Source organism: Chryseobacterium sp. Marseille-Q8038 (genome assembly GCF_965111995.1).
The window spans coordinates 1557131-1614801 of the sequence record NZ_CBCOPN010000001.1; the positions used below are offsets into that span (position 1 = coordinate 1557131).

Annotated in this window: 55 protein-coding genes, 1 tRNA gene and 1 riboswitch (2 of these 57 running past the window's edge); of the genes, 27 read left to right on the forward strand and 29 right to left on the reverse strand. The window is 37.0% G+C overall.

The annotated features are described in order from the left end of the window. Positions 1-2014: the 3' portion of a sensor histidine kinase gene (locus tag ACWPWS_RS07195; protein ID WP_454046036.1), read on the forward strand. Its footprint begins 977 nt before the window's first position; the window shows 2014 of its 2991 coding nt (coding positions 978-2991); its start codon lies off the left edge, out of view; its stop codon occupies positions 2012-2014. A gap of 5 nt (positions 2015-2019) precedes the next feature. Continuing rightward, a complete protein-coding gene (locus ACWPWS_RS07200) occupies positions 2020-2631 on the forward strand; it encodes a response regulator (RefSeq protein WP_105682677.1) in 612 nt (203 codons plus the stop codon). A gap of 137 nt (positions 2632-2768) precedes the next feature. Here ACWPWS_RS07200 and ACWPWS_RS07205 read toward each other — a convergent pair whose 3' ends face one another. Next, on the reverse strand, positions 2769-3614 hold the full coding sequence (locus tag ACWPWS_RS07205) for a hypothetical protein (RefSeq protein WP_209784820.1): 846 nt from the start codon (positions 3612-3614) through the stop codon (positions 2769-2771). A 271-nt stretch (positions 3615-3885) separates the two neighbouring features. Here ACWPWS_RS07205 and ACWPWS_RS07210 point away from each other — a divergent pair, with 271 nt between their 5' ends. From ACWPWS_RS07210 to ACWPWS_RS07225, 4 genes are all read left to right on the forward strand, one after another. Next, entirely contained in the window at positions 3886-4842 is a 957-nt protein-coding gene (locus ACWPWS_RS07210) for a helix-turn-helix domain-containing protein (protein WP_454046037.1), read from the forward strand. A 114-nt stretch (positions 4843-4956) separates the two neighbouring features. Continuing rightward, positions 4957-6159, forward strand: coding sequence for an MFS transporter (locus ACWPWS_RS07215; RefSeq protein WP_454046038.1), 1203 nt, complete (start codon positions 4957-4959; stop codon positions 6157-6159). Positions 6160-6356: 197 nt separating this feature from the next. Beyond that, on the forward strand, positions 6357-6770 hold the full coding sequence (locus ACWPWS_RS07220) for a hypothetical protein (protein ID WP_454046039.1): 414 nt from the start codon (positions 6357-6359) through the stop codon (positions 6768-6770). A 121-nt stretch (positions 6771-6891) separates the two neighbouring features. Then, positions 6892-7041, forward strand: coding sequence for a hypothetical protein (locus ACWPWS_RS07225; RefSeq protein WP_454046040.1), 150 nt, complete (start codon positions 6892-6894; stop codon positions 7039-7041). A gap of 72 nt (positions 7042-7113) precedes the next feature. Here the strand turns inward: ACWPWS_RS07225 and ACWPWS_RS07230 are convergent, their stop codons facing one another. Then, complete coding sequence (locus tag ACWPWS_RS07230) at positions 7114-8754, reverse strand: serine hydrolase domain-containing protein (protein ID WP_454046041.1); 1641 nt, start codon at positions 8752-8754, stop codon at positions 7114-7116. Positions 8755-8873: 119 nt separating this feature from the next. Continuing rightward, a complete protein-coding gene (locus ACWPWS_RS07235; RefSeq protein ID WP_454046042.1) occupies positions 8874-9929 on the reverse strand; it encodes a helix-turn-helix domain-containing protein in 1056 nt (351 codons plus the stop codon). Positions 9930-10121: 192 nt separating this feature from the next. Here ACWPWS_RS07235 and ACWPWS_RS07240 point away from each other — a divergent pair, with 192 nt between their 5' ends. The 4 genes from ACWPWS_RS07240 (at position 10122) to ACWPWS_RS07255 (ending at position 12872) form a co-directional block, all read left to right on the forward strand. Beyond that, positions 10122-10721, forward strand: a complete 600-nt coding sequence (locus ACWPWS_RS07240; RefSeq protein ID WP_454046043.1) for a Crp/Fnr family transcriptional regulator — start codon at positions 10122-10124, stop codon at positions 10719-10721. Positions 10722-10786: 65 nt separating this feature from the next. Next, entirely contained in the window at positions 10787-11407 is a 621-nt protein-coding gene (locus ACWPWS_RS07245; protein WP_454046044.1) for a hypothetical protein, read from the forward strand. 12 nt (positions 11408-11419) lie between these two features. Continuing rightward, on the forward strand, positions 11420-11821 hold the full coding sequence (locus ACWPWS_RS07250) for a DoxX family protein (protein ID WP_454046045.1): 402 nt from the start codon (positions 11420-11422) through the stop codon (positions 11819-11821). Between the two features lie 139 nt (positions 11822-11960). Next, the gene (locus ACWPWS_RS07255; RefSeq protein WP_454046046.1) at positions 11961-12872 is read left to right on the forward strand and encodes a PhzF family isomerase; all 912 of its coding nucleotides are present in this window, start codon (positions 11961-11963) and stop codon (positions 12870-12872) included. A 175-nt stretch (positions 12873-13047) separates the two neighbouring features. Here the strand turns inward: ACWPWS_RS07255 and ACWPWS_RS07260 are convergent, their stop codons facing one another. Beyond that, the gene (locus ACWPWS_RS07260; protein ID WP_454046047.1) at positions 13048-13695 is read right to left on the reverse strand and encodes a DUF1062 domain-containing protein; all 648 of its coding nucleotides are present in this window, start codon (positions 13693-13695) and stop codon (positions 13048-13050) included. A 503-nt stretch (positions 13696-14198) separates the two neighbouring features. Between ACWPWS_RS07260 and ACWPWS_RS07265 the strand changes: the two genes are divergently transcribed. Beyond that, complete coding sequence (locus tag ACWPWS_RS07265; RefSeq protein ID WP_454046048.1) at positions 14199-15614, forward strand: aldehyde dehydrogenase family protein; 1416 nt, start codon at positions 14199-14201, stop codon at positions 15612-15614. Between the two features lie 116 nt (positions 15615-15730). Beyond that, positions 15731-16528, forward strand: coding sequence for a helix-turn-helix domain-containing protein (locus ACWPWS_RS07270; RefSeq protein WP_454046049.1), 798 nt, complete (start codon positions 15731-15733; stop codon positions 16526-16528). A gap of 159 nt (positions 16529-16687) precedes the next feature. Here the strand turns inward: ACWPWS_RS07270 and metE are convergent, their stop codons facing one another. Further along, positions 16688-18991: a 5-methyltetrahydropteroyltriglutamate--homocysteine S-methyltransferase gene (gene metE, locus ACWPWS_RS07275; RefSeq protein ID WP_454046050.1), complete on the reverse strand. Its 2304-nt coding sequence runs from the start codon at positions 18989-18991 to the stop codon at positions 16688-16690. A 178-nt stretch (positions 18992-19169) separates the two neighbouring features. Further along, positions 19170-19355: riboswitch (cobalamin riboswitch) on the reverse strand. 195 nt (positions 19356-19550) lie between these two features. On the opposite strand from metE, the gene ACWPWS_RS07280 reads away from it, so the two are divergent. Next, positions 19551-20012 (forward strand): Lrp/AsnC family transcriptional regulator, encoded by a 462-nt coding sequence (locus ACWPWS_RS07280; RefSeq protein WP_062670399.1) that lies wholly within the window; start codon positions 19551-19553, stop codon positions 20010-20012. An 18-nt stretch (positions 20013-20030) separates the two neighbouring features. On the opposite strand, the gene ACWPWS_RS07285 is transcribed toward ACWPWS_RS07280, so the two are convergent. The 6 genes from ACWPWS_RS07285 to ACWPWS_RS07310 all read right to left on the reverse strand — a co-directional run bounded on the left by ACWPWS_RS07285 (position 20031) and on the right by ACWPWS_RS07310 (position 24668). Next, positions 20031-20798, reverse strand: coding sequence for a LytR/AlgR family response regulator transcription factor (locus ACWPWS_RS07285; protein WP_454046051.1), 768 nt, complete (start codon positions 20796-20798; stop codon positions 20031-20033). Between the two features lie 3 nt (positions 20799-20801). Beyond that, positions 20802-21824 carry a sensor histidine kinase gene (locus ACWPWS_RS07290; RefSeq protein ID WP_454046052.1) on the reverse strand — a complete coding sequence of 341 codons (1023 nt, stop codon included), beginning with the start codon at positions 21822-21824 and terminating at the stop codon, positions 20802-20804. A gap of 66 nt (positions 21825-21890) precedes the next feature. After that, complete coding sequence (locus ACWPWS_RS07295) at positions 21891-22631, reverse strand: hypothetical protein (RefSeq protein WP_454046053.1); 741 nt, start codon at positions 22629-22631, stop codon at positions 21891-21893. 208 nt (positions 22632-22839) lie between these two features. Next, positions 22840-23382: a hypothetical protein gene (locus ACWPWS_RS07300; RefSeq protein WP_454046054.1), complete on the reverse strand. Its 543-nt coding sequence runs from the start codon at positions 23380-23382 to the stop codon at positions 22840-22842. 49 nt (positions 23383-23431) lie between these two features. Next, positions 23432-23803 carry a VOC family protein gene (locus ACWPWS_RS07305; RefSeq protein ID WP_245169724.1) on the reverse strand — a complete coding sequence of 124 codons (372 nt, stop codon included), beginning with the start codon at positions 23801-23803 and terminating at the stop codon, positions 23432-23434. Positions 23804-23807: 4 nt separating this feature from the next. Beyond that, entirely contained in the window at positions 23808-24668 is an 861-nt protein-coding gene (locus ACWPWS_RS07310) for an alpha/beta fold hydrolase (RefSeq protein ID WP_454046055.1), read from the reverse strand. A 269-nt stretch (positions 24669-24937) separates the two neighbouring features. On the opposite strand from ACWPWS_RS07310, the gene ACWPWS_RS07315 reads away from it, so the two are divergent. Beyond that, positions 24938-25081 (forward strand): bacteriocin-like protein, encoded by a 144-nt coding sequence (locus tag ACWPWS_RS07315; RefSeq protein ID WP_002980068.1) that lies wholly within the window; start codon positions 24938-24940, stop codon positions 25079-25081. 27 nt (positions 25082-25108) lie between these two features. Next, positions 25109-25255: a bacteriocin-like protein gene (locus ACWPWS_RS07320; RefSeq protein WP_165791654.1), complete on the forward strand. Its 147-nt coding sequence runs from the start codon at positions 25109-25111 to the stop codon at positions 25253-25255. Between the two features lie 117 nt (positions 25256-25372). Here the strand turns inward: ACWPWS_RS07320 and ACWPWS_RS07325 are convergent. The 7 genes from ACWPWS_RS07325 to ACWPWS_RS07355 form a co-directional block, all read right to left on the reverse strand. Beyond that, a tRNA-Ser gene (locus ACWPWS_RS07325) sits at positions 25373-25457 on the reverse strand. Between the two features lie 216 nt (positions 25458-25673). Then, positions 25674-26168, reverse strand: coding sequence for a hypothetical protein (locus ACWPWS_RS07330; protein WP_454046056.1), 495 nt, complete (start codon positions 26166-26168; stop codon positions 25674-25676). Positions 26169-26249: 81 nt separating this feature from the next. Then, positions 26250-26918: a hypothetical protein gene (locus ACWPWS_RS07335; RefSeq protein WP_454046057.1), complete on the reverse strand. Its 669-nt coding sequence runs from the start codon at positions 26916-26918 to the stop codon at positions 26250-26252. Between the two features lie 2 nt (positions 26919-26920). After that, positions 26921-31723, reverse strand: a complete 4803-nt coding sequence (locus tag ACWPWS_RS07340; RefSeq protein WP_454046058.1) for an RHS repeat-associated core domain-containing protein — start codon at positions 31721-31723, stop codon at positions 26921-26923. An 18-nt stretch (positions 31724-31741) separates the two neighbouring features. Next, the gene (locus tag ACWPWS_RS07345; RefSeq protein ID WP_454046059.1) at positions 31742-32998 is read right to left on the reverse strand and encodes a tetratricopeptide repeat protein; all 1257 of its coding nucleotides are present in this window, start codon (positions 32996-32998) and stop codon (positions 31742-31744) included. 6 nt (positions 32999-33004) lie between these two features. Next, on the reverse strand, positions 33005-35167 hold the full coding sequence (locus ACWPWS_RS07350; RefSeq protein WP_454046060.1) for a type VI secretion system Vgr family protein: 2163 nt from the start codon (positions 35165-35167) through the stop codon (positions 33005-33007). Positions 35168-35709: 542 nt separating this feature from the next. After that, positions 35710-36219 (reverse strand): DinB family protein, encoded by a 510-nt coding sequence (locus ACWPWS_RS07355; RefSeq protein ID WP_309511271.1) that lies wholly within the window; start codon positions 36217-36219, stop codon positions 35710-35712. Positions 36220-36386: 167 nt separating this feature from the next. Here ACWPWS_RS07355 and ACWPWS_RS07360 point away from each other — a divergent pair, with 167 nt between their 5' ends. The 3 genes from ACWPWS_RS07360 to ACWPWS_RS07370 all read left to right on the forward strand — a co-directional run bounded on the left by ACWPWS_RS07360 (position 36387) and on the right by ACWPWS_RS07370 (position 38355). Beyond that, positions 36387-37526, forward strand: a complete 1140-nt coding sequence (locus ACWPWS_RS07360) for a tetratricopeptide repeat protein (RefSeq protein WP_454046061.1) — start codon at positions 36387-36389, stop codon at positions 37524-37526. A gap of 84 nt (positions 37527-37610) precedes the next feature. Next, entirely contained in the window at positions 37611-37946 is a 336-nt protein-coding gene (locus tag ACWPWS_RS07365; RefSeq protein WP_454046062.1) for a nuclear transport factor 2 family protein, read from the forward strand. 64 nt (positions 37947-38010) lie between these two features. Beyond that, on the forward strand, positions 38011-38355 hold the full coding sequence (locus ACWPWS_RS07370; RefSeq protein WP_309511273.1) for a YciI family protein: 345 nt from the start codon (positions 38011-38013) through the stop codon (positions 38353-38355). A 61-nt stretch (positions 38356-38416) separates the two neighbouring features. Here ACWPWS_RS07370 and ACWPWS_RS07375 read toward each other — a convergent pair whose 3' ends face one another. The 4 genes from ACWPWS_RS07375 to ACWPWS_RS07390 form a co-directional block, all read right to left on the reverse strand. Further along, a complete protein-coding gene (locus tag ACWPWS_RS07375; RefSeq protein WP_454046063.1) occupies positions 38417-38980 on the reverse strand; it encodes a DUF6624 domain-containing protein in 564 nt (187 codons plus the stop codon). 37 nt (positions 38981-39017) lie between these two features. Further along, positions 39018-39578 carry an AAA family ATPase gene (locus ACWPWS_RS07380; RefSeq protein ID WP_454046064.1) on the reverse strand — a complete coding sequence of 187 codons (561 nt, stop codon included), beginning with the start codon at positions 39576-39578 and terminating at the stop codon, positions 39018-39020. Between the two features lie 64 nt (positions 39579-39642). Next, positions 39643-40638 (reverse strand): MsnO8 family LLM class oxidoreductase, encoded by a 996-nt coding sequence (locus ACWPWS_RS07385; RefSeq protein WP_454046065.1) that lies wholly within the window; start codon positions 40636-40638, stop codon positions 39643-39645. Positions 40639-40704: 66 nt separating this feature from the next. After that, on the reverse strand, positions 40705-41061 hold the full coding sequence (locus ACWPWS_RS07390; RefSeq protein ID WP_309511277.1) for a winged helix-turn-helix transcriptional regulator: 357 nt from the start codon (positions 41059-41061) through the stop codon (positions 40705-40707). A gap of 108 nt (positions 41062-41169) precedes the next feature. Here ACWPWS_RS07390 and ACWPWS_RS07395 point away from each other — a divergent pair, with 108 nt between their 5' ends. Next, a complete protein-coding gene (locus tag ACWPWS_RS07395) occupies positions 41170-42309 on the forward strand; it encodes an MFS transporter (protein ID WP_454046066.1) in 1140 nt (379 codons plus the stop codon). 18 nt (positions 42310-42327) lie between these two features. Here ACWPWS_RS07395 and ACWPWS_RS07400 read toward each other — a convergent pair whose 3' ends face one another. The 3 genes from ACWPWS_RS07400 to ACWPWS_RS07410 form a co-directional block, all read right to left on the reverse strand. After that, positions 42328-42492 (reverse strand): bacteriocin-like protein, encoded by a 165-nt coding sequence (locus tag ACWPWS_RS07400; RefSeq protein WP_454046067.1) that lies wholly within the window; start codon positions 42490-42492, stop codon positions 42328-42330. A gap of 164 nt (positions 42493-42656) precedes the next feature. Then, a complete protein-coding gene (putP, locus tag ACWPWS_RS07405; RefSeq protein WP_454046068.1) occupies positions 42657-44153 on the reverse strand; it encodes a sodium/proline symporter PutP in 1497 nt (498 codons plus the stop codon). 194 nt (positions 44154-44347) lie between these two features. After that, positions 44348-45643 (reverse strand): Ig-like domain-containing protein, encoded by a 1296-nt coding sequence (locus tag ACWPWS_RS07410; protein ID WP_454046069.1) that lies wholly within the window; start codon positions 45641-45643, stop codon positions 44348-44350. Positions 45644-45876: 233 nt separating this feature from the next. Between ACWPWS_RS07410 and ACWPWS_RS07415 the strand changes: the two genes are divergently transcribed. The 7 genes from ACWPWS_RS07415 (at position 45877) to ACWPWS_RS07445 (ending at position 53179) form a co-directional block, all read left to right on the forward strand. Beyond that, positions 45877-46761: a cupin-like domain-containing protein gene (locus tag ACWPWS_RS07415; RefSeq protein ID WP_209784855.1), complete on the forward strand. Its 885-nt coding sequence runs from the start codon at positions 45877-45879 to the stop codon at positions 46759-46761. A gap of 128 nt (positions 46762-46889) precedes the next feature. After that, positions 46890-47603: a hypothetical protein gene (locus tag ACWPWS_RS07420; RefSeq protein WP_454046070.1), complete on the forward strand. Its 714-nt coding sequence runs from the start codon at positions 46890-46892 to the stop codon at positions 47601-47603. Positions 47604-47659: 56 nt separating this feature from the next. Beyond that, the gene (locus tag ACWPWS_RS07425; protein ID WP_454046071.1) at positions 47660-48196 is read left to right on the forward strand and encodes a TetR family transcriptional regulator; all 537 of its coding nucleotides are present in this window, start codon (positions 47660-47662) and stop codon (positions 48194-48196) included. Between the two features lie 12 nt (positions 48197-48208). Further along, entirely contained in the window at positions 48209-48742 is a 534-nt protein-coding gene (locus ACWPWS_RS07430; RefSeq protein ID WP_454046072.1) for a Crp/Fnr family transcriptional regulator, read from the forward strand. A 66-nt stretch (positions 48743-48808) separates the two neighbouring features. After that, positions 48809-49192, forward strand: a complete 384-nt coding sequence (locus ACWPWS_RS07435) for a hypothetical protein (RefSeq protein ID WP_454046073.1) — start codon at positions 48809-48811, stop codon at positions 49190-49192. A gap of 134 nt (positions 49193-49326) precedes the next feature. Next, positions 49327-52137: a TonB-dependent receptor gene (locus ACWPWS_RS07440; RefSeq protein WP_454046074.1), complete on the forward strand. Its 2811-nt coding sequence runs from the start codon at positions 49327-49329 to the stop codon at positions 52135-52137. Between the two features lie 7 nt (positions 52138-52144). After that, on the forward strand, positions 52145-53179 hold the full coding sequence (locus ACWPWS_RS07445) for a phytase (RefSeq protein ID WP_454046075.1): 1035 nt from the start codon (positions 52145-52147) through the stop codon (positions 53177-53179). Between the two features lie 394 nt (positions 53180-53573). Here the strand turns inward: ACWPWS_RS07445 and ACWPWS_RS07450 are convergent, their stop codons facing one another. Beyond that, the gene (locus ACWPWS_RS07450) at positions 53574-55823 is read right to left on the reverse strand and encodes an ATP-binding cassette domain-containing protein (protein ID WP_454046076.1); all 2250 of its coding nucleotides are present in this window, start codon (positions 55821-55823) and stop codon (positions 53574-53576) included. A gap of 51 nt (positions 55824-55874) precedes the next feature. Between ACWPWS_RS07450 and ACWPWS_RS07455 the strand changes: the two genes are divergently transcribed. Beyond that, positions 55875-56297 (forward strand): MarR family winged helix-turn-helix transcriptional regulator, encoded by a 423-nt coding sequence (locus tag ACWPWS_RS07455; RefSeq protein WP_209784863.1) that lies wholly within the window; start codon positions 55875-55877, stop codon positions 56295-56297. A gap of 9 nt (positions 56298-56306) precedes the next feature. On the opposite strand, the gene ACWPWS_RS07460 is transcribed toward ACWPWS_RS07455, so the two are convergent. The 3 genes from ACWPWS_RS07460 to ACWPWS_RS07470 all read right to left on the reverse strand — a co-directional run. Next, positions 56307-57029 (reverse strand): sterol desaturase family protein, encoded by a 723-nt coding sequence (locus ACWPWS_RS07460; RefSeq protein ID WP_454046077.1) that lies wholly within the window; start codon positions 57027-57029, stop codon positions 56307-56309. Between the two features lie 79 nt (positions 57030-57108). Then, on the reverse strand, positions 57109-57378 hold the full coding sequence (locus ACWPWS_RS07465; RefSeq protein ID WP_105682721.1) for a hypothetical protein: 270 nt from the start codon (positions 57376-57378) through the stop codon (positions 57109-57111). A 258-nt stretch (positions 57379-57636) separates the two neighbouring features. Continuing rightward, positions 57637-57671: the 3' portion of a S41 family peptidase gene (locus tag ACWPWS_RS07470; protein ID WP_454046078.1), read on the reverse strand. The gene runs 1306 nt beyond the window's last position; only the last 35 of its 1341 coding nucleotides appear in the window; its start codon lies beyond the right edge, outside the window — the gene reads right to left on this strand; its stop codon occupies positions 57637-57639.

The following is a 57671-nucleotide window of genomic DNA, read 5'->3' on the forward strand; positions in this document are numbered from 1 at the left end:
CGGGACAGAATTTGGGAGAAACGGGATTGTTAAGAAACACCTTTTCGGAAGCAATGACAATTATATGATGATGTATGACAATTCCGGGAACATTCTGATTAAAAAGAGAAACAGTATTATCAGGTTTTATAAAAATTCAGGGTATAAAAAGAAGGATTCCATTTTTGTTAAAAAAGGGTTTGAAACATTTATGAAAAGTGGAAATCTTTATGGTACCACCTTTACAGATCTTTCGGGTACCCAGCTTTATCTTCACAAAAAAGATATGTTTGCCCAACCGGATTTCGCCTATACTTTTAAAAGTTTCGTGAATATTTTTTTTCAGTACAGCGACAATGAAATTCTGACCGGAAACAGCGATGGCCTTTATTCCGTAATGCTGGGAAGTAATACCATAACTCCCTTAATCAAAAACATCCATGTTAAAAGCATTATCAAAACAAAGGATAATCTGATATGGATTACTACAAATAAAAACGGATTCTATCTTTTCAGGAATCACAAGCTTATCAAAATGCCGAACGACTGTAATAATTACCTCCAGTCGGCCCATTATATTCTGGAAGACCAAAAGGGGTATTATTGGATATCTTCGAATAACGGAATGTTTAAGGTTCCTAAGAAGCAGTTGCTGGACTATGCAGAAGACAAAAAAACTCCGGTTTTCTATTACCGTTTCACCAAAAAAGACGGCTTTCTGACCAATGAATTCAATGGAAGTTCTGAGCCTAACGCTTATGCTTTGGAGAATGGAGACTTTGTATTTCCTTCTATGGATGGTTTTGTATTTTTCAATCCGGAAAGTGTTCATTCTTATTATCCGGAAAGAAATAAAATTTACATTGAAAGGGTAAAAATCGGGAATGCTGAGCCTCAGTATTTTCATCAGCTTCTTGAGTTAAAGAATAATTATAAAACAGCGGATATCTTTATTGACATTCCTTATTTTTCTAATCTTGAAAACCTTTATATTGAGGCCAAAATATCAGGAAAAGAAAATACTGAATGGGAAAAGATCGCTGCAGGAAAAGAATTAAAATATACCATCAGTAATCTTTCTCCCGGTGAATATACACTCAGTGTAAGAATCCTTATTTCTCCGGATGGGAAGTATGAAGAAAAAACAATACGTTTCAAAATTCATCCTCTTTTTTATCAGACATTACTTTTCAGAGTGTCTGCTTCCATTATTATCCTTATCATAATCATCGTTATCGTTCAGTTAACCACCAATTTTTTAAGGATAAAAAATAAAGCTTTAAAACAGATTGTTCATAATAAAAACTCTGAACTAAAGGAAACTTCTCTTCACCTGGAAGTTGTGAAAAACAATTTGCAGAAAGAAACGGAATATCAGAAAAAACTGGTGGAAACCATCAGCCATGATATTACCACTCCTATCAGGTTTATTGCTATGCTCTCCCAGAAACTTCATGAGTCTGATGATGTGGAGCTTCAGAAAAAGTATTTTGACAGTATTTATAAATCCTCAGAACAGCTTTATCAGTTTACGCTGAATTTAAAAGAATACACTGAACTTTATAAGGCTGAAAATATTTTTGAAGAAAAGGAATATCCCATCAACAGAATCCTGGAAATCAAAAACAGGCTATTCTGTGAAATCGCCAAAGAAAAAGGGACAACAATTACCAACCTTACTGAGCACACCGTTTATTCTCAGGTAAATGAAAGTATTTTGACTGCTATTATTCATAACATCCTTGATAACGCCGTAAAAAATACTTTTGAAGGAAATATAACCCTAAATATTACCGAAAATCCACAAAAATCCACCATAATAATTACTGATACAGGAACAGGAATGTCTGCAGAACAGATTGACATTTACATGAACCTGTTCAGAAATCCTAAACTGGAAACCCCCAGCTTCAAAGGAAAAGGTCTTGGGCTGCATATGGTCATCCATCTGGTAAAAAAGATCAATGCCGAAATGAGTTTCAGACAAAACCAGCCTAAAGGAACTGTTGTGGAAATAACACTCAATAAAAACTAATCTCTATGAATGAAAGAATTTTAATCGCTGATGATCATTATGTAGTAAGGGCAGGCACCTCTTTGGTTCTTGAAACTGCTTATCCGGCCATCCGTATAGATTTTGCAGAAAATTATGACCAGGTGAAAAAGAAACTGGAAGGTCAACGGTATGATCTTCTTATTTTAGATATTGATATGCCAGGAACTCAGTATAAAAAAATGGTTCCGGAGCTTAAAAATATACAAAATGACCTTAAGATTCTCATATTCTCAGGATATGACAAGGATGTCGCCATACAGTATATCAGAGAAGGTGCTGAGGGCTATCTGAATAAACAAAGCAGTGAAGAAGAAATTAAGAATGCTGTAAAAACGGTCATCGAAAAAGGATATTTCTACCCTGCAGAGCTTATTGGCCTTATTATTCAAAACAAGAGAAATAATCCGGTAGAAAAGCTATCATCCAGAGAATATGAAATTTTTAAACTTCTGGCAGACGGCAACGGTAATCTTGAAATTGCCAACAGACTCAATATCCAGATGTCTACGGTGAGCACTTATAAAAAGAGAATTTTTCAAAAGCTTGATGTAACCAATATTGCAGAACTGATCAAGGCCTATGAAATGATGCATTAAGAAAATCGGGGCTGAAATTTCATACTATTCCAGCCCCAGAAAAAACACAAATCTCATTAGATTTTTTAAACAGCTAACCCATAGATTTTGTATATTTTTATATCATTATTGTATTTTTAGAATCATCAGGCGGCTAATTAATACAGTCTCTGTACAGAAAGAAACAGTTCCCTTGTGTTATCAGAAGTATTGGAATCTGTGGTGGTAGCATCACTGCTTCCTGTATTAGATTTGTTATCTACGCGGAATGCATAATATACTCTGTACCATCTTGGTTCCGGTTCCTGTATGGTAATATCAAATGTTACGGTCTCATTATGGGTCTGAGTAAGATAAACACCATCATCAAACTGTCGGTAAGCTCCCGGTGATAATTTAATATTTCCGTTGTCAGAATCACCGGTATGGGTAGACATTTCTGAGACCCAGATTTTCACATCTGAAGTCCCTGCATTATAAAGTCTCGGATTAAAAGTGGTAGCCGCTCCAGTTCCTGCTGAACTGCTGTTAAATTGGGCATCAAGTCTTAGGAAACCTCCCAAAACGGGTAAATCTGAAAGATAGGTACTGGCTAAAGTATTCGCTCCTGAAACTCCTGCAGGAATACTTCCGTGGTAATAAATTAAATCTCCTATGGTGATATCATCATCTTTCCCACCAAATGCAAACTTCCAGGTCGTTCCGTTAAACATATAATAACCGGCTTTATCTACTTTCGCCGTTTTTGCAGAAGGCATTGTGACGGCCTGAGTCACATATACCAATGCTCCGGTTTGTACCGTTGTGTAAACATCATCTTTTGCTTTCAGCTGATCCCCTGTTATTCTGGGAGCCATTACTCCATCGGGAACTGTTGCAACATCCGGTTTTCCTTCTACATGCAATGTTACTTTAGGAGAATCTGTATTGATCCCAACCTGGGAATATGCCGCTATTGAAAAACACATCATTATGCTGGCAAGAGGTAATTTTATTTTTTTCATTTTAGTATATTTGTTTAAAATTTTGTTGATTTATTTAAGAATTGAATAAATCATGCGGGGTCAATTGACTTATCATCAATCAGCCTTTATTGAGCTAGCTGGTGCAAAGTTATCCGCATTGATCAATCAACTTTATCAAGAATCAATGAAAAACCGGAAACGGCTCAATAAAACACAAATAACTAATAATCAAATGTTTAAATAAGTCATTTTCTGAAAACTGACTGAATAAAATGTATTGAATGGTTTAAAAAATTATCTCTTACCACAAATGACCACCGCAAAAGACATAAAAATTGAACAGTACAAACGGCAGCTGGTGTATTATTATAATATTCTGATGTCTGTTATTCTTGCCCTATTTGGTTTGATATTTACTTTTATCATTCCGGATAAAATAATGGCATGGTATCTTTTCGGAGGGCTTTTTTTATTGGATTATACTTATCTGATTGTTCGTAAAAACTATTCGGTGAATGTAATGGTGCATTCCTATATCATTATTGCCACACTTTATAATTTTTACATCATGCTGGCTTTCTGGAACAACTCTATAGCAAGTTTTGTCTGGCTTATTCCCATTCCACTGGCCGCCTATGTTTTCTTTGAGAGGAAGTATGTATATATTTACAGTTTATTTGCTTTACTGAATATTGTTGCAGGATACCTTATTTCCAAATCCTTCAGCTTTAACTTTCCCATACACAGGCCGGAAGATGTAAGGCTTACAGATACCATCCTGATGATCTCCAATGTAGCTGTGATTGCCCTCCTGCTCTATTTTAAGGATAAAATAAAGCGGGTTGAAATTTACCATGAGATTGAGGAGAAGGCTCAGAGCACAACAATACAACCGGCTCGTATGGTAGAAAAAACACCTTTTGCAGATGAACTTTTTGACAAAATTGAATCTGTGATGAGAGAAAAACAGCTGTATAAAGATGTCAATTTTAATATTTCAAAGCTTTCTACAGAAATGGAAATCAACAGTAGTTATATCTCGAAATCAATTCGTGCAAAAGGATATCCTAACTTCAATAACTATCTGAATATGCACAGAATTGAGTGTGTAAAAAAACTGCTTAATGAAAATGATCTTGAGAAGGTAACCCTTATGTATATTTATACAGAGGCAGGATTCTCCAACCAGTCTACCTTCAACAGGGTATTCAAACAGATGGAAAGTATTACACCTTCTGAATACATCAGCAGTTTGCAGCTTCACTGATTTGTTTCACCAATTAATATCATTGAAATAATGATTTTTAAATTCGGAAAATAATCAGGAAATTTACAGAACTTAATTTTCTGTCAAACCACTGCATTTTAATTGCAAACCATAATGAATCCATCTGAAAAAGCTCTTCAGGGAAGCCAACGTCTCCGATACATCAAACTTTGTATATTCTTTTCCGGACTTTCAGTTTTTGCACAGCTTTATCTCTTCCAGCCTATGCTGCCCATGGCGGCAGAACAATTTGGGGTATCTGTAGGTGATACATCCCTGCTGGTATCATCATCTACAATAGGTATGGCATTGGGATTACTGTTTTTTGCCTTTAAAGCCGACAGCTATTCAAGAAAAAGCCTGATGGTTTTTTCGTTGATTTCATCTGCCCTACTTACTATTATTTCGACCTGGATTCCCAGTTTAAGTCTCCTGATTGCTATCGGAGTCTTCAAAGGTTTTGTTGTTTCCGGCGTTTCTGCTGTTGCGCTAGCCTATCTTACAGAGGAAGTAAGTGCTCTGGCAGTCCCTGCAACCATTAGCATGTATCTCAGTGGAAATACTATTGGAGGGATGAGCGGAAGGATAATGGCCACTTTATTTGCCGGGGAATTCGGATGGCGTAATGCAGTGTTACTTATCGGAATCGAAAGTTTCATTCTGGCCGTTGTATTCTGGAAGTTATTTCCGGAATCAAGGTTTTTCAATCCACAGAAAACAGATTATCATCTTAAGGTAAAACAGATGAAGTTTTTTCTTACCAATCCGTATATGCTTCGTTTATATTGTACTGCAGCATTACTAATGGGAGTTTTCGTAAGCGTCTATAACTATCTAACATTCAGATTAGAAGCAAAACCATTTTCATTAAGCCATTTTATCATCGCTTTTATCTTCCTGATGTATATTTTTGGAGTCTTTGGGACAATGATCGTAGGCCGCCTTTCTCAAAAGTTTCCGATGAACAGCATTCTTAAAATTTCTATCCTGTCTATGCTCACCGGAGCAGCATTATTATTATCAGAAAATATTTATATTCTTATTTTCGGACTTGGACTTTTTACCCTCTCTTTTTTCGCAGCCCATACCATGGCCAGCCAGATGACTGCTTTGTATGCCAAACGTGGAAAATCTTCAGCCACTTCTATTTACTGGTTGTTTTATTATTTTGGTTCAAGTATTCTGGGAAGTGGTACCGGCTATCTTCTTCATGCTTATTCCTGGAATGTTTTCATTGGAGTCCTTATCATCTCCGTTATTATTGCTCTTCTTTTGGTTACTTTTAATACGTCACCCAAAGCAAGAGTAAAAAACTAATACCACATACATACCACATTATATATTTCATTATGGCGTGACAAACCCTTTACAGGCGTACTATTTTAACATATCATTAATTTTTTATAGTAAAAATTTAACCTAATCTTTCCTAAAACAAGGCTTGACAATACAATGCCGGGCATACTATTTGCTTTTTATATGAGACCATATCATCAACTAAAAACCAAAATATTATGAACGTAGCAGATCTAAAAATCAAGAACTTAGTAGAGTATAAAAATCAGATTTATACGATTACTGAGATCTACCAAAATGTTGAACAGGCTTATTTTGTTAAAATTGAAAATGATATTCAAAGTATTTCAGTTCCGGCAGCCTCCATCAAACCTATTAAGATAACAGAAGAATGGCTTGAAAAACTAGGATTTTCAAGAACTTACAGTTCGGAGCAGAGTATCCGATATGAAAGACCGGAATCCTTTATAAAATATGACATTGATCTCAGCTCCAGAAAAATACTGGAAGGACTAAAGATATACGGGAACGCCATAAAGTGCAGGTACATCCATGAGTTTCAGAATATTTTCTCAAGCTTATTTGGAAAAGAAACTGCTTTACATTATGGTTATTTGAAAACAGAATCGTAGTTAAAATAGTTCTTAGTTGAGAAGACCACAATTTATCCCGTAAATTGTGGTCTTCTTTTTAGCATAAAACAAACAAAACCCTCATCTTTTTCATGTAAAATAAATTCTATTGGCCGTATTTATGGGTTTCAAGCAAGCAACCGCCATGATTTCCGGTAAACCTGAGATGGTAAAAGTGTTTGGAAAATGGGGAACATTTCAGATCTACTTCAAATTCCACAAAAATGCAGAAGGTCAATTTGACAAGCTGGATATCGGACAGGACAGATAAATTCTTTTATACAAAAAAAGTATCATTCTGGATATCATGCAGTTAAAACCCTGAATAACACTTTTGAAAAGACTATTTTATTCTTTTAAATTCAATATCAGAGAGGCTTCCTCCCGATAAAAGGAATCCCTTAATATCATTATTCTTATCATATTTAAAATCAAGCTTTCCGAAGAATGATTTGTAAGAATAAAGTTGTGAGGAACTTGAAAAGTACAATAAGATATCTGGATTCAAAGGATGTCTGGCAACCAGTTTATTATTTTCTACCACCAATTGATATATGGTGTTGAATTCTTCATTCCTGTAGAATCCGGCGTACTTACGAAGATCCATTGTATTCTCATTCAGAGGCTTTAATACTACTTTTTTGCATACAAATGTAAAATCTCCAATATTGAAAATTAACTTCTCCGGATGAAATGTGAAACTTCCTGTCGGAATAAAAGGTATATTAAACTTATCATCTCCTGCTATTTGTAAGGGAGTTTTATTATTATCCCAATAAAGGTTTTTACCGTCTGTTTTTATCTCCAGATAATTTCCCGGATTTATTTCATAAGTTCCTTCCCATGATTTCAGTTCAGCCGCTGTATAAGATGTTTTCTTTGGAGGAGCCGGAAGAACCTGCTGGTCTTTAAGAAATACGTCTACCAGTGCATAGGCAATCACCAGTCCGTCAAAAACACTCTTATTTCCTGTGAGTACAACAGATAGATTATAGGCAGGAACATGTAGGATATAAGACCTGTAACTGGCAGTTCCTCCTCCATGAAAGACAATATCCAGCCCTTTGTACTTTCCGGTTTGCAATCCCAGCCCGTATTGTATTTTCTCACCGGTATTCAATATTGTACTCTGCTGCATCTTACTGTAGATCTCACGGCTTCCCACCAAAGGTTTCTGAAAATTAACAGCCCATATACACAGATCATTCAAAGTAGTAAAAATATTGGACGAGCCATTTTCCATCTGCCCGAGAGGAGTTTTGACAAAACCGGAATGGGTTACCTGATAAGATTCTGCTCTGTTGGGAGTGATTTTTACCGGATCATTCACCGCCATTGAGTGATTCATTTGCAATGGTTTGAAAATATATTCCTGAAGTATTTGTGCAAAATCTTTCTTATAAACCCTGTGGAGAATTTCTGCAAGCAACATAAAACCGGTATTGTTGTACCTGTACTCATCGCCTGGTTTAAAATTGATACTTTTAATGGCTAAAACTGTTTTTACAGCATCTTCGTTAGTTACCCGGACTTCATTTCCGAATCCCTGCAAGTCTTTAATACTTGTAAAATCCGGCAATCCATGGGTATGATTGGCAAGCTGTCTAAGGGTAATTTTATAGGGAAGATTCTTCAGCTCCGGAAGGTAAGTCCGGATATCATCTTCCAATGATAACCGGCCTTCTTTTTCAGCCAAAAGTGTAACAAAAGCGGTAAACTGCTTTGAAACAGAAGCAATATCAAAAGCCGTAGAGTCTGACACCGGAATTCTATCTTCGAGATTTGCCAGTCCATATGTTTTTTTATAGAGTACTTTTCCGTCTTTGATAATGCCTACAGCCATTCCGGGTTCAGTGGATTTGGCATAAGTATTTAGTAAGGAATCTGCTTTTCGGATTTTGTCCTGCTGAGTGAATTGTCCGAAATAAAATCCGGTGCTCAGGATGGTAAAAATAAATAACGTCAATCTGATTTGTGGTTTCATCTGTTTTACATTTTAATGATGAAGCAAATCTGAAACTTTACGCTGATGTAAATATCCGACTACCGGAAATCGGACTCTTTTTATCTAAAAAATCAGTCCGACTTTAATTCGAACTCCATTTAAACAACTGATTTTCTGTAATCTGTAGGAGTAACTCCTGTTTCTTTTTTGAAGGCCGTATAAAATGAAGATTTGGAATTGAACCCCACTTCATACAAAACTTCAAGCACCGTAAGCTGGGGCTGATCCTTAAGAAGATCTTTAGCTTTATTAATTCTGAATTCATTAATAAAATCAAAAAAATGCCTGCCCGTATGCTGATTAATTAATATTGACAACTGCTTTTCCGGCATCCCCATCTGTACTGCCAATTTCTGTAAGGTAAGCTTATCATCCAGATAAGGATGTTCTACTTCCATAAAGGTCAGGAGATTTTTCAGCTGCTCCGGTTCTTCTTTTTGAGGTTCTTCAGTCTCCTGCACCGGAGTCAGATCCTTGTTAATCCCAGCCAGAAGATTGGGACGGTATAAAGCATTCAATACAAACCAGCTGATCACAAATAATACAAATAACGAATTCAGAGTATATAAATATAAAAATGCAGTTTCATTATCTTTCAGAAACTCTCTTATCAATACAAATGTGTTTCCGATCAAAAAGAGAATTGTGGTCTGCAGCAGCCATCTATAGGTAAGCTGATGATTACTGGAATAGTTTTCCTGATATAGCTTTTTAAAGGTTCTTAACACCAGGAATACGGCAATGATATAGAAATAATACTGAACAGTAGAAACAAGATCAAAGACCTCATCATTCTGCCCGGAAATACCTGTTATGCTAAACCAACCCATGAAAAACAAAAAGGGCAATGCATGCAGAAGATGCTTTTTGCGGAGGGTAAAATTATAATAACACGCAGCATTTACATACAGATAATATAGCGGCATCTGCAAAAGAACACTTGCCAATTTGAAACCTTTAATTATTTTATGATCAGATGGAGGCAGGAAAAAACCGGAAAGATCAATGACAGAAATCAACAGAAAGGCAGCGAATAAATAATGGGGTAATTTTCTTTCAGATTTTGCGGTCAGCAGAAAAGCGCTTAACAGCAGAAACAGGAAAAAAATAATCTTGCCCAAATCGTTGATCAATGACATATTCTCTATTTTCATGATATTCACAAATCTACAAATAATAGTTTCTTGTTGAGCATTTTAGCTTTCAATGAGATTCCTTTTTTCAATACTCATCATTCTTTTCAACTGAGGTTCAGCCTTTGTTATTCCTGAAATTTTTAATATTTGCGTAAATTTGTGCTGTAGGCAATACCTTAGATTCATTACGGTACGCTACAATATTTTATAATGGATACCGATACAATACTTTCACAACTCATAGAACATTTTAAAGAAATAGTCTCTTTAGAAGATAAAGATATAGACTGTGTCACGTCCAAATTAGAGATTATATCACTCAAAAAGAAAGACTTTCTGCTTCGTGAAGGACAGGTTTCCAGACACATGAGGTTTATTGCCCAGGGAAGCCTGTACGCTTATCATATTGATGAAAAGGGAAAAGAAAACACCACTCAGTTGGGTATTGAAAACTGGTGGGTGAATGATCTTTACAGCTATTTGAGTGAACTGCCGTCAAGAATGTTTATTCAGGCTAATGAAGATACTATCATTGTACAGATCAGTAAAAGCAATTTGGAGCTGTTATACAAAGAAGTTCCGGCCATTTCCGAATTCTGGCGGCTGAAAATGCAGTCTGCCTATGTTACTTTGCAGGAGAGAACTTTTGAACACTCACGGGTAGATGCCTATACCAAATACCGAACATTTGTTACCGCTTACCGCAATATCGAACAGCGTTTCCCTCAATATATGATTGCTTCCTACCTTGGAATCACTGTAGAATACCTGAGCTATCTGAGAAAAAAGCACCTCTCTGACGTTTCTTAAGATTTCTTAAGTTTATTCCGTTCCAGCCCGAATAATTTTGCTCACAGAATTTTAATGAGTGAAATATGAAGGCAAAAATTATCGCAGTAACAGCTCTTGCATCAGTCTCCCTGAGTCTGAATGCCCAGAAATTATCCTATACTCCCGATCTTGTTTTAGGGCATCGCTCCTATACCTATATGCACAATATCAACTATCAATTCAATGATCGGTTGAAATTGAATAATCTTACTTTATTTGATACAGAATATACCAAAGACAAAGAAAATATATTCTTCATCAGAAATACGCTGGCTTACAGCTTTACCAAAAGGCTGAGTGCCAATGCTGCATTCGGAATTAAAAACCCTGGAGCATTTTTCAGTGCTTACCTGCAGTACAAGATTATCCAGTCTGATTATTCTCTCTCTTACTCTATAGGAACTACTTATCAGAAAGGATTTTCATTGGAACAGTCCATCTCATTTGAATATACTCCGTATCTGTCAGAAAATCTCAAGGGATATTTCAGTGTACTGGCTATTGGAAACCTGGATGATAGTGGGTATCCCAGAGGGCTGCAGTTTATCAGGCTGGGAGTAAAACAAGACAAGATGATGTATGGGCTGGCCTCCAATTTTGACCAGTTTAACAATGGAAAAAAGACCCTGGAAAATATCGGGGCATTTGTAAAATATAACTTTTAAAAATTATAAGAAATGAAAAAGAACATTGATTTAGGAATGCTTATCACCAGAATAGCTATTGGATTTCCCATGTCGGTTTATGGAATCAGTAAGCTGGTACATGGCGTTGGGTTTATTGAAGATATGATGACAATGCACGGTCTACCATCATTCTTTGCTTATGGGGTTTTTGCAGGAGAAATTATAGCTCCTATCCTATTGATTATTGGATTCCGGGCTCGTCTGGCAGGATTGATCTTTGCCGCCAATTGCTTCACCGCTACTATTCTTGCCCAAACAGCTAATATTTTCAAACTTAATGAATTTGGGGGCTGGGCATTGGAACTGCTGGTAATCTATATGCTGGTAAGTCTCAGTTTTTTCTTTAGCGGTGCTGGAAAATATGCCGTTTCCACCCAAAATAAATGGGATTAAAATTCCCCCACAAAAACTTTCTATTCATTGATAAATCAGAATCTCAGGATTCTGGTTTATTTTTTACCAAATGACAATAAAAACAGACATTAGACACCGGTTTCATTCCGTATTTTTACAGTAACCTTAATCGTTAGTCATGAAAGAAGTAATCGTGTATCAAATTGATTCCTTTACCAAAGAAAAATTCAAAGGAAACCCTGCCGGAGTTGTATTAAATGCAGAAAATATGACCTCTGAAGAAATGCAGCTTATTGCCAGAGAGCTGAACAACTCTGAAACCGCATTTGTTTTTAAATCCGATTCTCAAGAGGAAAACTTTGATTATAACGTCCGCTATTTCACTCCTACCACAGAAGTTCCTTCTTGTGGACATGCTACTATTGCAGCACTGTATGCAAAAGCTCAGGAAGACCAATTGGATTCATGCACCCTTACAATCAAAACACAAATCGGAATATTACCGATTCATATTGAAAGAAAAAACAACGATTACCTCATCACAATGACCCAGGGAAGCTTTGAGCTGAGTCCTGCTTTCGATGTTTCAACCACACAAAAAATTGTTCAGGCTTTGGGATTGACTATCTATGATCTTGATGAAAAATGCCCTGTACAGATTGCTTCCACAGGCCATTCAAAAGTAATGATTGGTATTAAAAGTAATAGGGTTTTAAATCAACTCGCTCCTGATCTTGCGGCTTTGGCAAAGCTTAGCAAAGAAATCGGCTGTAACGGATACTTTGTATTTACTTTCGACACCCACGAAAAAGATATTTTAACCAATGGTAGAATGTTTGCCCCGGCCATTGGTATTGCTGAAGATCCGGTTACCGGAAATGCTAACGGTCCTTTGGGGGGTTATCTTATTCAAAACAAAATCAAAGAAGCTGCTGACAGTATTTTTGAATTCACAGGAAAACAGGGTGAAGCGATCAACAGGATGGGTAAAGTAGAGGTAAAAGTTCAGGTAAAAAACAATCAACCAGAGAGGATCAGTATCACCGGAAATGCAGTCGGTGTTTTCAGAACTACGATGAATCTGCAATAATGCTGATATTTAGATAAAAATACGGATAAAGCCATTCATCATTTTGAAGAAGCAATCCGACTGACGAAATCAAAATCAGAAAAACAAACTTTGCGGAAACAACTTAATCTTTTAATACCATAAAACTTCAATATAGAAAACGTCCCGATCAATGACCGGGACGCTTTTCTATTTATTATTTATCTTCTACAGCATTGAGAAATAATTCCTCCTTTCCGACAAGATAAATGTTGATTAATTCTTGCCTGTTAATCTTAATAGTATCCCCGTTTTTACATTTATATTTCTTTTGCAGAGGCTTTCCATTAAAATAAACCTTATCCGAATCAAGTAATAGATTCAGTTTAGAAGATGAAATGCCTAAACACGTCCGGATCACCGTTGAGATTCTCAGATTAAAATCAAAAGGACACTGCATTTGAAACGAAATCATCTCATCGTCCATATTTATCAGGTTCTCTACCGAAAGCTTATCGTAAACCATTTCATATTCTACACTTTCCCAATCGGCTTCCACATTATTTTTTCGCTTGAGTTCCTGTGAAAAAGCATATTCCCAGACAATTCCTGTATTATTTTCTGAAAATTTATTGAATATTTCTTTACTGATTGATTCTGTTCTGATTCTTGAAAATACGGTCATGTTATAGGTATTGTTGCATTTTACACATCGGTAAATTAACCATATATCAATATTCTTTTTCTGAGCATTCAGCCTGAATTTATCGCTGCAATGAAATCTCTCGCTGTTACAATGGTTGCATTTCTTTTTTAGTAAGGGAGTATTTTTCGCTTTTACCTCCCATATATATTGTGTACTCATTACTTATAATTGCGCTTATTATTCTTTATTGGATTTTTTCCTATTATTCACGCATTACAAGGATGTTACATCCATCCGGCTTTTAACTTAAAGAGTATTTCTCAAGGTATAGTTTGCCGTATATTTTAGCTCCTGATCAATAGTAATTGTCAAAACCAAAATAGCAGATACAGCTACCCTTTGCGGGCAATGCAGTGAATAATATGATGAAATGAAAACCAGTTCGGGTAGAGAATTACCCAAACGAAAGAACGATCAGCCTGTGGTTACGAAGACTGATACTAAGCGATAATAAGTTTAAGAGTTGTTCTCAAAACGAGTTATTTACTTGGTTATGATAAAAGTAGTCAATTTTATTGAAGGACAGGGCATTTTGACATTTAAATTCAAAAAATAAAAATTCACAGGTTATAAAGTGAGCCATACAACAAACAAAATTTGAACTATACAACAAACTCATCCTTTTCATTTCTGCCGAACTTTGTGGTATTAAAATCATCAAAATGATACAGATAAATAAAATTTACATCAACGGCGAATTTGTTACGCCAAAAGGAACAGAAACTTTTGATCTTATAAATCCTTCTACCAATCAAAAAACCGGAGAGGTAGTTTTGGGAAATGAAGAAGACACCAGAATGGCCATCGCCGCAGCAAAAACAGCCTTTGCTACATTTTCAAAAACAACGAAAGAAGAACGTATCCGTTTTCTTAAAAAGCTGCATGAAGCAGTAAGCAAACGTGAAGATGAGCTTGTATCCGTCATGGTGAATGAATACGGAGGAACATTACAATTCTGCAGAATGAGTGTTCAGAATGCCATATCTGCTTTTACCACCACTATTACCACTCTGGAATCTTATGACTTTGAAAAAACAGTCGGAAATTCTAAAGTACGTTTTGAATCTTTGGGCGTTGTAGGAATCATTACTCCATGGAATGCCAGCAACAGTTTCATCTGTAATAAACTGGCTACCGCCATTGCTGCAGGATGTACAGCCGTTATCAAACCTAGTGAAATGAGTGCTATGCAAACCCAGATTCTTACTGAATGTTTTCATGAAGCAGGCTTACCAGAGGGCGTATTCAATATTGTAAACGGATTAGGAAATGTAGTGGGAAATGAAATCACCCAACATCCGGATATTGCTAAAATATCTTTCACCGGATCCACGCTTACAGGAAAAGCAATTGCTAAAGGAGCAGTTGATACCATGAAAAGAGTCACTTTAGAACTCGGCGGAAAGTCTCCTAATATTATCCTTGAAGATGCTGATCTTGATAAAGCAATTCCTATGGCTGTTTTCGGGGCGTATATGAACAATGGGCAGGCATGTATTGCTCCTACCCGATTGCTTGTTCCAAAAAATAAGCTGGATGAAGTGAATGAACTTGCTAAAAAAGCGATACAACAGGTAAAAGTAGGAAATCCCAATGAAGAAGATACTCTTGTAGGGCCAATGGTAAGCGCTAAACAATTTGACAGAGTACAAAGTTATATCCGCCTTGGACAGGAAGAAGGTGCTACTCTTCTCGCTGGTGGTGAAGGAAAACCGGAAGGTCTTGAAAACGGTAATTTCGTAAAGGCAACCATCTTTACCAATGTTCGTAATGATATGCGTATTGCACAGGAGGAAATTTTCGGACCTGTCCTGTCTATTATTCCTTACACTAATGAAGAAGAAGCTATTGCTATTGCCAATGATACCACTTATGGTCTGGCAGCTTACATCAGTTCTGCCGACAAAGAGCATGCGGAGCGTGTGGCAGCACAGATTGATGCCGGAAGAATCTGTATTAACGGGTTTGCCCATGATCCTTATGCCCCTTTCGGAGGCTTTAAACAGAGCGGTATCGGACGTGAGTATGGTGTATTCGGGCTGGAAGCCTATTTAGAACCTAAAGCCATCCTTTCCTAATGGTATTTTCTTCACAGCAGAATGTTCACAGGATCGTTTTGCTGTGAAGATTCTATGATCCTAAAAAAGTTTTGTAAGTTTGAAGAAGAATCCATCCAGAAATATCCGCCTGAACTATGAGCGAAAATACTATTCCTTTACCCATCAATTATTCCTGTCATTTTTCAGAATTCAGGGAAGGTGAACAGTTTTCACGGATTCACAGTCTGGGGCTTGTTCTTTCCGGGGAAATGGAACTGAATGACGGGATTACAAAGACGATATTTAAAGAAGGAGAACTCTACTCTGCAAGGAAAAACCGATTATTAAAATTTGCAAAATATCCGCCTAAAGATGGTGAAATAAGAACCGTAACCATTTATTTTGACGAAGCCATCTTACGTGATTTCAGCCGTGAATACGGATATCAGGCAGAGAAAAAAGATAATATCCCGGCCTTCATAAAACCGGATCAAAAGGCGTTAACAGCCTTTATGTATTCTCTGCTCGCTTATGAGAATCTTCCTTCTTCCACGGAACTTCTGCGTCTCAAACAAAAGGAAGCTTTACTTCTCATGCTTAATCATGATCCCGGCCTTAAGGATATTTTATTCGATTTTTCTGAACCTTATAAAATAGATATCGAAGCTTTTATGAATAAAAATTTTCATTTCAATGTCAATGTAGAGCGTTTTGCTTATTTAACGGGAAGAAGCCTGTCTGCATTTAAAAGAGATTTTCAAAAGATTTTTGGAATTCCTCCAAGACAATGGCTGCAGCTTCGAAGACTGAAAGAAGCTCATTTTTTGCTTACCCAAAAAGGCAGATCAGTTTCTGACATCTATCTGGATCTGGGATTTGAAAATTTGTCCCATTTCTCTTTTGCATTTAAAAAACAGTTTGGCTATCCACCCAGTGCATTACAGGCCAAATAACTTAGATCTCTTTTAAAATATAACCGGCTGCAAAAACAGAATATAAAAATGAATGGACTCGTATCTCTCACTACCATTTTAACCCTTTAAAAAGAAACAGATCGTACCATAAAATCATGACACGATCTGAATTATTGAATCTAATTATTTTAAAGTTTTTTAAAGTGCGTATTCTACTGAGGCTTCTTTAGCGGCAGCTACCATTGCTATTAAAGCTTTTTCTGTTTCTTCCCAGTGTCTTGTTTTCAGTCCGCAGTCCGGGTTTACCCAAAGCTGGTTGGCAGGAATTACGTTTTGTGCTTTCCTCAACAGTTCAATCATTTCTTCTTTTGACGGAACCCTTGGTGAGTGGATATCATATACTCCGGGACCAATTTCATTCGGATATTTAAAATCTGCAAAGGCATTCAGCAGTTCCATCTGAGAACGGGAGCATTCTATAGTAATCACATCGGCATCCATATCCGCAATATTTTCAATAATATCATTGAATTCTGAATAACACATATGGGTATGAATTTGTGTAGCATCTTCCACTCCACTTGCTGAAATTCTGAAAGCTTCAACCGCCCATTTCAGGTAGTTTTGCCAGTCTGCTTTTCTTAAAGGAAGCCCTTCTCTGATAGCAGGTTCATCAATCTGAATAATTCTGATTCCGGCTTTTTCCAGATCCACTACTTCATCACGGATTGCCAGCGCAATCTGCTTGCACGTTTCTGAACGAGGCTGATCATCACGTACAAAAGACCACTGTAAAATCGTCACAGGACCCGTCAACATTCCTTTTACCCATTTTTCAGTTTGAGATTGGGCATACTGAGACCAATATACCGTCATAGGAGTCGGGCGGGAAACATCACCAAAGATCACAGGAGGTTTTACACAACGGCTTCCGTAGCTCTGTACCCATCCATTTTTGGTGAACACAAATCCTTCCAGCTGTTCTCCAAAATATTCCACCATATCATTACGCTCAAATTCTCCGTGCACCAATACATCAATGCCGATGTCTTCCTGCCAGCGAATGGTTCTCTGAGTTTCTTCTTTTAATAAAATATCGTATTGCTCCGCGGTAAGTTCTCCTTTTTTGAATTTAGCTCTCCAGCTTCTTACCTCTGTTGTCTGCGGGAATGACCCGATTGTTGTAGTGGGAAACAAAGGAAGCTGCAGGACTTGCTGCTGTTCTTCTTTACGGGTTTTGAAGGCATTTATTCTTTGTGCATCCTTTTCAGTGACCGCATTTGATCTTTGTTTTACCTGATCATTGTGGATAAGAGAAGAGGTTCTTCTGCTTTCAATGGCTTTTTTATTTTCTTCAAATACTTCAAGAATGTGTTCTTTTTCCTTTCCTGATATCAGTTCCTTAAGCGTTACCACTTCTTCTACTTTCTGTTTAGCAAAAGCCAGCCAGTTTTTAATCTCAGGATTAAGGTTCGTTTCAAAATCAAGATCGCAAGGAGAATGAAGCAATGAACATGACGGTGCAATCAAAATCCTGTCAGAGCCTAATTTGTCAACAGCTTTTCTGATGAAAGACAATGACTTTTCAAAATCATTTTTCCAGATATTTCTGCCATCAATTACTCCTAACGAAAGACTTAGGTTTTCCGGAATACGATTCAGAATATCATCCAATTGTTCCGGATTTCTAACCAAATCGATATGCAAAGTATTCACCGGAAGTGAAACAGCAAGCTCTGCATTATCTTTTAATCCGTCGAAATAAGTGGCAACAATGAATTTCAGTTTCGGGAAACGTTTTCTTATTTCTGAATACACAGAAAGATAGGTTTCTTTTGCTTTCTCAGTTAAATCCAGAGCCAGAAAAGGTTCATCAAACTGAATCCATTCGGCACCCTGCTCCTGAAGTTTGGTTAAAATTTCCGTATATACAGAAAGAAGATTTCCAGCCAGATCCAGTTTATCAAATCCTTCTTCTTTTTCTTTTCCTAATAACAGATAAGTAACAAGCCCGATAATTACAGGTTTTGCATTGATACCCGCCTGTTTTGCTCCGGCAAATTCATTGAAAATTTTATCTGAGCTTAATTTAAACTGCTGGTTTTTATAAAATTCCGGGACAATGTAGTGATAGTTGGTATCGAACCACTTGGTCATTTCCATTGCTGTAATGTCCAGCCCTTCTTTCTGATATCCTCTTGCCATCGCGAAATAAAGATCCAGCTCAGTGTTGTTCTTTTTAAGCACCACTTCATGATAACGTGAAGGAATTGCTCCTACTACAAGGCTCATATCCAATACCTGATCATAATAGGAAAAATCGTTACACGGGATAAGATCTATACCGGCTTCTTTCTGAATATTCCAGTTTTGATTACAGAGAGTTCTCCCTGTATTCAGAAGTTCTTCCAAAAGAATTTTACCTGACCAATATTGTTCGCAGGCTTTTTTGAGTTCTCTTTTGCTACCAATACGCGGATAGCCCAGAATGTGAGTTTGCATTTTTTTAAACTTTTTAATTAAACTTAATAGGAAAGTGCTTTAAAATGCTTCGTTATGTTTTAGCGGAAAAAGTTTCAGGAAAGTAATGACATAGCAGACAGTGCATTTCCTTCAGAAAGAAAAATACATGAATCTGATCTATCATCTGTATGACCCAAAAGCTTCAGCCCGCGAAAGCATTGTCAATTCAGTAAAGGCAGGTCTCCTGACTTGTAACAGTTTCCGTCATCCTTCCCGCTTTTGGCAGTGGATATATAAAGACAGAAACTTTTGGTGTGCTACTTACAGTTGCGCGACAGCTCGTGATTTGCACACGATTCCCTATTAATCTACCTTAAGTAAAACCTTTCCTGTTTGATGAAGTATCTATAAAGAACTGTACTTTTACCTTTAACAATTGCTTCCAGTAAAAGTTTTTAATTTTGTGTAAAATTAGCAATACAGAATAAAAGCACAATAAATAAGTGAAAATTAAGCAAAATAAACTTTTAAAAATAAAAATAAAAGCATATAATTCTATATATTTGATTGTTTTAATCATTTAAAAGAATAATATTCTGTGGAACAACTCGATGACAAGGATTTACAGCTGCTCAGGCTGCTCCAGAAAAATGCCAAACTGACCGTTAAAGAACTTGCTAAAGAAGTGAACCTTTCTACTTCACCGGTTTTTGAAAGAGTAAAAAGGCTGGAACAGGAAGGGTTTGTTAAAAGATATGCAGCCGTTCTGGATGCTGAAAAACTCAACCGCGGATTTACCGTTTTCTGCCAAATCAAGCTTAAAATTCACGACAGATCTGTAGGCTATGACTTTGTAAAAGAAATTCTGGAGATTGAAGAAGTTGCCGAATGCTACAATATTTCCGGAGATTTTGATTTCCTTCTGAAAGTTCAGGTAAGAGATATGAAACATTACCAGGATTTTGTATTTAATAAGCTGGGATCTGTAGATTCCATCGGGAGTACCCACAGTACATTTGTCATGGCTGAAGTAAAAAACAACCATGGACTTACCATTTAATTGAGCAGGAAACCGGTTTTATTCTTCAATCCATTTTCTGAAAGCAGATGTATTGCTCTGGCTTGTAATAAGATGATCTTTCTGACCTTTTATCTGGGTGGAAAGTGTATTCTTATTGTAACGTTCTATTCTTTCAATATGCTTTTTCTGGACGAGTGCACTCCGGTTAATCCTGAAAAAATCTGAAGCATTGAGCTGGGTTTCAATTTCTTTCAAAGTAGATTCATTCAACAGGTGTTTTTTTCCTGCTGTATCAAAAGCAAAGACAATCCCTTCTTCCGCTTCAAAGAAAGTAATATCTTCCGTATTGATAAAATAGATTCCCTGATGTGAGCTGACCGAAAATCGTTTCTTATAGCTTTTCTCCACAGGGCTGTTATTTAGTATTTGCTGAAGTTTTACCCAAACATCCTCCGGCTCTGATGCTGTATTTCCCAATAGAATAAATTTATCCCAAGCTTTTTGAAAACGGCTCTGCGAAAACGGTTTTAAAAGATATTCAATCCCGTTGCTTTCAAAAGCATTCATCCAGAAACTGTCATACGCGGTAGTGAAGATAACCGGACATGAAATATTCACCTGATCATAGATTTCAAAGGCATTTCCATCTAATAATTCAATATCAGAAAAAATCAGGTCAACCGTTGAGTTTTTAAGAAAAGCAATGGCTTCTTCTACAGTACTTATTTCCGAAACAATTTCCACAGGTTTTTCCAGTTCGTTGATGAAACGTTTTAATTTGTTTCTTGCCGGAATTTCGTCTTCGATGATTACAACTTTTATCATATTTTATGCTGGAATTATGGGAATGACCACTGAAAATTCAGTTTTTGTTTTTGTAATTTCTACCTGCCGATCCGTTAACAGCGTATATTGCTCCTTAAGATTACTGAGTGCTCTTCCTGAAGTCTTTTTACTGTTTCGCTTGGGTATTCTGGTATTGGAAACGCTGATTTCTTGATCTATTTTTACCGTGATCAAAACAGGATTTACAGCTGTTCCCAGATTATGCTGAACTGCATTTTCAATCAACAATTGTAGGGAAAGCGGAATGATCCTTCCCGATGATCTGATATGATTTATTTTTAATGAATAAGCATTTCCATATTTATACTGTATCAGATTAAAATATTTCTCTGCAAATGCCAGTTCTTCTTCTACAAACACGGTCTTTTTATCAGAAACCTCTAAAACATAACGGTATATCTCTGCAAATTCATTGAGAAAATCCGATGCTTTGTGTTTGTCTTCTTCTATTAACTGATCCAGAATGTTGAGATTATTGAATAAAAAATGAGGATTAAGCTGTGTTTTCAGTTGATTAATTTTACTTTCAGACAGGGCATGATCATAAAGAGCCAATTGTTTCTGATATTCCGTATTCTTTTTGTAGTAACGGTATGCGAGGAAAAAACTTCCATAAATAAACCCTCCTATCAAATCTGAAAAGGTAGAAAGAATAACAACTTCCTGATTGAAATTTTTCTCCACTTTTCCAAAAGCAACAGCAATCAAAAAACCAATTATTTTCATCACCAACAGGTAGGTTAATAGGGAAAAACTGAATATTTTCAGCATTTCTGCTACACTAAACGTTGATGACTTTTGCCAGTTTTTAATGAAAAAATCAATGACAAAAAACAGGATACAGGCACTGATAAGGGTAACAACGGCCGCTTCAGGAGTGAAAATATACCAGTCCAGTGTTCGTCTTATTCCTATACGGGTGTGAATAGACTGTACATAGGCAAACAACAAAATGAACAGAAGGAAGTATCTGTTTTGATGCATCTGTTTCAAAATGGTTTTCATCAGTTTTATAAGGGGTTATTTTTGCAAAAATAGCCCTATATTTTTACAGGGCTGTTTTTTGTATTATTATTTTTTCTTTTCCGGAAATGATGAGGTAACATTTCCGTTGTCATCTAAAAAGTCCAGTTTTGCTTCATTATTTTTATCCACACAAAATCTCGCTCTTGGCTTCCCCTTACTGTCAAATAAGAACAGTCCGTTATGTTCATCTTTGGTTTTTCCAAGCATCATTCTTGGTGAGCCTCCAATCAGTCCCTGCTGTTCATATTCTTTGTATTTTTTCTGAGCGGCTTCCGGATCTTTTATCTGATTCAATTCTTCCATAATTTGTCCCGTTCTGAGTTGTGATTCTTTTGATGGACGATCATTAAAATAAAGTCCGCTTGACACCACTCTCTTATCTCCTTTCTTATAATCCTGGGTTAAAATCTGCATGACCTGATCACCATCATATTGATCATAGGTAAGAGATAATCCCGAACTATGGCCATTCTGATTTTTCTGTCCGTCATAAATAAAGCCCCCGCATTCAATTCCGTCTTCATTGAAGAAGAGCATACCTGAACGTTTTTTTCTCGTTTTATTGGTAGGACTACCATTTATTTTATCTTCTCCTGTAGGAAATTTATCCACATTGGTAATGATCATTTTTACCGTTCCGTCTTTTTCTACAATATTGATTCTTTCCACATCTATTTCAGTAAATTTCTGATTTCCGTCTGTTTTAAAGGCGGAAGCTGTTAAAAATACAATTCCAATGACTGCTGTAAAAGCAAATGTTCTTAAAAAAATTAATTCCCTGTTCATAATGTTATTTGTTACTTGTTTTGTTTTTGATAGGTCAAAGCTATGGCAAGCCTTTTTACCATTCAATCAGAAAACAATGAACTAAGGAAATAAAGAAATAAATGAAGGATTTTTCCCGTTGAGTATATTTTATCAGCCACTCTCCTTCCGGTAAATAAAAAAATCCGTCAAAGAATAACGGATTTACTATGATATGATTTTCTATTCATTAATTCGCTGCCGGATCAATAAGCGCAGTTGTAAGGCCTAATGATTTGAGAAGGTTTTTACTGTCAAACAGCAATGTTGCATAGTGTTTTCCTTTTTTAAAAACCAATTTTGATCCTCCAGGAAATTCACTGTCTGCTCCCAGCTTTTGCACCTTGACATTATATTTACCGAACTTTGTTTTACTATCCTGCAATGTACTTTTATTCAGGATAAGACCGAAAGGCAGTCCTTCAACGACTACAGGTTTGTTGTCTGAAGTGGTAAAAAACATTTCATTAACAGTATGATCTTTACCCAGACTGCAATAGAGTTCTAATCCTGTCTTCATCGGCCATTTTGCATATTTTTCTTCATTGGCATCTTCATAAAAAACAGTTTTTATGTTCAATGCTTTTGATATTTTATCGGGAGTCTGCGGAAATATAAATTCTGAATTCTTGTCCAATAAAGAATTTAAAGTGGCCGTTTTCTGAGAAAATACACTTACACTTACTACCAGAAAAAAGAGTGTTACAATAAAAGTGAATGGTTTCGTCTGCATGAGAATGTTTTAATAATTTGATGGCTAAAGGTATTAAAAATACCTTAGTTTATTTCTTTTGCTGCAAATTAAATACTGTACCCGCCGGATCTGTAATCCAGTGCATATCTTCAGGAAGTTCTTCAATTTCATCACAGGTTTCCACTCCGTTTGATTGCAAATATTGGGTTGCTGCTTCTACATCAGGAACTGTAAGCTGTAACCAGGTTTCAGAATGGGTATAGTTGTCGACACAGTCTAACCAGATGATATTATTCCCGAATTTCACTTCATGGGTTCTGGAAACGGTTGGATTATTAATGGCCTTTTCCTCCACATCAAGTTTTAAAATATCTCTGTAAAAAGAAACCGTCTTTTCATATTTATTTTTTGGAATTTTTATGGCAATATTAATTCCTGCTTCAAATTGGGTCTTCATCATCAAGCTATTTTAAAAAACCGGTCATATAATTCAGAATCAATGTCGTCTGCATCATCAGACTTACATGGGTTTGTCCCGGAGCAACAGCCAATTGAGATTTTGGCATGGGTCCCATATCTGCAAAAACATCACCTCCCAATAATTTATAGGTTTTTGAAAGTTCTGTTTTATCCAATCCGTCATTATCACCGGCTATGATTAAAACTGGTACCGGAATTTTAGAAATATTACCGTCACCAAGGTCGAAAGGTTCTCTGGCAGAAGCCATCATCTGTTCCAGAAATTTGGTCCATTTTGTTTTGTCAGGAGCTACGGCATTATAAGCTGTATGCAGAGGGCTGTTCGTAAAAAGGTCAGGTTTCATTCCTTCAAGTGCTTTATTTACTTCAGGCAGCCAGCCGCTGGTTTTATAGGTTGATGAAATGATAACCAGCTTGTTCAGTCTTTCCGGGCTTTGTATCGCCAACTGATAAGCTACTTCTCCTCCAAAACTATATCCGGCCACATCGGCTTTATCTATTTTCAGATAGTCCATTACCTTTGTAACATCACTGGCCAGAGTAGCATGGGACAATTTCCTCTCTGAAAACGGAGTATGTCCGTGGCCCTGTAATTCAAGAGCGATTACTTTTCTGTTTTTTGAGAGCTCGGGAATCAATTCTCCCCAGTTCAAATCAATTGTCATGAAGGCACCATGCAACAGCACGATAGGTTTTCCTTTACCATAGACTTCATAATAAACTTTGATACCATTTACGGGAGCATAACCACTTTCAGAGGGTTTTACTTTTTGTCCGTATAGCTGTGATATTGTAAGAGCAATAGCCAGGACTAATAATGCAGAGCATTTGAATAAACTTTTCATAATATTATCAGATTTAGTGGATTAACATTTTAATCAAAATTAGCGAGTCATTATGAAACCAGACTTGCCACAAGACAAGATTTTATATCAATGAAATTAATTCCTTATAAAATCCGGTAATGAATCCTCTCCTTACACATCTTACATTATTTCAAAAAAAAAGAGGTAAAATATCAAACAATCTATTGAATAAAATAAATATTTTAAAATAATTCTACAACAGTTGATAAAAATTTATTAATTTCGGATAGAACTAAACCTAAATTATTATGAAAAATTTAAAGAAAATCGAAAGACAGGAATTGAAAACAATTAAGGGTGGAATTGACTGCAGAGGCGGCCAACTGTGCTTAATCGGCGGTAAGTGGCAATGTATGCCTTACGACGGATGCGGTGGTGGAAACCAACCTTAGTTTTACGTTTAATCCAATGACTTGACTATGAAAAATTTAAAAAAAATTTCAAGAGAGCAGTTGAAGACTACGAACGGAGGAGCATTAAGCTGTTCCGAAGCATGCTGCCCACCTCCGGGGATCAAAAGATGTCCTTGGGTGATTTGTGTAGCACCATGTGAGATATTAAGTTAAAAAAAACTGTATTCTCTCAAATAAAAGCCTGTAGTTCGTATGAATTGCAGGTCTTTTTGTTTTTAAATTCTAACAAAATAAAAAAGCTACAAATCAAAAGATCTGTAGCTTTTTCTGCGGAGAGTGAGGGATTCGAACCCCCGGACCTGTTACAGTCAACAGTTTTCAAGACTGCCGCAATCGACCACTCTGCCAACTCTCCTTAAACTCCGGTAGTACCGTTGTTTTCAGTGGTGCAAATATAGAAAGTTTTTTATTACCGGCAAAATATTTTTTCAATAAATTTTACATTTTTCCGGGTTTAAAGAAAATACGGTTTTCAAAAACAAGGAAAATGCGGGTATCAGGGACTCAACATCAGGCATTTACCTTCATGTATAAAATATTTAGCCCTTCAACCCTATTTTTCAATATTTATTTATCCGTAGTAATATTCGGTAGTGACATCTCCGCTAAAAGCCGGATGGATATCCTGTTTTTCCATATGCAGCTCAAATACTCTTTCGTCGTTTTTATTTCCGCCCCGTATTTTCAAAGCATACCATCCATTATCTAAGGATAAAGTAATGCTGTTTTCATCATTAATAGAGGTAATATCTTTTAAATAACCGATGCCAACAATTTTCACTTCATTATTAACCGTCTGAAAAACCCAGCCTCTGGACTCTACTTCTACCTCATCATCATTCAAAATCTTTTCATCATTTACAGAAACCCGGAATGCATAATGGTCTTCTTCTACCCCTATTATCGGAATCGCAATTCCTGATTTTGTTATTTCATCCCCATGTTCATTTTCTACAAAATATTTTAAAATATTATTACCCGGGAGATTATGTTCCTGCAGGTATTTTGCTAAAAGTTGTGGACTAAATATCACGAAACCTTTACTTTCGGAGAATATTTTTTTCATATATAGATTGGATTTGGATTACATATTTCAACAGTATTACTGTGTTTTTGAGCTTTTATTAATTGTACCTCAAAGTAATGCTCAGGTCTTTCCTGGAATTCCAGATAAGTAATGGTCTAGTTCTATGAGAAAATCATTAATGATGACCACTACTTCTTCTACATTTTCCAAAAATATTTCCTGATATTCTCTTGTAGGCTTATTTAAATTATAAACGATTTCGGAATATTCATACTTTGACAATCCCATATAGATATAGTAGGGCTTTTCCCAATTCCGGTTGTAGGTTATATCTATAAAAAGCTTTCCTCTTGTTGCTGAAAAAATCAGTTCTCTATCATCATATCCGTCGTTGTTTCTTTTGAGGTTATTATAAATGATAGTCCAGCTGGAAATTTTTAATGGAATAAGATCTTTTTGTAACGGATTGAGATATTCTGATAATAAATCGTAAAATTCATCAATATGATGACCTGTTTTTATCGTTTTATAAATATTTTCAGCATCATCATTTCGCCATTCTCCTAAAGACCTGGATAACATACATGTATCAAAAGAATACCCCACGTTGCTATTTTCATATGAAATAGAAATTGTTTTTCCTGTAATGTGATTTACGGCACTCAATAATAAGGTATTATCAAAAGGTATATCCAGCATATTGTAATTCTTGTCTATAAAGACATTTGCATCAATACTCCACCCTCCTTCAACCTGAATTCCGTTGTTTAATATTCCTTTATCTGTCATTGTTATCGGTAATTTGCTTTTTTTATATAATTAGCGGCATCTGCTGCTGAAATCGGATGACTGTGTATGGTACCGGAAGCCACTTCCACTCTCATGAATCTCGTTTTTTCGCCCATATTATATCCTATATCGGTAGGATGTTCATAAATATAGTAAGTAACCCCTCCATTCGGTACTACATTCCCTTTCCTCATTGCATCAAACGCTGCCTTTTTCTCAAAATTTTTGAAGTTATCTTTCACTACATCCGGGAAATATGATCCTTCAGGTTTACCTCCTACTCCTTTAATACTTCTGGCTTTGGCATCTTCCATAGAAGTTGCCTGAATATGTTTGGTAGCATGTACAGAAGGTGGTGTAGGTCTTTTTGCATTGATGATTGAGCCTCGTTCTGCTTTTCTTCGTGACCATCCACCATCGGCCTCCATCAATCCCAGTGGATCAATTTCGGAATTGCTATCATGCGTATAAGCATACAGATTAGGATTATCTCCAAGCGGGCCTATTGGATCCTGAGAAAGATAAGTCCCGTTTTTCACATCATAATACCGGAATCTGTTGTAATAAAGTCCAGTCTCTTCATCCTCATACTGCCCTTGCTGCCTGAAAGGAATAAAGGATTCCTCTCCCTTTACATTTTCAACTCTTCCAAAAATATCATATTCAGCGCTCCACACCAGATTTCCCTCTTCGTCATAAGCCTGGACAGGTCTCCCTATATAATCTGAAATAATGGATGCCTTTCTGTTTCCTTCTATCTTTGCAGACGGTACGTGGCTTCCTGTCTCATAAATCCAGGTTACTAAATTCTCTACAGGTTCTTGTTTAACAATAATATTTCCTTCATCATCAATTTCAGTGGCAGGAATTTCCTCAATATCATAATTCCATTCATGTAAAAGAACGTTACCATCCCAAATATAACGAGTTATTTTCTGCCAGCCAATTTTCGAAGTTCTTCTGCCCAGTGCATCATATTCAAATTGTACTTCCTTCCCATCCGGACGTTTTACTTTAGCCAGCATTCCGTTGGCACTCCAGGAGTAACTCCAGTCTCCAGGCTCCCATTCGGGGGATTGTACTTCTGTGGATAAATCATCATTTACATTGGGTAAAAGAGTTCCGGATGGCATTTTTGAAGAGCTAAGCCAATCTGAAGCAATGGCTTTGTAATAAGGATGGGCATTGTTGGGTTCTTCCGAATGTTCCGGCCTTGCATTATTGATTACCCGTTTACTCTTTAATAATAAATTCCCTTCTTCATCATAGTGATAAAACCAGTTTTTATCCCGCATCAGCTTTCCGCCTTTGTCATAGATACGGTCAGTACGTTTTGTACTTTCATATAAGCAGCCGGTTGCATCAGGATTTTTATGCTGAACTTTTCCGTTGGAATATTCTGCAGCGGCAAGACTTCCGAATGCATCATAATCAAATTTTGTTCTGCTGCCTTTCACTTTGTCAAGGATATTCAGTAAACGGCTTCCTTCTCCCCATATATAATCTTTATGGAAAGTAGTATTTGTTTTATTAATGGTTACTTTCTGACTTACAGGCATTCCTGTATGATCAAATTCAAAAGTACTGTCTATACCGCCTGTCATTTCACGAGAAAGAACTTGTCCGTTCCTTCTGATTTCAACATTCATCTGCCAGGGCAAGATAACCTCTGTGGCTGCTGCGGAAATATGTCTGAGCTGTCCCAGATCCGTATAAGAATAATCAATTTTCGCTCCTAAGCTGGTTTGCAGGCCAGTGAGATTTCCCTGGTGATCATATTCATACAGAACAGAATGTTCACCCTGTTTTTCTTGAAGAATCTGTCCTAACGGGTTTCTCTGAAAACTTACACTGCTATCTTCATTATCCGCTTTAATAAGCAATCCTGAAGTATCATACTGATAGGCTTCCCAGGTTCCGTCCGGATAATCAACCTGCGTTATTCTTCCCGCCAGATCATATTCATAGAAAATGGTATTTCCATGAGGTGTTCTTCTTTGGATAATTAAACCGTCCTTATCACGGACAAAGAATTTTTTCTGTCCTTCAAAACCTGTTTCTCCTATGATTTTGTTATTATAATCTCTTTCAAAAGCATAGATCTCTCCTTTTTCATTGGTAATGCTCATTAAGTTTTCATAAGCATCGTATCCAAAGGCTAGTGTTTCTTCTTTTTTATTGGTAAGAGCATTCCGGCGAATCTGTTTCTTGAGACTTCCCATTGGGGTATAGCTCATGAGCCATTCTGCGTGCCCATCTGTGGCATACACCGGAAGATCATAGGCATCGTAGCGAAGTTTTATCGGTAACTGTCCCTGTTCATTCATTTCAATTACCCTTCCCATTTTATCTCTGTTCCACAGGGTTCTGTTGAAAGGTTTCGGACTGAAAACCAGCAATCTTCCATATTCATCGTATTTCCAAAACTGTTCAGTCCCGACCGTATTCGTCAGCTGAATAAGCTGGCCTCTCTTATTATATTCGTAAGATGTTGTAACATGTTCTCTGATACTTTTTTCGGGAAGCCTTTTCCCATCAGTATATTCATAAGATACATTTTCTTCTGCGGCATCTGTATGGCTGATTAGTCTTCCATATTCATCATAATTCCATGTTTCAGAAATACCTGAAGGGGAAAAACGGGCAACAACCTGTCCGAATTCATTGTACTGGTAATGATATTCTTCGCCATCAGGGCTGTGAAAAGTCTTGATATTTCCCATTTCATCGTAGGTATATCCCTGAACACGTCCTTCGGGGCTTCCTATCATTTTCAGTTCATTGTGCGCTGTAAAGTCATACCATGTTTCCCCACCTTCGCCATCTACTTTTTTATAGACAAGAAAATTATCATCGTAGTAATACCGTTCTGTTTTATTATGTTGTTTGGGATAGATCACTTCTGTAAAGCCTTCTTCTTCATCATAATGAAAACTTCCTTCCATATATCCGTCCAGGCCTTTAGTATATACAACTCTTCCTTGTTTATCATATTTCCAGATGTAGCTCATTCCATTTCGGTTGGTTCTTCTTACAATCTGATTGTTTCCATCATATTCAAAGACCATTGCTTTTTTGTGAATATCCCAGACATGAGTAAGATTTCCCCTATCATCATAATCATAACGAACCTGCAGATCTCTTTGTTTTTTATAACAGTAATAAACTTCTGATATCTTTTTATGTTCAGGATGAATAACCGTTTCTATACTGGCTTCAGTACCAACATCTTTTATTCTTTTCAAAACAATATTTCGATCTTCATATTCGTATTCACGAATCGTTCCGTCACCATATTCAATCCGGGTTACTTTATATAACACTCCTTCTGTGGCATGATGAAAGCGTGAATAGGTATAGATATCCGTTCCTTTACGAACAATCCAGATACTGCTGCTTGGTCTGTACTGCCAGATTTTATGATCTCTGAAATACGTCATTTCATCTCCTATTTCGGGTACAGGAATAAGCATCGCCATATTTTCTTCAGGATGCATCCAGCCGGCAAATTTATTATGCTCTTCAGGAAGGATAAACAGATCATGATTATTAAAAACACCATTTCCTAAAGGACCAAAATCATAAGGTCTGTCGCTGTGCCAAATATTTTTCCAGAGTAAAGGGGTATTTCCCTGGATTTCAAAATCATCCCACTCAAAAAACATAGCGCCCGTTGCAAAATTAACAGGTTCAAGTCCCCAATGGCATAGTTTTTTGGATAAGGCATTCGAAAATTTGAACTTATTGAATGGAGCTTTTTTAAGAACACTGTTATTCAGTTTCTTTAAACCGTTAGCTCCCATTTTACCTATTTTTTTGGTGAGGCTCCTCATTAAAAACATCCCTGCAAGACGCATCAGCATTTCTCCGGGGGTATACACATGAGGGACAAAAGCTCCGCCCACCAATACAGGTCTGCCCGTATTGATCTGAATATACATGCTTGAGAAGTTATTATAGAAAGCAAAATAAGCCAGTGGATTTTTCTTTGGTTTATCCGGCATTGCGGGCAGCATCGTCATTCCGAAAGGGAATCCCATGCAGGTTAATACCTGCTGAGGCTGGTTTCCGCTCATTTTACTTCCCTGTGCCAGAACGGTCTGTGAACCGTAATATACTTCTCCTTCGTGCGGAGCTTCCTGGGGAAAAGGAATGAGATATACCGAAATAAGTGAGGTGATATGTCTGAATGGGATCACCACTCCCATAACACTGGTTGTGGTGGTTGCTTTATGTCTTCCGTGAACATATATTGAACCGCCCATGGGAATACTTTCCGGAAGTGACGGCATCAGGTTTCTTGCAAATTGGGGAATGGGAATTGTGATGGTAATATAATCCATAATGTCAAAAACAATTCCTATAAACGGATGTGGCAACGGTAACGGGATCAGCATAAATGAAGGCGGCGGCGGAATAAGAGTCCAATGGATGTCAATCGCCAGTACGATGTCGAAATGCTTACTTGTATGCTGAATGGCCGTGGAAGGCATTGATGGAGTATTCACTTTGATCAGTTTCACTTTGCTTTCCGGAGCTGCTTTTTCAGCAGTCACAGCACTATCTCCACCACCTCCGCTACTGCTGTTTTCCTGTTTACTATGATCTCCTCCCGCGATAGACTGAACCATGGAAACAGGATTCAGGGAATCAAAATTATTTTTCATTCCGTTCTTCCATCCCTGTTTGGTTTTATCCCAGCTTACCGAAGTAACGTCTGCATTTACCTTCAGAGAGCGATCCCGATTCATGTCCGGTTTTGCCACCTTGATGGGTTTTACTGTTTTTTTATTCAGATCTGCCATGATTCTTTTAATTTGAGATTACCCTGCTTTTGGTTTTTCCACACTTACCTTCCATTCATCACCAAAATACGTCTTCATTTCGCTGTCTAATATTCTTTTTTTATCTGTATCCCCTTCATATTTGAGAATAAGCATTGAGGCAACAAACCTCAGGCTGCTCTGCTCTCTTGCTGAAGGGTTCATCAATTTTGCTATGCCGAGACATTTTTCAAAATATCTGATCATTTTATCTTTTGTCAAAACAGTATCATTCAGGGTCCCAATGATTCTGTAACACTCAATAGCCATTGCATATTCTTCTATTTTCTGAGCAGTTTCTGCAGCTTTTTCAAATATTTTTTCTGCCCTGGACTTTTTGGAATTCCCTAATAAATGACTTCCATAATTCATATACATCTGAACTTCCAATGGTGAATCCCGCTCTACTTCTTCCAATATAATCCGGTAGGTATCTTCAGCCTTATCCTTCTTTCTATCTGCTGTATAAGCCTGAGTAAGCATAAAATAGGCAGAGATCTCTCCCTGTTTGTTCTTTTGTTCTTTGGCAAGCTTCACTGCTGTTTTTAATGCATGCTCCGCTTCTTTGAATCTTTCTTTACTTAAATGATTACTCGCTATAAGGATCTGCTGCTGAAAATCCGTATCCGGGCTATTCTTTTTACGATTGGTATGAGCAGCCGTATTCTGCATTAGCTGATGAATGTCTACTTCCACTCTGAAACGGTGTGCTGAAGAGATATTGGGTAAGGTTCTGTAAGTATGATGTTCTGCCCAAACCAGTTTAATATCTTTATTTTCCGATGCTTCACAGATCCTGCACCATTCTTTCACCCACAAAGACAGCTCTTCGGTATCAGTGATCCTAAGCGGAGCAATGTAGATGTATATTTTAGAATACTGAATAGCAGGAAAGTTTTTCTTTAGCTCCAGAAGAGGATAAAATGCCTTATAAGCATCTGTTTTAAAATTTTCTTCCGGATTTTTCAGATCCCATTGCGGAATATTTCCTTCACTTTTCTTCAGCATTTCATAAAACTCAGTCCATTCATCCAACAAGGTTTGTCCGAAAGAGTTCATTCCATTAAATTCCTGATAGTGAAGTAAAAATATATCATCTTCTTCATCTTCAGAAAGTTTTGATTTGATAAATCCATCAAAAAGATCGGTTTCATGTTTTTCTCCTATACAGATCAGCATAGGCTTTTCTTCGTTCTTTGAAACAACTTTCTGCCATTGTCTTTTTAATTTTACCAACTCCAGGTCTACAGGATTCATCTGCTTTTAGTTCAGTTTTACAGTTCCACTTACAATATTTGTCTCACTTCCTCCACCCACATTTATTTTTCCTCCGCTGCTGAGATTAGCTTCCGTATCACCTCTCATAGAAAGCGTTTTGGTGCCGATATCCAATGTATCAGATTTGATTCCGATGCCTGAAGTGGGATCACCGTCTTCAGGGCCTACCCCAACCCCAATACTTGATGTTCCGCCTACTCCAATATTGACTCCCTGCACAAATACTTCTTTTCCTTTAATCTGAATATTTCCGTCTTTATCCATGTAAATGGAACTGCTTCCACAATTCAGGGTGATAGAAATTTTACTGTCTATTGTTATATTTCCTGCGCCATCCAGAAAAACAGAGTTTTGATCTTTATCTTTCACTGTAATTCCACCGGCATCGTCCAGACTCATGGTATGTCCGCTTTTACTGCTTAAGCTTTTGATATTATTTCCGGAACCGCCGCCACCGCCAACTCCACCATGGAACATTCCTCCCATCACAAACGGACGGTCAGGATGCTGATGGGCAAAGTTGACCACTACCTGATCACCCTCTTCCGGAATGGCCATAAATCCACGGTTTTTACTTACTTTTTCGCTGCCTCCACCATCGGGAGTCATTACCCTGATATATTCTGTCGTGGTGGAACCATTCTGCCAGTCGAACTGAACTTTCACTCTTCCCTGATTTAAAGGATCTGTATTGGAAATTACCTTGGCAAACTGAGCATCTGCTTTCGGAGTGTGAAACTCCGGACGGGGAATAAATCCTGTATCAGAAGCAATGGCTTCAAATGTTCCTGTATAATATCCTCTTGCGTCTACCTCGTGATGCATATCGGTAATCATCAGCTTGGTAAAGTAAGTGGTTTCACTGCTTTCGGCTTTTCTCATTTCAATATCAGCGATACAGCCCGGATAAAGAAAAGGAACTGTTGTAATGCCTGAAATAACAAATACTTCTGAGGCTTTACTTCCGGCTGTTCCTTTTTGAGAATTTTCCACATCCATGAAAGACACCGCTTTTATGGGAGCTACTCTTAAAGATGGAGTGGTAAACGTTTTTTCTGAAATTTCATACGCTCTTTTTGCAATATCTGAAGTATGGTTAATCTTTGAATTTCCTGCTGTCAGCTTTTCATTCTTGCTGCTGTTATAACCATAAAATGACGGATTTACATGCTGAGCCTTCATTTTTATCTTTACATCACTCACACTGCTTCCATAGGTAAGGTTTACAGGTTTTTCCTGAGGAGGAAGTTTCCCGAAATGAAGCACCTCGCCATCATAATAAAATTGTTCTCCATAGGCTTCTGCAATTCTGGCCAGATAGTTATAATGGGTTTCTTCATATTGAGAACTATACGAAACGTTTCCGTGGGCTGCATCTACTCTGAAATCAAAGGAATTTTGCCCCAGGCCTTCTTTTATCACCTGATCTGCAATGCTGTTGAGACTGATTTCCTGTGCTCCGCCAAAGCTTTGAATATGAGGGGCAGCATCTAAAAGAACAGTGGGACTGAAACCTGTAAGAACAATATTTCCCAGACTTCCTTTTTCCTGGCTGAAACCTACTTCAGTGATGACGCCTACAAAGTTCCTTTCGGGGCCGTCTTCAACGTCTTTATATCTGAAAATCACGGTAATTCTTTTTCCAAGAAAGTTTTGAGCTTCTTCCAGATTATGGTTTTCTGAACCTCCTAAACTATCATGAGCTAGCATCAAATCAAATTCATGATGCTTTACAGCACTTTGTTTTAACTGAAAATGCTTGAAATGTTTAATTACTTTTCCGTCAATTACGATTTCAAGTTTTACCACACGATTGATTCCGGCTACCTGATTTCCGGGAATGGTATTGGCGTTATAAATCCCTGAGGTTGGCTGTTTTGCCCATACTTTGTCTTCTACAAGCGTAGGAGGGTTAGGCTGTTTAACCTGATTCATAAACATTTGAGAACCGTTTTGAACGATTCCTGTATAAGCCTGAGCCTGAGCCATTTTTTCTGTAGCTTTCTTAATGGTTCCGCTCGATTTTTCCTGCACTTCCTGAGCAGCTTTAGTGACTGCCTGATCTGTCAGTGTTTCTTTAATATTCTTTACAGATGAAATTTTATCTTTAGAAACAGGCATTTTGGGTGAATGATCGTCCTGAAACATAATTGTAATATTTTGATTGATTGGGTGTCAAATTTTTTTAAGCCTAAAATGTATCTGTACACTACGTTCAGATATATTTCATTATCCATATTCTATTTCTAAAAGAAAGTATGGATATTGAGGTCAAAACAGGGCATATAGTAATCGGTGAAAAAGAACTTCACCTCCCTGTTGAATTCAAGATTTCTCTTGATATTATAGTTGTAATATGCAGATTTTAATCATGATTAATTTTTTGTAATTGGATTGATGGTATTACAAAGATAAAACGGTAATCGCTATTCAAAAAATTTTCGATACTCAATCTGAAATTTTGTCGTAGTTCTACGACTTTTAAGCAATAATTCTAAAGCAAATGATTAAAAAAAAGAAATAAATAACTCTGTATCAAATAAATATTTAACAATTTTTAATAAATGAAAAAGAATAATTTATCACTTGAAATAGAAATAAATCAAAAATGAAAGAACTTTTAACAATAGAAAACCAGCTGTACGATGACAGCTGGTTTGTATTTTAAATATCCGGTTATCTTCAGTATTTTACTCCTGCAATTTCACACTGATCTCCTGCACATTCTCTGCAGAAAGCCCGTAAAGTTGTGGTGTTTTTACCTCCAGAAGATTCAGGTAGATATATAATTCTGCCCTGTGGTGGATTTCATGCTCTATCATCGCCCGAAGCCATTTCCATATAGAAATTTCACTATTGGCCGGAGTCAGGCATTTCCTCGTGAGATCTTCATCAGAAAGACCTTTGATAATGTCCAGAGTCTGCCTGTGCATTTCGTTGAAAAACCTGACTGTATTTTCATATCCGTCGGCAAGCTCTTTTCCACATCCCGGATAAGCACTTTTTCTTCCGCTAATGGTCTCTCCATACATATACCTTTCAATGGTTGCAATATGTCTGATCTGATCACCAATGGTAAATTTTCCTGGTTTATAGGAAAAATCAATATGTTCGGGAGGAATAACTTCAATAATACGATGTGTTCTTTCTCTTATTTTTCCATAATAATCAAGGAATGATTGTACAGTTTTTATTTCCATATCTTTTGCTTTGTCTGGTCTTTTTCTATAGAGTGAATATAAGAATTCTCATGATATAAGGTTTTGGTTTTTATCATAAATGATTCAGAAGATTAAAAAATCCCGCATAAGTGAGTATAAAATTTGGAAGCTTATTAAATAACCAATATTTTAGTTAAAAAATAACCATGATGAAACTAGGAATTTGTTTGTGTATTATTCTGTTAGGCTTTAAAAATGCAGTGGCACAATCCACAAAAATTGATACTGAAAAGCTTCTTGAATATTATGAAACACAACGTTATGCCGAGGCCGCCACATATCTTCAGGGCATCTATCCCGGAGATACACAGGATATAAAAGCGCTTTCACAAATTGCTTACTGCAATATGATGGCGGGAAAACTACCGGAAGCAGAAAAAAATTATCAAAAAATCAATGCCATCCAACCGAACAGCCTGCCTACTCTATTCAGTTTGGCCAATATCAATTCCAGAAGGGGAAATGCTTCTCATGCCAAAACTTATCTTCAACAGATCATTCAACTTGACAGCCTGAATTTCAGTGCTTACAAACAGCTTGCTACCTATGCAGAAACGCCAGAAGCCAAACTCAGTTATCTGAAGAAAGCCAATACTCTTAATACCAGCGACCCTGATGTGGCTTATGATCTTTCTCTAACCTACAGTGGTCTTAAACAATATCAATCTGCTTATGATGTATTGAAAACAGCGATTGCTGCCGATACAGAAAACTTCACTTTACAACAGGCTCTGCTGCCAGTGGCCAACCAGTTAGCCCAATATCCGGAAGTGATTGAAACCGGTGAAAAGCTCCTTAAAAATCATGCTGATGTAAATGTAATGAACGATATAGGGCAAGCTTATTTTTATGTAAAAGAATATCAGAAATGTATCAATATTTATAAAATGCTGGAAAATATGGGCGTACAAAATGAAGGAACACTCTATTTTATGGCTCTAAGCTATCGTGAACTGAAAGATTACAACAATGCAGCAATCTATGCACAAAAGACTATTGATGAAGCCATTTCAGATCATACTCCATTTTACTATGCAGCACTTGCCGGGATTTATGAATCCAAAAATCAGTATAATGATGCCTTGACAGCTTATAAAAGAGGATTGACTTTTGGTACCAGCAATATGATTTATTACCGCTTAGGACTTCTTTATGATCTCCATCTGAAACAGCCTAAAAGTGCAGCAACATACTACCAAATGTACCTTAAAAACAATCCGGATCAGGAAAAAGAAAAAGAGCAGATTGCGTATGCTAAAGGAAGAATTTCCGACTTAAAACAGTAAAAATTTAAATCATTTTGTGATGATAGTCACAGGAGAAATATATTCTTCCTCCCTAATTTTGTATTCAACAATAAAAATAACATTATGAGCAACAGAAATCAAAATACAGCGGAACAGTTTATCCAATATTTAAATGAAGAAAATTTTGAAATGGCGGAAAGTTGTCTCTATCCTGATTTTACATTTATCGGGGTATTGGGGAAAAGAGAAAATGCTTCAATATACATCAAAGACATGATGCAGATGAAGTTTAAGTATAAAATTCTAAAGGCTTTTACTGCTGGTGAAGATGTGTGTTTATGGTACATGATTGATATGGGAGAAAAAACGATAGAGGCTTCCGGATGGTACCAGATCAAGGAGGGAAAGATTCAGTCATTGAAAGTTCTGTTTGATCCCAGACCTTTATTGGATAAATAAAAACACCTTAAAAACGCTGTCCCTGTTCATTTATCTTAATCGTCATAAAAAAAAGAATATGATTATGAAAGAATTTGCATTGATCTTCAGACTGAAAGACATTTCTGATTTTAAACCTTCTCCTGAACAGATCCGGGAGCGCATGATCTGGCTTGGAAACATTACTGCACAAAACAAACTGGTGGATGAAGGAAATACTTTATTACCCGCTCCGGGAGCTGCCAAAACTGTAAAACCAGATAATATGGTAACGGATGGCCCTTATACCGAGATCAAAGAATTCATTAGTGGATATATTATTGTACGGGCAGAATCTATTGATGAAGCCGTTGAAATAGCGAAAGGAAACCCAATTTTTAAAATTGGAGGAAATATTGAAATTCGTGAAGTCTTGAAGACCGGCAAGTAAGGTGGAATTTGGAAGGAATTACAGTTTAAGTTAAAAATTTCTTCATGCATTCAGCATTGCTTTAAATCCATCCTGTTTTTTTCCTCCAAACCGTATATTCCCCATCTTTGCTATCAATTTCCGGAATATCTTCAGGTTCCGGAATTTTATGAATTTCTGCATTGGAGAATACTGGCAGATTTACCTTTTCACGCTCTGCATTTAAGTTTTCTTTGTTTTCTACCGGATAAATTGTTCCTTCAGCAGTCAACTGTGTCCCGTATTTTTGAGGTTTACTCTGAAAAACCTGAATCCGGTCGTATAAATAGGCTGTATGTATAGGATTAATATCATTATAATGCTCTTCCATCATGACATAGCAGGTTTTCATAAATTCTGGTTCACCAATCGCATGCTGAATAATAAGCCACACTGCATCATTTGCTTTCTCGCCTACTTTTGAGATGGTAGGATAACCAATTTGTGCTATAATCTCCCTCAGCCGTTTTGCATTGGCTCTATGAATCTCTTCCATTTCAGGATGATAGCCTCCGGAAAGTTGCCCTGCTTCAAACAGTTTTTCTCTGACCGACAGATCTTTGCCAGCCAACTCGATCAGTTCTTTTTCAAAAGTAGGATTGTTCATATGATAAATAATAATTGATGATTGATGATGCTTGACTTCAACCTGATATAAAAATTGTATCAAGAATAAAGTGTGCCCTGTTTTCCACTGAAACTTTCGGAACTTCTATGATATTGTATTCATATTCCCGATATATTTCTTTCATACACTCAAAGGTTTCCACCGCCTTTTCAAAGGTCTGTTTTCTTTCCGGATCGTTTTCATAAATCTCTTTCCATGGGGGAAGAATAAAGACATTGTTATGATAAATCATTTCTCTTGCTTTTGCTTCCATAGATGCCGGAATGATAATATTTTCAAGCCTCATATAACCGAGGGTATCCAATATTCCACGGTCAAAGAAAACAGGCGCTGTAGAATTCATCTGACGTATTTTCAGGTAAGTTTTTACAGATTCTTCAAACATGAGCGCTGCAAAAAGTTCTTTATTAAGCCATGGAAGGCCTTTTCCACCGGAATCAATCTGTTCTTTAATGATTTTCCTTCCTTCTTCAGGTACTGTTGTTAATTCATGACGGTTTAATTCATCCAGCAACGTTGTTTTTCCTGCTCCGGGACCTCCTGTAATGATATACAATGTTGAAATATTCTGCTTCATGGGTGTACATTATAGTGTAATTATAACCCCATAGCACAACAGAATTTTCATAGAGGCTATAGGGTTAGCTATTGTTTTTAATGATGCTTTTATAAGTGTTGATACGATCTTCTTCCCGGTACATGTTACACAATATCAGGAGATCATCTGTATTGTACCTTTCCGCAACCTGATGTAATTTCTGATCTACAGATTGGGGTGTTTCAATCATAATTCTGTTTAAAACAGTAAAGAATTCTTCTTCATCTTGTGTTCCTAAAACCCTCTGCTCTACCGCTTCAGGAGAAAGAACAGCATCAGGACTGACTAGCTGTCGGGATTGTAAAAACTGATAAGCCATTCCATAGGCGTTTCGTCTGGCTTCTTCAATGTTGTCTGCTACAGATATGGCTACAGTAACCTGTAAAGAAGGCTTGGGAAAATATTGCGTTGCATCAAATTCTCTGAGATAAGCATCTGTATTTTCCTTTCCATTTTCGCTATTCATAAAAGCCGCAAATGAATATCCAATTCCATGCTTTGCCGCTTCCCGGGCAGAGGTCATTCCTGAACCCAGCCACATGATTTCCGGGATATGCTGCACATGAGCAGGCTGTGCAATAAGCCCATCATATACACCTTCTTCCTCCCGTATGAATTGAATGATCTCTTCCAGCTTTGTTTCCATATTAGATAAAACCACCGGTTTATGGTTATTCAGTGCCATGACAGCATCTTTTAATCCTCCCGGCGCTTTTCCCAGTCCGAGAATAAACCGTTCAGGATAAAGGGTTGACAGCATTTTGGACCATTCCGCAATTTTATACGCAGAATAGTTCCGCATCATAATACCGGCTGTTCCTACTTTGATACGGTTTGTTTTACTGAGAACGATAGCAGCTAATAATTCAGGGCTGGAACTTCCATAGGCTTCTACGCCATGATGTTCGGAATACATAATGCTATGAAATCCCATTTCTTCAGCCAATACAGCAAGGTTAAGACTATTTTTCAATGCGGATGCTGCATTGCCTCCCATGGTTGTAGGTGACTGATCTAATATCCCCAATTTCAGCTTCATACTATTGAATCAATTTTATGGTGAAGTTATGAAAAAAGCGTTACGTAATGGAAAAATATAATCTTATCATTCCTTAGGCGGGAAGACAATTCCTTCATCCTTAATCAGCTCATAGCCAAACTTCATAATGGTTTCAATCACCGGAATGGCTTTTTTTCCTTTTTCTGTAAGACTATATTCTACTTTTGGAGGAACTACGGGAAATACTTCCCTGTGAATCATCTCTTTAGACTCCAGTTCGCGCAGCTGACTGGTCAGCATCTTGTCGGTAATATGCGGAATGTCTTTTTTAAGTTCACTAAAACGAAGAGGTTTCTCCTGTAACCTCCACAGAATAGGCATTTTCCAGGTTCCTCCGATATGACTTAAGGCAAATTCAATGGGAGTATAGTACAATCTTTTATCATGGAAAAATTCAGGCATAACAATGTTTTTTTGAGGATCACTTTCAAAAAGGTAAGTATAGAACTAAAAGGTAAGTATATAGTTTTCTGAAAGTCTATTCTGCAAATTTGCAAAAAAATAATGAAAATGAACAGAAATCTTTATGTGCTGGCACTCGGTGTTTTCGGAATTACCACTACGGAATTCGGAGTGATTGGAGTATTGCCCGAAATTGCTTCAGCTTTCCATATCCCTATCGAAAAAGCAGGATGGCTGCTCAGTACATTTGCATTAATTGTTGCCGTTTTTGGGCCTTTTATGCTGATGATATTATCTTCATTCAAAAGAAAGAATCTGCTACTTTTGTCTCTATTTATTTTTGTCGCCGCCAATATTCTTTCTGCCTGTATCACCAATTTTTATCTGCTTCTTATCGTAAGAATGATTCCTGCATTTTTTCATCCGGTTTATTGGTCTATTGCACTGTCGGTCGCAGGAGAATCTTCAAATATTAAAGAAAAATCCAGGGCTGTAAGTATTATATTTTCCGGTCTTACGCTGGCAACGGTAATGGGAGTTCCGCTGGCTACTTTTATGTCTGATTTCTTTTCCTGGCAGTCCTCTTTCCTGCTTACTGCATTAATTAATGTAGTAGCGCTGGCAGGGGTTTGGATCTATTTGCCGGAGATTCAAAATACCAATGCATCATCAAAACAGTTTCCCTTTAAAATATTTAACAATAAACAATTATGGATTGGGCTCTTCCTAGCGTTTTTCACTATTGCTGCTATGTATTCTACTTATGGATATATGGCTGACTACCTAAAGAATGTAACCCAAATGGACGGCAGACAAACCAGTCTTATGCTTTTCCTGTTTGGAACGGTTGGAATTGCGGGAAACAGAATTGCGGGAAAATATATGAGCAGATTTCCTTTCCAGACCACTCTACTGTTTTTAATTCTATTATCAGGAATTCATTTGTTAATAGGACATTATGGAAATCAATTTCTACCTATGATATGGATTATCGGATGTTGGGGGCTGGTTCATTCCGGAGGCTTTCTGATCAGTAATATGAATGTCACTTCTTCCATTTCCGGTTCTTCGGAGTTTATCAATAGTATTTTTACTTCCTGCGGGAATTTTGCTGTAACAGCGGGTACTTTATTTGGAGGATTCTGGATTGGCCGTTATGGGATAGAGAATATAATTTGGTCAAGCATTATAGGATTGACTCTCGCTCTTATACTGGTGCTTATCAAAAGGAAGGATACAGAAAACTAAACTTTAATATAAAGATGTTTATGCACATCTGATATCAGCACAACCGTCGCCACCTCCGTTTCCGTTTTTGTAATAACATGCTGATGTAGGGCATCCACATGCTATACACTCACTCTCTGCAGGTGTGCGACCTCCTGTGATTGTTTTTAAACTTTGTCTCGCGATTTTCTTTAGATTTTTCATGATCAATAAGTTTTTGGTTTGAAATAACAAAATGTAACTCATTTTTAATACAGATTATTAAATTGCAATGCATTAAAATATAATAGGCTGGGAAAAATGAAAAAAATATACCCTCACTGTTTAGCAAGGGTATATTATTGTTGTATTATTGCAAAGGTTCTATATTACTCCTGCATTATTTTTTTAACTTCATTAAACTCGCTTTCAATAACAGCATCTGGTTTATAGGTTGATAATGAAACAATCATATTAGTCAACAGAGAAAGGGTAAACCCAGGAATGATTTCGTACCAGTCTTTTAATGGATGCTGAAGATAGACCCATGCTAAGACCGTAATTCCTCCTACCATCATCCCGGCAAAACCTCCCTGCCATGTTGCCTTTTTCCATAAAAGAGACAGCAGGATCAACGGTCCGAATGCAGAACCAAAGCCGGCCCATGCATTTCCTACAAGATTAAGAATACTATCCTTGGGATCCAGGGATAAAAGTACCGCAATGACGGCTACGAGTAAAACAGAAAGTCTGCTCGCCATTAATAATTGCCTGGAAGTTGCTTTTTTATTAAGAAAAGCTTTGTAAATATCTTCTGTTAATGAACTTGAAGTCACCAATAACTGGGAAGAAATCGTACTCATTACTGCTGCGAGAATGGCTGTAAGTAAAAATCCTGCAATAAACGGATGGAATAATATACGGGAGAAATAAATAAAAATAGTTTCTGCTTCCGTCTTTGATCCGTCAAACTTCATCATTGTATTCATATCGAACTTTTGCAGATAAGCGATTCCTACCAATCCTATGGCCAGAGCTCCTGCTACAGTAAAGATCATCCATGTAATCCCTATGCGTCTTGCTTTAATCAGATCTTTCGGTTTATCAATAGCCATAAAACGGACCAGAATATGAGGCTGACCACAATATCCTAATCCCCATGCCAATAAAGACACAATACTTACGGTGGTGGTTCCTCTGAACAGATCCAGATATTTTGGATTTTTTGCTTCAATCAGGGAAAACGTCTCTCCCACACTTCCTATTTGAGTAATCGCTACAATAGGAACAATCACCAATGCCAACACCATGATGGTGCCTTGCACAAAATCAGTAAGACTTACTGCCAGAAATCCACCTAGAAATGTATACAGCACTACTACCAGACTTGTCAGGAGCAAGCCTACAGTATAATCCATCCCGAAAGCTGATTCGAATAATTTTCCTCCGGATACCATTCCTGCAGAAGTGTACAGAGTAAAAAATACCAGAATAAAAATAGAGGATGTGATTTTCAGAAGCTGATTTTTATTTTTAAACCTGTTTTCAAAAAATACAGGTAGCGTAATGGCATTCTGCGCCACTTCTGTATAAATTCTGAGCCTTGGGGCTACAATAATATAATTGAGATAAGCTCCAATGGTTAAGCCTATCGCAATCCAGGAACTTGAAATTCCGGACAGATACATTGCTCCCGGAACGCCCATCAAAAGCCATCCGCTCATATCGGCTGCCCCTGCAGACAGTGCTGTTACGGCAGCTCCCATTTTTCGGCCGCCAATTAAAAATTCTTCTGAATTACTTGTTGATTTTCTATAAGAATATATACCTATACCTATCATTAATAACAGATATAAGCCCACAGAAATCCCTTCATATACTTGCATATCACTATTTTTACGAAGCCGAATATAACCTTTTTTTGAAAAAGGTTAAATCTTCTTCCATCCACAGAATCTTATGAAAAGGCTAAAAAAACCAGGAAATCAATACAATTTTAACACACTACCAAAAATATAATCAAGGATAAAAGAAATTCATTTTCAGATCCTCCATATTAATTATCCCTTTATGAAAAAGGCTATTTATTGCCGGTTGTAAATTTTATAAGAAGTTTCTCGTCTCTTAGAGGATGACCTTCTTTAGAAATAAAACCTTTATTGGTAAGCACAAACTCATACTCTTTATTGGGTTTAAGATCTACTAATACCAGCAAAGTTTTATTATTGTTTTCCATCCCTGCTATTTTTGTCATTGGATTATATTCTTTTCCCTTATCAGACAGATTGAAGGAATATTTCCCGGGAACCATTTCCTGTGAAAAAGTAATCCGGAGTTCTTTTGTATCTGCATTTACATCTTCGGAACCATTGGCTGGCTCTATTTTCACTACATAAGGTAATTTACTCTGATATTCTTTGACAAGCTTATCAATTTTTTCTTTGAAAAACTTTGATTTGTCCAGAAAGTCTTCCACAGATTTATTATCACTATAGTTCAGTTCAATAATATCTTTGATGGCCTGTTTTTTATCTTTTGCATTCTGGTAGTACATTTTACTGATCACATATCCTACATAATAACCTAAATCTGCACCTTCTCCTTTTTGTCTTCCGTTATAAAACCAGTTGGCAAGATTACTGGTAAACATTTCTTTTTTAAACTGGGCTTTAACTTCAACGTCATGAGCAGTTCCGTAAGAAATATATTTTCTTTCGGGAGATTCTTTCATCGCAAGTTCGGCAATCAGATCGCATGATCCTTCCTTGATAGCCTGGTTTAAAACCCTATTTTGAGATCCCGTCTGCTGGGTATGTATATATTCGTGAATATTCAGGAAAACGATATTATCCAGAGACTGGTTTGCAAAAAGACTCTTCAACCATTCATCTTTGAATTCTGAGGTATCTGTAGACGGAAGTCCGGTGGCAAGTTCAGCCCCCACCAATACCATATCACCACTCACTGTTCCTCCCGCATTAAGCCCACCAATGGTAAAATACATTTCAGCATCTTTAAGGGCAGGATACAGCTCCTTCAGTCTGGCAACACTAGCCTCCAGTTCTTTGGTCTTGGCTTTTATTGTTAAAGTATTCGGTCTCACTGAATTCCAGAATTTCGGATACTGGCCAATGACTTTTACATAAACGCTATCATTATAATTTCTGGCCTTCATAAAAGCTTTCAGCCCTTTTGTTGCTTTGTCGGTATAAAGTTTTTTAATAAGATCCAGCTTTCCGGAATGATCATTTGTTTTTTGGATGCTGTCATAAGCTACCCAAAAGTTATCAATATCTGAAGTAAAAATCTTGGTTGATTTTTGCGAAAAGGCAGTGCAAAATACAAGTGAAAAAATAATGGTAGTAAAACGTCTCATGGTTATTTTAAGAGAACAATTATACATACAATTATTGTATCTCACAAATATCTTTTACATCGTAAAGACCGCAGATATCAAAGGAACAGAGGGTAAATTCACATCGTAATAACTCTAAAAAAATGAAGCCTAAATAGTAATTCGTTATTTATTTATATTAATTCCAAATAATTTTAATTCTTTCCATTTTATTGTCGCAAATATTTAATACTTTAGCTTAATAATTTGAACGAATGGGAATAATCCTTAAACCAATTGATATTGTAGATGACATTTCACAAGAAGATTTCCGTGAAAAATATCTAAAGCCATGTAAGCCAGTGGTAATCAGAAATATGGCAAGAAAGTGGCCCGCCTATCAAAAGTGGACGATGGATTACATGAAGGAAGTAGTAGGCGACGTTGAAGTTCCCCTTTATGACAGTGCCAAAGCTGATCCAGCCGCTCCCATCAATACACCGACTACGAAAATGCCTTTTCGTGATTATGTTGACCTTATTCAGAGAGAGCCTACTGATCTGAGAATTTTCTTCTTTGATCCTATAAAATTTGCGCCAAAATTGTTGGAAGACTATGTTCCGCCAAAGAATCTTATGGGTGGATTTTTAGATAAATATCCTAGTATGTTTTTCGGAGGTAAAGGTTCTGTGACTTTTCTTCATTATGATATTGATATGCCGCATATTTTCCATACTCACTTCAACGGAAGGAAGCATGTTCTTCTGTTTGAATACAAATGGAAAACACGTCTGTATAAACTTCCTTATGCCACGTATGCACTGGAAGATTATGATATCGCCAATCCTGATTTTGAAAAATTCCCGGCATTGGATGGTATTGAAGGAATTGAATGCTTCCTGGAACACGGAGATACCTTATTCATGCCCACAGGTTGGTGGCACTGGATGAAGTATCTGGACGGATCTTTCTCTATTTCCCTGCGTGCCTGGGACAAAAGCTGGGCCGTAAAAGCACATTCTCTTTGGAATCTTGCTGTTCAGCGTAATTTTGATAATTTCATGAAAGGACGATACAAAAAGAGGTATATGGACTGGAAAGAAAGAAAAGCTGTAGAAAGAGCCCATATTGCCTTGAAAAAAGGGCTTCCCAAAAAGTAATAAAACTTTTTTAGATAATTAATGAGTGGATGATTTAACCAGAATCATCCACTCTTTTTTTATTCCCCTTTAAAATCTAATTCAAAAATTAGGTAAATTGCAAAAACGTTCCCTTAATATCCGTCTATATGTTTGAAAAATTGATAGATAGTTTTGAAAAACTATGCCTGCAGATTATTATCGAAATACTGCTGGTTCCGGTAACCATTTTCAAGTTGTTTCAGGATCCACGCCGCTGTTATGATCTTTCTGTACATGAGATGGAAAAAGAAGAAACCGAGCGTTTTCAGGACTACCTTTCTCCCATCAAACTTTCTGTTTATACCTCTGTGATCATCTCTGTGCTTTTGATGGATTATGGGGGTGAGCATAATATTATTTCGAAGATCAAGGGATTAAGTATGGTGGAAAAAGCTCTGTTTATATTCCTCATGAATAATATTACTGCGGTCATCTTCAGTGTCGCTTTATTATGGTACAAAAAAGAGAAAGTCAATACTGTAACCTTCCGTACCTTATTATTTTCTTTCATTTATACAACTGTGTATACGTCTACTCCATTTTTTATACTCATCAGTTCGGCTATGTTCCTGGGACAAACCTTAAATGTAGATGCCTACCTGGATCATATTGGGAAGGTGAATCAATATGGAACAAGAGATTATCTGTTTTTCCTGGTCTTTGTGGTTTTTATCATTATTGGAATAATTGGTATTTTCAAACTCTTCAAAGCATTACACTATATCCTGAAGAATAATTTCAGCTACCATCCTTACGTTGTTTGGTTTTTTACAGTACTCTTCTTTGTCATTCAGCTTTATTATGCCAGAGGATTCATTTAGAAATCAACACATACCAATCTGTTCATATTTCCTTACCTTTGTAAAAATCTTACATCATGCCCCGACCTCGAGAAAGAATATTAAGCACCGCTATGGTTCTCTTCCATCAACAAGGCTATAACAGTACGGGGATTAATCAGATTATTGACGAGGCTGAAGTCTCAAAAGCAAGCTTTTACCAGCATTTCAAATCTAAAGATGACCTTTGCATCGAATTTCTTAATAAAAGGTATGATTACTGGGTTTCTGAACTTGAAAAATTTACATCAGAAGCAGAAACAGTACAGGAAAAAATCCTGAAGTCATTTGATTTTTTGATGGATATGAATAAAAGAGAAGATTTCAGAGGATGCAGTTTCCTGAATATTTTATCTGAAATTCCTGCTGATAAGGAAGAAATTCACAAAGTAATCCGCGATCATAAAAATAAACTCAGAGAATGCTTCAATGAAGACATTCAAAACGATATGGTTTCAGCTCATGTTTACCTTCTTTTTGAAAGTTCAATCCTGACCAGCCAGCTGTACAGGTCTGATGAACTGATTGAAAAGTCTAAAATTATTGTAAAGGAAATACTGAGCACCTCACTTTAATCCTTTTCAGATATGCATATTCCGGATATTCATTCTTTTTTTAAATCAGATCTTCATGTATTATCTGAAGTTATGTATCCTGCTAAAACCATCCTTCTTGAAGAAGGAAAAGTTTCAGATAAGATGTTCCTGGTAAAAAACGGAGCCTTAAGAGTATTTTTCTATCAGGACGGAAAAGAACTTACATTGGAATTTATTACAGAAAATCAAGCCGTTTCATCTTTTAACAGCTTCCTGAATGGTACCCGAAGTGAGTTTATCATAGAAACACTGGAATCTTCCACAGTATATGAGATGCATGTAGATGTTTTTCATAAACTCATGGAAGGCAAGGAGTTCCAGCAAACTTTTCATCCTCTTTTTTACAGGCGCTTCAGTGAAATTAATAATCGGCTGGTTTCTTTTATTAAAGATTCTCCACAGAAAAGATATGAACAGCTTTTAAAAGACAGACCAGAGCTTCTTCTCCGTTTCCCACAACATTATATAGCTTCCTATCTGGGAATTACCAGTGTTTCACTAAGCAGAATCAGAAACCGCAGATAATTTCTTTACAATTGTTATCGTCTAGTGACCCATCTCTGAGATAATTTTGTTTCAAATAATAAAGTTATGAAACATTTTATCCAACAGGTTTTCAGCGAGGTTCTGGAAAACCCTGCATTTGACGAATTACTCATTGAAAAGTATTTCTCAAAAAATTACATCCAATTCGTTGACCGCCAGCAATTAAATTATGAAGAATTTGTTCTTCATATTAAAAAACTGAAAGAAAAAGTGGCAGAACAAAAGATTGAGTTCATCAGCCATGCTGAAAATAACAACATCATCTTTACCCATCATGTGGTACATTCTAAATTAAAAGACGGAAGTTTTGTTATCCATAAAGTACTGGCAGAATTTACCATTCAGAATAATAAGATCATACGATGTGATGAACTGACTGTAGTATTGGAAGGAAATCAAGCCGAGAAAAATCTGGGATCTGAAATATAGAGCATAAAACGATATTGCCTTACCGTATTAAGTTTCTATATTAACAATTCTTAAGATAATCTTAATTTTCCCTTCAACACTTTTCCCAAACAGACGTTTAATTTTGTTGCGATTTTTATCTAAAACTAAGAAAAGTGAAAAAAATTTTTACGTCTGTTTTATTTTGTGCTTCAATTTTTTTCTATGCACAAACCGGTTCTCTTTCCGGAAATATCAACGATGATTCGAAGATAGCCCTGCCAGGAGCCAAGATTTCCCTAAGTCCGGGAAATATTTATACAACTTCTGATGAACATGGAAACTTTGTATTCCTGAATGTTCCACCAGGAAGTTACACCATGAAAATTGATTATCTCGGTTATGGCGTACATGAATATAATGTAACGGTAGAATCTGAGAAAAATACCCGTCAGAATATTATTTTCGACAAGAAAGAAACGTCTATTGCAGAAGTTGTAGTCTCTGGATCCACCCTGAAAAATCAAGCCAGAGCTTTAAACAAGCAAAAAAATAACGCCAATATCACCAATGTAATTTCTTCGGATCAGATCGGTCGTTTTCCTGATGCCAATATCGGGGATGCCCTGAAACGCGTACCGGGGATCACCATACAGAATGATCAGGGTGAAGCCAGAAACCTTATCATCAGAGGGCTTGCACCGAATCTGAACTCCGTTACCCTGAATGGGGACAGAATTCCGTCTGCTGAAGGTGATAACCGTAATGTCCAGATGGACCTGATTCCTTCCGACATGATCTCTACGATAGAAGTTAATAAAACCCTGACTCCGGATATGGATGCCGATGCCATCGGAGGGTCTGTAAACCTTATTACCAGAGCGTCCCCGAACGGACAGAGGATTTCTGCGACCGTTGCAGGAGGATACAATCCCATTCGTGAAAAAGGAAATTATACAGCAGGATTTGTGTATGGAAATAGATTTTTGGATAAAAAACTAGGAGCTGTATTCAGTTTTTCTTATAATAACAACAATTTTGGTTCAGATAATATTGAACCTGTATGGAGCCAGGCTAATGATCTTGCCCAAACAGTGTATGTCAGCAAAATGGGGGTACGTTATTATAATGAGCATCGTATCAGACACAGTTTTGATCTTAATATGGATTATGAATTTAATTCTAAAAACAAGATCTACGCTTCTGCCATGTACAATTTCAGAAATGATAAAGAAACCAGACTGGCATTAGGATATAAAATAAAACCAGTCTACAGCGCCGATGAAACGGAGATTACTGATTGGAAAGGAAGTATTACAAGACAGAATAAAGGCGGTGATGCCGATAATGACAATACCCGTCTGGAAAAACAAAGAGTTCAGAACTATGCTTTAAGAGGAGAACATTTATTAGGTTCTAAAGTAGATCTTGACTGGTCTGTCAACTATGCCATTGCAAGTGAAGATAAGCCTCATCAGCGTTATATAGAGTTTGAAAACAGCAAAATGAACTTCTCTCCAGACCTTAGCAATCCTGAAAAGCCAACATTTAATCTCTTGGCAGCAGACAATCTGGGCAGCTACAAACTGAGTGATCTTTCAGATGCCAACAACTTTACGCAGGAAAAAGAATTGGGAGCAAAAGTGAATGTACGTTTTCCATTTTCTGTGGTTGATGGTCAGAAAGGGCGTCTTCGTACCGGTTTCCGTATGCGTCTGAAGAAAAAGGAAAGGGAGAATGATTTCTATGCTTTTACTCCAGTCAGCAATATGGGAAGTCTCTTATCTGTACCAACGATCAATCTTGATGGTCATAATTTCCAGGCCGGAAATTATGTTCCGGGAACATTTGTTGATCCTTCATTCCTTGGAAGTCTGGATTTATTCAATCCAAATTTGTTTAATGGTAAGCTGAAGCCTGAAAAGTACCTTTCCAGCAACTACAGTGCAAAAGAGCAGATTTATGCAGGTTACGTCCGTTGGGATCAGGATTTCAATGATCAATTATCTATGATTGTTGGAGCACGTATTGAAACTACCCAGATAGATTACACCGGAAATTATGTGATGAATGAAAAAGATCTTGTAGGAAAAATTAACAACACCAATACATACACAAACGTACTCCCTAATATTTCCTTCAAATATGTTCCGATGCAGGATCTTGTACTTCGTGCAGCATTCACAACAGCTCTTGCCCGCCCGAACTATTATTCACTGGTTCCTTATCTGAATGTTATTTCAGAGGATGAGATCGTTGCAGCAGGAAATCCAAACTTAAAGGCAACCTATGCTTATAATTTTGATTTCATGGCAGAAAAATATTTTAAGTCTGTGGGAATTCTTTCCGGAGGAATTTTCTATAAAAACCTGAACGACTTTATTTATACCTATTCCAAAAGAAATTATACGGCTAATGATTTTGCCAGTGATTTTGCAGGACAGTCCAACCCTATTCCTGCAGGAGAAAGCAACTGGAAGTTTACCCAGCAGCGCAATGGTGACAACGTAGACATTTATGGCTTTGAAGTGGCTTTACAAAGACAGCTTGATTTTATTCCCGGAGCTTTCTGGAAAGGACTTGGAGTGTACGTAAATTATACCTATACCAAATCCAAAGCAAAAGGAATTACCAATGAAGATGGCATTGAAAGAACAGATGTAGGACTTCCGGGGGCAGCTCCTCATATGTTTAACGGATCTCTTTCCTGGGAGAACAAACGTTTTTCAGCAAGGGTTTCCATGAACTATGCCTCACATTATATTGATGAGCTGGGTGGCAAGGCGTTTGATGACCGTTATTATGACAAACAGTTTTTCCTTGATGCCAATGCTTCCTATAAAATTACAAGCCAGCTCAGAGTTTTTGCAGAAGCCAATAATCTTACCAATCAGCCGTTAAGATACTATCAGGGGATCCAAAGCAGAACCGCTCAGGCTGAATATTACAGACCAAGGTTTACGATGGGAGTGAAATTTGATTTTTAAAATACACATGAAAAACATACATTATATAGTAGCCCTTTCAGTTCTTCCTCTTGTGATCAACTGTACCGGGCAGAAAGAAGTAACAGAAAAATTAAAACCTGCAGTGATCACAGAAACGGTGGTTCATGATACGGATGATCCCGCCATATGGATCAATCCTCAGGATGCTTCAAAAAGTATCATTATCGGAACAGATAAGGATACGGACGGCGGATTGTATGCCTTCGATCTTAACGGAAAAATTATTAATAAGGTTTTGGGATTGAAACGTCCCAACAACGTTGATCTGGAATATGGTTTTATGCTCAATGGTAAAAAAACAGATATTGCTGCCGTAACGGAAAGGGAAACCAACAAAGTAAAGTTATATACGCTTCCTGAGCTGAAAGAAATTGGAGAAATTTCTGTATTTGACGGAGAATCAGAACGTGGACCTATGGGTGTTTCCATGTATAAAAATCCGGAAACTGGAGAAATATTTGTCATTGCCGGAAGAAAATCAGGACCAAGTGACGGTTACCTTTGGCAGTACAAGCTGACTGAAAAGAATGGTGCTATAACAGGTGAAGTGGTTCGTAAATTTGGAAAATACAGTGGTCTGAAGGAGATTGAAAGTATAGCAGTAGATGACGAAATGGGTTATATCTATTATTCTGATGAGCAGTTTGGGGTTCACAAATATTATGCAGATCCGGAGAAAGGCAATGAGGAATTAGCCGTTTTCGGGAAAGGGGATTTTAAATCTGATGTGGAAGGAATTTCCATCTACCCTACTTCTAAAGGGAAAGGATATATCCTGGTTTCTAATCAGCAGAATGACACCTTCAATGTTTATTTAAGAGAAGATCAATCAAAAGGAAGAATTGCAGAAATCCCGGTTTCTACACTGGAAAGTGATGGGTCTGAAGTGACAAATGTTAATTTAGGTCCAAAGTTCCCTAAAGGAGTTTTTGTTGCCATGAGTAATGGCCGGGTATTTCACTTTTATGACTGGAGAATGGTTGAGAAAGCCATCAAATCAGCGGTGAAAACTGGAAAATAAATATATTCTAAACCATTAAGTTTGAATAAGATTGTAAGAGTATTAAGTTGAGTTAAAGTCACGAGATTGCTTCACCTGTGGCTCGCAATGACAACATAGCCCATCTTAATACTCTTCATTTTTTCATTCTTCTTCATGGTTTATTATCTTAAAGTTTTTCAACGCAAAGATTCTTTCTTATTACGTACTATTTTAAGGGAGCTAAGAAAGAGTCGATTTGCAATCGACTGATGAAGCGAGGTGTTTATCCATAAGCTTTTTAAGCAGTTTTACGGCTACACTTTCCCGTCTTAAATGAATTATTTACATTTTAAAATTTGCGTTTTTAAATAATAATTTAAGTTAAGCTGTTATTGCCAACTAAAGGTAAATCAATCTTTACACAATACTCTTCTTACTGAATATGTTTCTTCAGAAACTCTGCGGTATATGATATTTTGTTTTTCAATAGCTCCTGAGGAGTACCTTCAAACAATACTTCACCACCAAATTTCCCTGCGCCGGGCCCCATATCTATAATCCAGTCTGCCTGCGAAATAATATCAAGATTGTGTTCTATAACAATCAGCGTATTATTCTGATCTACAAGACTATTAAAAAATGTCAGCAGTTTTTGGGTATCACTGGGGTGCAGTCCTGTACTGGGTTCATCAAGAATAATGATCTGATTGGTGTTTTTCAGCTCTCTTGTCAGTTTCAGACGCTGTCTTTCACCTCCGGAAAAGCTATCCAGCCTTTGTCCTAATGTCAGATAATCAAGACCTAACTGTATCAGCAGATCAAAATTTTTAAGAATAAATTCTTCTTTAAAAAAATCAACTGACTCAGAAACGGTCATATTCATCACTTCCACAATTGTTTTTGCGTTGTATCTGTATTGCAGCACATCAGGATCAAATCCCGAGCCTCCACACACTTCACAAGGCTGTTCAATATCATCCATAAAAGCAAGATCAATCTTTTCTATTCCCAATCCTTTACAGTTTTTACAGGCTCCTTCACTGTTTCTGCTGAACAGTTTATCTGAAACATGATTAAACTGTGCAAAAAGCTTACGGACAATATCTGATATTCCCAGATAAGTAAGCAGATTGGAGCGGGCACTTGCAGCAAACAAAGATTGATCAATAATGGTCACCTCAGGATAAAGTTCAAGCAGAATACGGTTAATCAGGGTGCTTTTGCCAGATCCTGCAACTCCTGTTACAACGGTCATTACCCCAGTCGGAATATTTACAGTTACATTTTTAAGGTTATACCTGTTGGCATTTTTAATTTCCAGATAACCATCCGGCTTTCTGAATTTTTGTTTGATGGAAGGTTTCTCTGCGAAATAAGAACCTGTTTTACCTGATGAGTTTTTCAGGTTTTTAAATGTTCCGTCGTATACCACTTCTCCTCCATTTCTTCCTGAACCAGGACCTATATCAATCACCCAATCCGCCATTTTGATCAGATCCGGATCATGCTCTACGATTAAAACAGAGTTTCCCTTATCCCTGATCTGTTGTATAATAGTGATGATATTCTGCAGATCTTTGGGATGAAGACCAATACTAGGTTCATCAAATATATATAAAAGATCTATCAGACTGTTTCCCAGGCTCCGCACCATTTTTATACGCTGAGATTCTCCTCCGGAAAGCGTATTGGTACTTCTGTCCAGCGTCAGATACTGCAATCCTATCGTGATGATATTCTGCAGTTTTGCGGAAAGCTCTTTGATGACAACTTCATATTGCTTTGAATCCAGTGAAGTAATGAACCCAAGCAGTTCATCCACTGAAAGGGCCATACAGTCAGCAATACTTTTACCTTCGATTTTGCAGGACAGTATTTTTTCATTCAACCGTTTTCCGTTGCATGATGGGCAGGTTTTGGTGATCACAATATTCTTCAGAGCATCTTTTCTTGTGATGTTTTCTTTGGAGTCTTTTTTCAGAAATGCTTTTTCGATTCTTGGAACAATTCCTTCGTACTTCACTGTTTTTCCCCATTCTTTATGAGGGTGTTTCGGTTTGTGTTCCGGTGCATACAACAGAGTTTCCCATTCTTTATCGGTGAAATCCTTTAGCTTTTTATCATTATCAAAATAACCTGACAAAGTATATCTTGTTAAGCGCCATCCTCCAGGCTGAAAAGTAGGGAAACGGACAGCTCCTTCATGTAAAGACTTTTCTTGATCAATTAACGCATTCACGTTCAAAGTCTGAACAAAACCTAATCCTTCACATTCAGGACACATGCCCTGAGGATGATTAAATGAAAATACATTAGAATATCCTACAAACGGCTCTCCCATTCTTGAAAACAGCAACCGCAGGGAAGCAGACACATCTGCCGCTGTTCCCACAGTAGATCTGGCATTTCCACCCAAACGTTTTTGATTGATAATGATAGGAACATTAAGGTTTTCAATTTTATCTACATCCGGTACACCATAATGTTGCAAACGGTTTCTGATAAAACTGTTTTGAGTTTCATTAATCTGCCTCTGTGCTTCAGCCCCAATGGTTTCAAAAACCAAAGATGATTTTCCGGATCCAGATACTCCCGTAAAAACTACGATCCTGTACTTTGGAATTTTTATGGAAATATTTTTGAGATTATTCTGCCTGGCATTGGTAATTTCTATATTTTCCATGGTAAAAATGTTTAACTTTGTTAATAATTAACTAAGTTAAGTATATTTAACATGAAACCCATTGAAAAAGAATTTTTTAACACATTTACTGATTTTCAGTGCCTTATTCTGGCCCATATGAACCGGGGCGATATTAACGGAGTCACTGCAGCTCATTATAATATTATTGAATTTATCCTAAGAAAAGGAAAAATAACAGGAAAGGAAATATCAATGGCCTTCAACATCAGCCAGGCAGCCATATCAAAACAGATAAAATTTCTGATTGATCAAGATTTCATTACCCGGGAACGGGAGAAAACAGATCACAGGAAATTCAATCTTTCAGTAACGGATAAAGGAAGGTTTATTATAGATAATTCAGAAACTTTCCGTAAGGCTATCACGCACCAGACAGCTACTATACTTACCTCTGAAGAGTTAAAAAATTTTAATTATCTGCTGGATAAAGTACTGAACCATCTAAAACTGTAAAATGTATTGTTACTTATAGGTCCCAAATAATCTGTCCCAGATAGAAGTATAAAATCCGAAATTTTTGCTTTCATCCAAATGATGTTGATTGTGAAACCTCGTTGTTCCCACGAAGAAACGGTCAAAAGAAACTGGAAAAAACTCTCTGTTCAAGTGTCCTATAGTTCCCCAGATGAGATTAAGCAAAAGATAAACTGAAATGGAAATCACAGAAAAATCATAGCCTATAAGTAACACCAGCATCATCAATCCAAATCCTATGGTTTCAAAAGGATGCAGCACAAAAAGACTTAAAAAATTGGTGCTGACATGCTCATGATGCTTCCCATGCAGCATTTTATAGATAAAGGGTAAATGAGCGGCAAAATGAAAAAAATACATCAGGAGATCCATTAAGAGAAGCAAAGCAACAACTTCCGCTATGATCCCGATTACAGATTGAGACTGTCCCAGCACAATCCACCCGGTTTTCCATAAGAAAGCTCCAAGCAGCAGTACAAAACTGTTACATACAACCGTAATCAGGCTGAGGTAAAAATCGGATCTTGTGACAGGATGATTTTTCTCCTGTAACTGGCTTTTACGGCAAGTCTTTTCAATGAAAACATATAATCCTATGGAGAACAGATACAGAAAAATATTAATGACCAGACTGAATATGATCCATTGTGGCCAGGAAAACTGCCAAAATACCTGTAAATAACCGGAAAGTTCTGTTTGATTAAAATTCATAAGCCCGTCATCCTTCAGCTTGATGTTATAAAGGTATGAATTTCATAGTAAAATCAACCGATAAAGTGCATTTCAGGGTTTATTTCTGTCTTGCCTTTCTTCTAAGCTCCCGAAGTCTTGACGTCAATTTCTTTCTTAAATCATTATGATATTCGCGGTAGTTTTTGATGCTGTTCTCCAGATTCTTTTTATTAAGCAGATATTCCTCATACAGATTCCCTAGCTCTGAAATCTGTGTAACCACATCGGAAGGCTGGCTTTCAGGATCTTCTGCAGCTTCTATCAACAGACGATAATATTCAATACGACTGGTCAGGTTCATGTGAAGTTTTGGTTCTATTCCCTGCATGATTTTGTGATTTTATGGTGTTCCTGAATAGGAAAAAGGTTTTATCCTTTTACTATTCGATATATTATTTTTTATTATTAATTAAACCTTTTAATTTTTCCTGAACCATTAAGATTGTATTAAGACGTTAAGATTATTAAGATCAAGCTTCGCTTTAACTTAAGATCAGAATGATTGATCTTAACTCTACTTTATTTCTTCAAACTTCTTAATGGTTTAAAATATTGACATTCATTTCCTTTGTCTTTTCAATCCAAATTATTTTTCCAGCATCACCGGAGGCACATCACTCT

Bases quoted from the DNA above. Each gene is read 5' to 3' on its own strand.
- ACWPWS_RS07390 (WP_309511277.1), bottom strand. From the start codon at position 41,061: ATGCCTGAATTTTTCCATGATAAAAGATTGTACTATACTCCCATTGAA.
- ACWPWS_RS07235 (WP_454046042.1), bottom strand. From the start codon at position 9,929: ATGAAAATAGAGAATATGTCATTGATCAACGATTTGGGCAAGATTATT.
- ACWPWS_RS07385 (WP_454046065.1), bottom strand. From the start codon at position 40,638: ATGAAGCTGAAATTGGGGATATTAGATCAGTCACCTACAACCATGGGA.
- ACWPWS_RS07365 (WP_454046062.1), top strand. From the start codon at position 37,611: ATGAGCAACAGAAATCAAAATACAGCGGAACAGTTTATCCAATATTTA.
- ACWPWS_RS07360 (WP_454046061.1), top strand. From the start codon at position 36,387: ATGATGAAACTAGGAATTTGTTTGTGTATTATTCTGTTAGGCTTTAAA.
- ACWPWS_RS07460 (WP_454046077.1), bottom strand. From the start codon at position 57,029: ATGAATTTTAATCAAACAGAACTTTCCGGTTATTTACAGGTATTTTGG.
- ACWPWS_RS07375 (WP_454046063.1), bottom strand. From the start codon at position 38,980: ATGAACAATCCTACTTTTGAAAAAGAACTGATCGAGTTGGCTGGCAAA.
- ACWPWS_RS07230 (WP_454046041.1), bottom strand. From the start codon at position 8,754: ATGAAACCACAAATCAGATTGACGTTATTTATTTTTACCATCCTGAGC.
- ACWPWS_RS07305 (WP_245169724.1), bottom strand. From the start codon at position 23,803: ATGATGAAGACCCAATTTGAAGCAGGAATTAATATTGCCATAAAAATT.
- ACWPWS_RS07430 (WP_454046072.1), top strand. From the start codon at position 48,209: ATGCATATTCCGGATATTCATTCTTTTTTTAAATCAGATCTTCATGTA.
- ACWPWS_RS07300 (WP_454046054.1), bottom strand. From the start codon at position 23,382: ATGCAGACGAAACCATTCACTTTTATTGTAACACTCTTTTTTCTGGTA.
- ACWPWS_RS07400 (WP_454046067.1), bottom strand. From the start codon at position 42,492: ATGAAAAATCTAAAGAAAATCGCGAGACAAAGTTTAAAAACAATCACA.
- ACWPWS_RS07255 (WP_454046046.1), top strand. From the start codon at position 11,961: ATGAAAGAAGTAATCGTGTATCAAATTGATTCCTTTACCAAAGAAAAA.
- ACWPWS_RS07415 (WP_209784855.1), top strand. From the start codon at position 45,877: ATGGGAATAATCCTTAAACCAATTGATATTGTAGATGACATTTCACAA.
- ACWPWS_RS07410 (WP_454046069.1), bottom strand. From the start codon at position 45,643: ATGAGACGTTTTACTACCATTATTTTTTCACTTGTATTTTGCACTGCC.
- ACWPWS_RS07335 (WP_454046057.1), bottom strand. From the start codon at position 26,918: ATGACAGATAAAGGAATATTAAACAACGGAATTCAGGTTGAAGGAGGG.
- ACWPWS_RS07250 (WP_454046045.1), top strand. From the start codon at position 11,420: ATGAAAAAGAACATTGATTTAGGAATGCTTATCACCAGAATAGCTATT.
- ACWPWS_RS07205 (WP_209784820.1), bottom strand. From the start codon at position 3,614: ATGAAAAAAATAAAATTACCTCTTGCCAGCATAATGATGTGTTTTTCA.
- ACWPWS_RS07445 (WP_454046075.1), top strand. From the start codon at position 52,145: ATGAAAAACATACATTATATAGTAGCCCTTTCAGTTCTTCCTCTTGTG.
- ACWPWS_RS07340 (WP_454046058.1), bottom strand. From the start codon at position 31,723: ATGGCAGATCTGAATAAAAAAACAGTAAAACCCATCAAGGTGGCAAAA.
- ACWPWS_RS07450 (WP_454046076.1), bottom strand. From the start codon at position 55,823: ATGGAAAATATAGAAATTACCAATGCCAGGCAGAATAATCTCAAAAAT.
- ACWPWS_RS07285 (WP_454046051.1), bottom strand. From the start codon at position 20,798: ATGATAAAAGTTGTAATCATCGAAGACGAAATTCCGGCAAGAAACAAA.
- ACWPWS_RS07315 (WP_002980068.1), top strand. From the start codon at position 24,938: ATGAAAAATTTAAAGAAAATCGAAAGACAGGAATTGAAAACAATTAAG.
- ACWPWS_RS07260 (WP_454046047.1), bottom strand. From the start codon at position 13,695: ATGAGTACACAATATATATGGGAGGTAAAAGCGAAAAATACTCCCTTA.
- ACWPWS_RS07220 (WP_454046039.1), top strand. From the start codon at position 6,357: ATGAACGTAGCAGATCTAAAAATCAAGAACTTAGTAGAGTATAAAAAT.
- ACWPWS_RS07380 (WP_454046064.1), bottom strand. From the start codon at position 39,578: ATGAAGCAGAATATTTCAACATTGTATATCATTACAGGAGGTCCCGGA.
- ACWPWS_RS07320 (WP_165791654.1), top strand. From the start codon at position 25,109: ATGAAAAATTTAAAAAAAATTTCAAGAGAGCAGTTGAAGACTACGAAC.
- ACWPWS_RS07370 (WP_309511273.1), top strand. From the start codon at position 38,011: ATGAAAGAATTTGCATTGATCTTCAGACTGAAAGACATTTCTGATTTT.
- ACWPWS_RS07330 (WP_454046056.1), bottom strand. From the start codon at position 26,168: ATGAAAAAAATATTCTCCGAAAGTAAAGGTTTCGTGATATTTAGTCCA.
- ACWPWS_RS07270 (WP_454046049.1), top strand. From the start codon at position 15,731: ATGAGCGAAAATACTATTCCTTTACCCATCAATTATTCCTGTCATTTT.
- ACWPWS_RS07225 (WP_454046040.1), top strand. From the start codon at position 6,892: ATGGGTTTCAAGCAAGCAACCGCCATGATTTCCGGTAAACCTGAGATG.
- ACWPWS_RS07200 (WP_105682677.1), top strand. From the start codon at position 2,020: ATGAATGAAAGAATTTTAATCGCTGATGATCATTATGTAGTAAGGGCA.
- putP (WP_454046068.1), bottom strand. From the start codon at position 44,153: ATGCAAGTATATGAAGGGATTTCTGTGGGCTTATATCTGTTATTAATG.
- metE (WP_454046050.1), bottom strand. From the start codon at position 18,991: ATGCAAACTCACATTCTGGGCTATCCGCGTATTGGTAGCAAAAGAGAA.
- ACWPWS_RS07265 (WP_454046048.1), top strand. From the start codon at position 14,199: ATGATACAGATAAATAAAATTTACATCAACGGCGAATTTGTTACGCCA.
- ACWPWS_RS07215 (WP_454046038.1), top strand. From the start codon at position 4,957: ATGAATCCATCTGAAAAAGCTCTTCAGGGAAGCCAACGTCTCCGATAC.
- ACWPWS_RS07245 (WP_454046044.1), top strand. From the start codon at position 10,787: ATGAAGGCAAAAATTATCGCAGTAACAGCTCTTGCATCAGTCTCCCTG.
- ACWPWS_RS07345 (WP_454046059.1), bottom strand. From the start codon at position 32,998: ATGAATCCTGTAGACCTGGAGTTGGTAAAATTAAAAAGACAATGGCAG.
- ACWPWS_RS07240 (WP_454046043.1), top strand. From the start codon at position 10,122: ATGGATACCGATACAATACTTTCACAACTCATAGAACATTTTAAAGAA.
- ACWPWS_RS07310 (WP_454046055.1), bottom strand. From the start codon at position 24,668: ATGAAAAGTTTATTCAAATGCTCTGCATTATTAGTCCTGGCTATTGCT.
- ACWPWS_RS07350 (WP_454046060.1), bottom strand. From the start codon at position 35,167: ATGTTTCAGGACGATCATTCACCCAAAATGCCTGTTTCTAAAGATAAA.
- ACWPWS_RS07290 (WP_454046052.1), bottom strand. From the start codon at position 21,824: ATGAAAACCATTTTGAAACAGATGCATCAAAACAGATACTTCCTTCTG.
- ACWPWS_RS07455 (WP_209784863.1), top strand. From the start codon at position 55,875: ATGAAACCCATTGAAAAAGAATTTTTTAACACATTTACTGATTTTCAG.
- ACWPWS_RS07420 (WP_454046070.1), top strand. From the start codon at position 46,890: ATGTTTGAAAAATTGATAGATAGTTTTGAAAAACTATGCCTGCAGATT.
- ACWPWS_RS07395 (WP_454046066.1), top strand. From the start codon at position 41,170: ATGAACAGAAATCTTTATGTGCTGGCACTCGGTGTTTTCGGAATTACC.
- ACWPWS_RS07465 (WP_105682721.1), bottom strand. From the start codon at position 57,378: ATGCAGGGAATAGAACCAAAACTTCACATGAACCTGACCAGTCGTATT.
- ACWPWS_RS07355 (WP_309511271.1), bottom strand. From the start codon at position 36,219: ATGGAAATAAAAACTGTACAATCATTCCTTGATTATTATGGAAAAATA.
- ACWPWS_RS07425 (WP_454046071.1), top strand. From the start codon at position 47,660: ATGCCCCGACCTCGAGAAAGAATATTAAGCACCGCTATGGTTCTCTTC.
- ACWPWS_RS07210 (WP_454046037.1), top strand. From the start codon at position 3,886: ATGACCACCGCAAAAGACATAAAAATTGAACAGTACAAACGGCAGCTG.
- ACWPWS_RS07295 (WP_454046053.1), bottom strand. From the start codon at position 22,631: ATGAACAGGGAATTAATTTTTTTAAGAACATTTGCTTTTACAGCAGTC.
- ACWPWS_RS07435 (WP_454046073.1), top strand. From the start codon at position 48,809: ATGAAACATTTTATCCAACAGGTTTTCAGCGAGGTTCTGGAAAACCCT.